This window comes from Tenacibaculum sp. IB213877, assembly GCF_034043975.1.
GTDB lineage: Bacteria > Bacteroidota > Bacteroidia > Flavobacteriales > Flavobacteriaceae > Polaribacter.
In genome coordinates this window covers 1-57,671 of record NZ_JAXCHH010000010.1, presented here as the reverse complement: position 1 = coordinate 57,671, position 57,671 = coordinate 1, and the positions used below count along the sequence as shown (strand labels likewise).

The window sequence follows — 57,671 nt, the reverse complement described above, 5'->3', positions numbered from 1 at the left end:
TTAGCAGGTTTATATTTAAATCTATTTATGAGATTGTTTCCTCTGAGTTGAAAGACATTACAAATGTAATGATTTATGGAGCAGGAGACTCTGGCCTAATAACATATGGAGCTTTAAATAGAGATACAAAAAACAATTATGAAATTGTAGGTTTTATTGATGACGATGAAAATAAAATTGGCAAAAAAATAGATCGAATTAAAATTTATGGAAGTGATGAAATCACTAAAAAATTCGTAGAGGAAAAAGAAATTAAAGAAGTAATTTTATCTATTCAAAACATCAAATCAGAAAGACTACTCTATTTGACTGATAAATTAATAGAACTTGGTGTTAACCCTAAAATTGTTCCTCCTTTTTCAAAATGGATTGGTGGAGATTTTGATGCAAACCAAATAAAACAAGTTAAAATTGAAGATTTATTAGATAGAGATCCCATAATTATAAACAACCCTATTATTAAAAGAGATGTTAATGATAAAGTAATTTTAGTTACAGGTGCAGCCGGATCTATAGGAAGTGAGATATCAAGGCAGATCAGTAATTATAAACATAAGCATTTAATTATTATTGATCAAGCTGAGTCTCCATTATATGAATTACAACAAGAATTAATAAGAAAAGGAGTTAAAAATTTCACGTCAATAGTTGCAGATTTAAGAGATAAAGCCAGAATTGAGGAAATTTTCAAAACTTTTAGCCCTAATAAAGTTTATCATGCTGCTGCCTACAAACATGTTCCTTTAATGGAAAGTAGTCCTTACGAAGCTGTAAAAATTAATATTGGAGGTACAAAAATTGTTGCTGATTTAGCAGTAAAATATGGGGTTGATCGTTTTGTTATGGTCTCTACTGATAAAGCCGTAAACCCAACAAATGTAATGGGAGCTACAAAAAGAGTAGCGGAAATGTATATCAGCTGCCTAAGTAAAGAAAATCATGTAACCAAATTTACAACTACAAGGTTTGGTAATGTTTTAGGCTCAAACGGTTCTGTTATCCCTCTTTTTAGAAAACAAATTGAAAACGGCGGTCCATTAACAGTAACTCATAAAGATATTACTAGATATTTTATGACTATACCAGAAGCTTGCCAATTAGTTCTTGAAGCTGGCACTATGGGAAATGGAGGAGAAATATATATTTTTGATATGGGAAAATCTGTAAAAATATATGATATTGCTAAAAGAATGATTCATCTTTCTGGTTTAAAATATCCTGATGATATTGATATTAAGATAACCGGATTAAGACCTGGAGAGAAGTTGTATGAAGAATTATTAGCGAATGGCGAAAACACAACTCCTACCTATCATGAAAAAATTATGATTGCAAAAACTCAAAAAATAGATTTTCAAGCAGTTAAATCAAAAATAGAAAATTTATGTTTGAGTAATAAACAAATTGACAACTTAAATACTGTCATTCTTATAAAAAATATTGTACCCGAATTCAAATCTAATAATTCTATATACGAAAAACTAGACAAAAAAATATTAAATTAAATTTAGTACTTTCGCGAAAAATTTTTTTTATGCAAAATTTTAAAAAAATTGTAATACTCTTAACACTAGTTTTTGCTTTTTCTTGTGTTTCTAAAAAAGAAATTGTGTATTTTCAAAATGATGAAATTGAACAAAATTTGGTTTCAAACTCTTATAAAACCGTTTTAAAACCTGACGATCTATTACAGATAACTATTACAGCGTTGGATTTAGAAGCCGCAAAGCCTTTTAATTTACCTGCTGTTAGTTATTTAACTACAACAGATAGAGCTACAGGAACACCTCAACAGCAGTCTTACTTGGTTGATAATAATGGAGAAATTGATTTTCCTGTTCTTGGAAAAATTAAAATAGGAGGATTAACTCGTACTGAAGCTATTGAATTCTTAAGAAAAAAATTAGATCCTGATTATATTAAAAATCCAACAATAAATATTAGAATTGCAAATTATAAAGTTACTGTTTTAGGAGATGTTAATAAACCAGGAACATACACTATACCTAACGAAAGGATAACTATACTTGAAGCTATTGGTTTAGCAGGTGATTTAAAAATTACTGGTAAAAGAAATAATGTATTTGTAATGAGAGAGGTTGAAGGAAAAAAAATCAAATATGAAATTGATTTAAGATCTAATAAAATCTTTACTTCCCCTGTCTATTATTTGCAGCAAAATGATTTTGTTTATATAGAACCGAATAAAGCCTCTTCACAGGATGCTGCTTACAACAAAAATAGAGCTTTTTATATTTCCGTTGGATCTATAATACTTTCTTTACTTACATTTTTAACACGATAATAAAGAATGGATAGTCAAAAAAATTACACTCACCAATTAGAAGTAAACGATACTATTAATATAAGAGCGGAAGTTGAAAAATATTTAATTCATTGGAAGTGGTTCTTACTAGGTATTCTTTTATCGCTGTTAGGTGCCTATTTATATTTAAGATATACTACTCCAAAATATTCAGCTTCTACTACTATTTTAATAAAAGATGATAAAAAATCGGGTATTTCAGCTGAACTTGAAGCTTTTAAAGATTTAGGTATTGTAGGCGGAACATCTAACAATATAGATAACGAAATTGAAATACTAAAGTCAAGAAAAATTATTAACGATGTTGTTCATAAACTCGATTTAAATATTGTATACATAACTGAAGGAAGAATAAAAAACTCAGAAGTGTATAACACCTCTCCTGTAAAATTTAACATCTCAGATTCTATAGCTAACAACATTCTAGAAAACACTTCTTTCTATATTGAAATTAAATCAGAAAATCAATTTGATCTATTTGATTTTGAGGATGAATTAATTGCAGAAAACAAAGGTTTTAATGATTCCTTTTTCATTGAGAATATAGGAGACGTATCAATCAACAAAACTTCATTTTTTTCACAGGAAACTATAGGTAAACATATTTTTATTGGAGTTTATACTATCAATAATACAATTGATAAATATATATCAGGAATATCAATATCTCCTATTAATAAAAACTCAAGTGTTTTAAAACTTTCCCTAACTGCTCCGGTAGTAGAAAAAGCCGAAGATATTTTAGATGAAATAGTTGAGCAATACAACCTCGACGCGATTGAAGATAAAAGTCAAGTTTCAGAAAAGACAAATGATTTTATTAAAGAGCGTTTAGAAAATGTTGGTAATGAATTAGCTTTGGTTGATGATAATGTTAAAAGTTTTAAAAAGAAAAACAACATTACCGATATTCAATCAGAAGCTCAATTATTTTTACAAACTAATGCAATCAATCGTCAAAAATTAATAGAGGCTAATACCCAATTAAGTATTGTAAAATCTCTTAATAATGAGCTTAAAAAATCAGAAGATGATTTACTTCCTGCTAATTTGGGTCTTGAAGATCCGAACATTGCTAAGGCTATTGCAGAATATAATGATTTAGTAATTAATAGAAATAGACTTTTAAATGGAAGCGCTGGTAAAAAAAATACTGTTGTAATAGAATTACAAAGTAATATAAACAATATCAAGCAATCTTTATTGTCTAGTTTAAAAAATCAACAGCAATCACTTCAATTAAACGTAAACAACTTAAAGAACGAAGCCAATAGGTTTAATTCTCAAATATCATCTATTCCTGCTAAAGAAAGAGAGTTTTTAGACATCGCACGTCAACAAGAAATTATTGCCGGATTATATTCTTATTTATTAAAGAAAAAAGAAGAAACTGCCATTTCATTAGCCGTAACTGTACCTAATGCTAAAATTATTGATAAAGCATACGGATCAAACTTACCTGTAAGTCCTAAAAAGAAAATTATACTATTAGCAGCTGTTTTGTTAGGATTGTTAATTCCATTTATATTAATTTATATCAGAGATTTACTTGATAGCAAAGTACATACTAAAAGAGATATTGAAGAAGCAACTAATATTCCTTTCTTAGGAGATGTGCCTCATTCAGAAACTAAAGAAAAAATAGTAGTTAATTCTGATGCAAGATCTAGCACAGCAGAAGCATTTAGACTAATTAGAACTAATCTAGACTTTATGCTTTCTAATGTAAATCATGAAAGAGGTAAAACTATCTTTATTACTTCAACAACAAGTGGAGAAGGAAAATCTTTTATATCTATTAATTTAGCTGCTTCTCTTGCTTTATCAGGGAAAAAAGTCATATTAATTGGTATGGACTTAAGAGCTCCTAAAGTAACTGAATATTTAGGTATTCCGGATAGAAAAGGTATAACCAACTTTATTACTAATGAAAATATTTCTTTAGACTCTTTAAAATTTAGAGTGTCTGAATTAAAAGATTTGGATATAATATCTTCTGGAGCTATCCCTCCAAATCCTGCAGAATTATTAATGACCTCACGTGTTAAGGAAATGTTTGATATTTTGCAAGACAGTTATGATTATGTGTTAGTAGATACTGCTCCTGTAAACTTGGTTACAGATACACTTTTAATATCTAAATATGCAGATGTATTTTTATATGTAACACGTGCGAATTATTTAGACAAGCGTATGTTAATTGTACCTCAAACATTATATAAAGAAAAAAAATTACCAAACATGTCTATCGTTTTAAATGATACCGATATGAATAGAGGTTATGGTTATGGATACGGATATGGTTATGGATACGGATATGGAAATGCTACGCAAGATAACTTACCTTGGTATAAAAAAATATTTAATTAGATAAATTAAAAAAAGGAAGCAGTTGCTTCCTTTTTTTTAATTATAAAATTTTTGATTATTTATTAATAAATGATGTATATTTTTTTTAATCTTTTCCGTGCCTATTCTTTTCAACAAGTGTAAATGATTTTGATGATGAGTATCTGTACCTACAAAATCATACATATTTTCTTTTAATAATTTTTCTGCTGTCTTCTGCACACTTTTTCCATACTGCTCTGTTAATGAAAGAAGGTTCAACTGAAAAACACATCCTGCTTTTTTAAGTCTATAAAAATTTTCAAAGTCGTTATGATAAAAATTGTAACGTTCTGGATGTGCTAATACTGGTTTATAACCTTTCAACTGAATTTCAAATAACACATCATACAAATTATAAGGTGCATTAAAATATGACATTTCTACCAAAATAAAATTATCTTTTAATGTTAAAATATCATTTTCTTGTAACCTTTTCATAAACTGCTCATCCATCATATACTCAGCTGCAGCATTTATGTGTATATCATTTAAACCTCTTTTTTCCAATTCATCTTTTACTAATTGTAATTTATTTTTAATAGTATCAGACGAATTAGGATAAACATCTCCTAAAACATGGGGAGTAGTAATAAAATTAGTAATACCATACGATTTCATTTTTGTAATCAATTCAATAGAATGATTTAAATCCTTTGCTCCATCATCAATACCCGGTAGCAAATGAGAATGTATATCAACAAACTTTTCAGGAAATAGTTCTTTTAAGGGGATTTCTTTTTTTTTAAAAAAAAACATGTTTAATTATTTAATTACAAATTTAGCGCTTTACTATAAAATATTTTAACAAAAAATGTACCAATTAATAAACGAAAACGATTGAGTTTTTGTATGCTATTGTGTATAAACTTTTGAACATCTATATTTGATATAACAACAAACCTTAAACTATGATTTTAATAGCAGATGGAGGCTCTACAAAAGCAGATTGGATTGCCTTAGATAATAATAGAAACGAAATTTTTAGAGTTCGAACATTAGGTCTTAATCCTGCTGTTGTCCCTCAAGACGAGCTTAAAAACCGTATTGTTAACATGTTTCAACTTATTAATATTAAAGATGAAGTAACCGAGGTGCATTTTTATGGAGCTGGTTGCGGAACTCCAAAACCCGTTGAAATCTTACATGAAGTAATGACTGAAATCTTTAGCAATGCAAAAATTTTTATAGCTGAAGACATGCTTGCTGCGGTATATGCTGCCACTGGTAAAGAACCTGCAATTGTTTGTATTTTAGGAACCGGATCTAATAGTTGTTACTTTAACGGAACTGAAATGGAAATGTTAGTTGCTTCTTTAGGTTATACAGTAATGGATGAAGCCAGCGGTAATTATTTTGGGAAACAACTATTACGAGATTATTTTTATAAAAGAATGCCTAAAAAAATAGCTAAAAGTTTTGAATTACAGTTTAATATGGATCCTGATTATATAAAATTAAATTTGTATCGTCAACCAAATCCTAATATGTATTTAGCAACTTTTGCTAAGTTTATGTTTGATTTTAAAGATGAAAAATACATTAAAAAAACAATTAAAAAAGGATTTCAAGAGTTTTTTAGCTGTAGAGTTCTACCCTATAATAAAACTGCAGAAACTCCTATTTACTTTATCGGTTCAATTGCTTTTTATTTTAGTGATATCCTTGAAAAAGTTGCCAATAAACACGGACTTACAATTACAGATGTAATTCAAAGACCTATTGATAACTTACTTGATTATCATAGAAAAAATATTAATTAATCAAATCTATACAACGCTCAAGAGCCATTCCTCTTGAGCCTTTTATTAAAATTACCTCTTCTTTAATAGGAGTATTTAATAAGTATTCTTTAAAATCATTAAACGTTTTAAATTTAAATTCACTTTGAGTTTTAAAGAAATTTTCTCCAATAAAAACTGTTTTCAACCCAAGTTTTAATGCGTAATTAACTATTTCTTGGTGCTCTTTTAAACTATCTTTTCCTAACTCAAACATATCTCCTAAAAAAGCTATTTTATTTTTATCTTTTAATAATTTAAAATTATCTAAAGCTGCTTTCATACTGGTAGGATTTGCATTATAAGCATCTAAAATAATACGATGTGTATCAGTTTGTACAATTTGAGAACGATTGTTTTGTGATATATAATTTTCTATAGCCTGTTTAATATTTTCTTCACTAATTTTAAAGTATTGACCAATTGAAATTGCTGCTGCAATGTTACTATAATTATAACTTCCTATTAAATTACTTTGAATTTCATTTGCTTTGTATTGTATTTTAACAAAAGGATTAATTTCAATAAACTTTATATTTTCATCAAAAAACACCCTGTTGGCGTTATTTGTTTTTTCTAATTGAATTGCATCTTGTTGGTTTACAAAAACTGTTTTGTTATTTTTTATTAAATAATCATATAATTCTGACTTTGCTTTGATTACACCCTCTACAGAGCCAAAGCCTTCTAAATGTGCTTTTCCAAAATTGGTAATATATCCATAATCTGGCTCTGCAATAGAAGCTAAAAAACCTATTTCATTAGCATGATTTGCTCCCATTTCTACAATACCTAATTCTGTATTTGGCTTCATAGACAATAAGGTTAAAGGAACTCCAATATGATTATTTAAATTACCCGATGTAGCCTTTGTTTTATATTTTGTTGATAAAACAATATTGATTAACTCTTTAGTAGTGGTCTTTCCATTACTACCTGTTAAAGCTATAATAGGAATACTTAATTGATTTCTATGGTAATTGGCTAAGTTTTGAAGAGTTCTTAGAACATTTTTTACTAATATAATTCTATCATTCGTTTTATATTTTAAATCATCTACTACGGAGTATTTTGCTCCTTTTTTAAGTGCTTCTTCTGCAAATTTATTTCCATTAAAATTTGCACCCTGTAAAGCAAAGAAAATAGTGTTTTCTCTAATACTACGTGTATCAGTATCCACCAAGTAATGCTGAATATATAATTGATAAATTTGTTCTATGTTCATAAAGTAAAAATAAAAAACCTCGTTGATATCAACGAGGTTTAATTTTAAATTTTATTGTATAATTATTACTTTCTTACGTATCTTGGGGTAGCTGTTTTCTTCTCATTCATCATCATTGGACCTACTTTGTCTGTAGCACATCTAAACCCAATATAATTTGTAGCAATATATTCTGGGAAATATCTTCTTTGTGCCGGATCTAGCCAGTACTCTCTATCTGCCCAAGAACCACCTTTGTATACTCTTGTTTTATTACTAATTAGAGTTGTTCTTTTCTTCTTATCGTATTCAAACTGATTAACAACATTTCCTAATGTATCCAATTCTTTCTCCGGTTTCTCAGGCGAATTATACATTCTAGGTGTTCCTTCTAACTGCTCTTTATCTAGATCAAAAAACTTAGAGGAACGTTGGTCTCCATCTCCTAAATCTGAGTTATCTGCAACTATATAATTTCTTCTCATAAATGTATCATCTCTAGTAATAGGAATATACTTTACACTACCTGGTAAGCCTTTGGTCATAATTTTACCATTTACTAAAGTGTCATATTCAATTTCTCCATCTCCAAGAATAACTACTTTACCATTTTCATCTATCTTTTTCTTTGTAAAAATATTTCCTCTAAAATAGTTAAAATCATTTGCTTCTGAATCTATAATAGGACGATACACATCAGAAACCCATTCAGAAACATTCCCTGACATATCATATAAACCAAATGCATTAGGAGGGTAACTTTTTACTTTGTTAGGTATATCTGAACCATCACTACTCCAACCTGCTATACCACTATAATTACCTTTTCCTTGTTTGAAGTTTGACATTTGATCTCCTCTTTTTGCTCTACTTCTATTTCTTGTATATTTTCCAGACCAAGCATATTTTTTTCTACCTCGAATATTGTTATATTCTCTATTTTCAAAAACTGCTTTTGCCGCATATTCCCATTCTGCTTCTGTAGGTAATCTAAATTTTTGAGATAAAATACCGTCTGAAGAAGTGATTTGTCTACCCGTAAAAGCATCTTTAGGAGGTTTTGGATCTCCTTTTTTACGAGGTACAGGCAATCCTTTTTTATAGATAGAAGTATCACCATCAAACAATGCATAAGGATCTGTTAAATAAGCATCGGTATCAAAATTATTTTTTCCTTTAAATTCAATAGAATCTTCTTTAAAAATATTTTTAATAACACCTTTATCCATTAAAATTTTCAAATTAACAGCATTGGTTCTCCATTTACAGTATTCATTAGCCTGCAACCAGCTTACTCCTACTACAGGATAATCTGCATATGCTGGATGACGTAAATAATTTTCTGATAAAAGATTGGTATTCCCTAAACCTTTTCGCCAAACCAAAGTATCTGGCAATACAGATTCGTATACATGTTTAAAGTCTGGTTCTTCCGGAGGGAAAAGATCTTTAGTATATTGTAAAAACAATCCATATTCTGCATTGGTAACCTCTGCTTCATCCATATAAAATGAACGCACATGCATTTGTTTTGGGGTTGTATTCCAATCAAACATTACATCATCTTGCACTAATCCCATAGTGTATGTACCTCCTTCAATATGAACCATTCCTGGGGGTACACTACCATCTTTAAATTTTCCTTTAATATAACTACCGTAATTAGGATCATTAAAATTCCATCCTGTTAAATTAGATTTACTAGAACTTCCACTTCTTGAACTTTGACAAGAGGTAAAAATTACGCTAGTGAGGATTAAAAAACTAAATAACTTTACCGTACTTTTCATGTATTTTTTATTGTTTAAGGGAGTGGCAATTTACAATATTTATATTTTACCACAACTTATTTATATCAAATTATTTTACAATGCTATACCTAAGCATTTATAGTAACGATCGTTTTTTTTCTTTATTATGTTACTTTATAATAACAACAAATTATATTCGTTATTTTAGCAGCGTATATGAAAAAACAACTACTTTTTGTTTTAACAATAATATCATTCAGCCTTTCAGCACAGAATACTAACTCTGTTTTAACAACAGGAAAATGGTATAAATTTGCTGTTAATACTACTGGTATTTTTAAAATTGATGTAACTTTTTTACAAAATTTAGGACTTAACACCACATCCCTAAATCCGAAAAATATTAAAATTTTTGGAAATGGAGGACATTTATTGCCAGAAAATACATCTGACTTTCGTTTTTCTGGTTTACAAGAAAATGCCATTTATGTTGAAGGTGAAGATGATAATGTGTTTAATAATGATGATTTTATCTTATTTTATGCAAGAGGACCTCATAGTTGGAATGTAAATACTGTAACTGGAAATGCCAATCATATTCAAAATATATATACAGACAAAGCTTATTACTTTTTAACTGTTGATAACACTCCTGGAAAAAGAATTACAACAGAAGTCCCTATAACAATTACTCCTTCTATAATTATAACTGAATTTGATGATTACATTTTTTATGAAAAAGAAGAAGTGAATCTCATCGCCTTGGGAAGATTATGGTTTGGTGAAAGCTTCGCTATTGAAAATAACCAAAATTTTAACATTCCATTTCATAATGCTGTACCTAACTCAAATGTTTTGGTAACTGTTTCTGCTGTTGCACAGTCCTCAACTACCTCAACAATGAGTGTAAATGCAAATTCTCAAAATATAACCCCATTAAATTTTCCACCTGTTTCATCGTCTACAACTTCAGGTTTAGCTAGGTTATCAATAGGAAGTGGATCCATCTCGGCATCAAACACAATTAGTGTAAATTTAAATTACAATAATAATGGAAATCCATCTGCTAAAGCTTTTCTAGATTATATAGAAATTGTTGGTAAAAAACAGTTAACAGCAAGCGGAAATCAATTTTCTTTTAGAAGTTTTGAAGCAGCTAATTCAATAGGAACAATTGCTTTTGAAATTCAGAACACTAATAATATTTTTCAAGTTTGGAATGTTACAGACCATATAAACCCCAAAAAACTTCAAAACCAAAGCAATACAAATTCTTTTTTGTTTAACTCTAATGGTGGTAGTTTACAAGAGTTCATAGTTTTAAATTCTAATGATTACTACACTCCAGAGCTTCTGCCAAATTCATTAGTAACAAATCAAAATTTACATGCTTTAAGAAATATTCAATATTTAGTTATTACTAATGATGAATTACTTTCAGAAGCTCAAAGATTAGCTAATTACCATCAAGCTAATTCAAATTTATCCACTAAAGCAGTTACTTTAAACTCTATTTATAACGAATTTTCTTCTGGCGCTCCAGATATTGTAGGAATTAGAGACTTTATAAAACATCTATACGATACTTCTTCTACTCAAAGAAAACCTCAATACATATGTTTTTTTGGTGATTCTTCTTATGATTACAAAGATCGAATTACAGGAAACAATAATATAGTTCCAACTTTTCATGCTGTTCAAAGTTTTGACTTAACCTCATCATATGTTACAGATGATTTTTACGTAATGATTGATGATAATGATGGAAACATGACTGGTTCAGATAGTATTGATATAACTTCTGGAAGAATTCCTGTATCCACCACTCAAGAAGCAAGAAATGTGATAAACAAAATTCTGGGTTATTACGATTCAGAATCTTTAGGTGATTGGAGAAATACTATTACGCTAGTTGCTGATGATATTGATGCTAATTCTGATATTACCCTGCAAACCGGTATGGAAAAAATTGCTGATACCATAAAAAAATACAAACCTATTTTTAATATTAATAAAATATATACCGATGCTTACCAGCAACAAACTTCATCAGGAGGTGAAAGATATCCTGATGTTAAAACAGCCATTTCAAATGCTATAGAAAAAGGAACATTGGTTTTTGATTATTTTGGTCATGGTGGTGAAGATGGTTTAGCTTCTGAAAGAATTTTAGAAATTCCACAAATTCAAGGTTTTAATAATTCAAAAAAACTTCCACTTTTTATTACAGTTACTTGTGAGCTATCCCGTTTTGATAATCCTTTAAGAAACACTGCTGGTGAGCAACTTTTTTTAAATCAAAATGGAGGTGCTGTAAGTATGATTACTACAACAAGAGATGTATTTATTACAGTAGGTGAAGAATTTAATACAAAACTGACACCTTATGTTTTTAATTTTGATGAATCAGATTCATCTATAGCACAAAACTTGGTTAAAGCTAAAAATGAAACCACTAGTAATCAACGCTTTTTTATTTTCTTTTTTGGTGATCCTGCTATGAAATTAGCTATTCCAAAACCTAATGTAAAAATAACACGAATGAATGGCGTTGATATCTCTCAATCAACTGATACTTTAAAAGCTTTATCTAGAGTTACCTTTGAAGGTATTATTACTGGCAATCAAGACAATATTATACCCAATTTTAACGGAACGGTATCAACTACTATATTTGACAAACCTATAAATAAACAGACTTTAGATAATGATAATTTTGGAATCATTAATACCTTTGACTCACAAGAAAGTAAGTTGTTTAGAGGAAAATCTTCAGTTCAAAATGGAAATTTTACTTTCGAATTTATTGTCCCTAAAGATGTAAGAATAGCTTATGGAAAAGGAAAAATAAGTATGTATGCTGAAAATCTGTTGACAGATAAATCAGGTGCAAATTTTGATATTACTGTTGGAGGCATAAATGAAAATGCCCCAGAAGATACTACTGGACCTGAGATGCAATTGTTTATGAACGATGAATCCTTTACAGATGGAGGAAATACAAACACATCACCAAACCTAATCGTAAAATTATCTGACGTTAGTGGAATTAATACTTCTATTACAGCTGTAGACCATGATATTATTGCTATTCTTGATGATAATCAGGCAGAGCCTATTATTTTAAATGATTATTATGAAACGGAGTTAGATGATTTCACAAGAGGTTCAGTAAAGTATCAACTCAGAGATTTATCTACAGGTTCACACACTTTAAAAGTAAAAGCTTGGGATACTTATAATAATTCATCAGAAGTTACGTTAAACTTTGTGGTTATTAGTGATAACGGTTTATTGTTAGAACATGTATTAAACTATCCTAATCCCTTTGTAAATTACACAGAGTTTTGGTTTAACCATAACAAACCAAATGAACCTTTAGAAGTTCAAGTTCAGATATATACTGTTTCAGGAAAACTTGTTAAAACTATAAATCAATTAGTTCAAACAGCAGGAGCATTATCACGTACAATTACTTGGGATGGATTAGATGATTTTGGAAACAAAATTGGTAAAGGTGTATATGTTTATAAATTAACCGTTAACTCAACAATTAGTAATTTATCATCAGAAAAATACGAAAAATTAGTCATACTGCAATAAAATCATATATTTGCCAAAATAATGTTAAAACTTACAATGAAAAAACTATTATTCTTTATTTCTCTATTCTCTTTAACCTTTAAAATTCAAGCGCAAGAAGAATCAAAATCTATAACAACTTCTTTACCTTTTTTATTAATTTCTTCTGACGCCAGAGCTGGAGGTATGGGAGAAGCTGGAGTTGCAACTTCCTCCGATGCATTTGCATTATTTCATAACCCCGCTAAAATTGCATTTAATAAAAATGCTCTAAGCATAGGGGCTAATTACGTTCCTTGGTTAAGAAACCTAACAGAAGATATTTTTGCAGGTAACCTTTCTGTTGTACATCGTATTAATGAAACTTCTGGTTGGGGTGCCGATCTTAAATACTTTTCTTTAGGTCAAATTGAAAGAACAAATGAAGATGGTTTACCTACTGGTTATACCAATCCAAGTGAGTTTGCACTTTCTGGTTATTACGCAATGAAATTAAGTGAAAAGTTTTCGATGTCTGTTGGTTTAAAATACATTAACTCTAATTTAGATATTGATGATTCTTTTAGCGCTATTAATAGCTTTGGAGTAGATATTTCAGGTTATTATCAATCTGATGAAGAAAATTATGGAAGTTTTAATGGTCGTTACCGTTTAGGATTTAATATAGCTAATATTGGACCAAAAGTAGAATACACCGCTGGAGAAGAAAATTTTATACCAACTATTGCAAAAATTGGTGGAGGTTTTGATTTTATTTTTGATGATTTTAATACTCTAGGTCTTAATTTAGAATTTAGAAAGCTATTAGTACCATCAAGCGGAACAGAATCATCAAGAGGATGGTTTGAAGGAATGTTCACTTCATTAGGAGATCGTAACTTTAGTGAAGAGTTACAAGAAGTAAATTGGACCTTAGGCGCAGAGTATTTATACAACGACGCTTTTGCTGTTAGAGCAGGATATTTCCATGAAAGTGAAGTAAAAGGAAATCGACAGTACTTTACTTTAGGGGCTGGTTTTAAAGCCAGAGCCTTTTCTTTAGACTTATCTTACTTAATGAATGCTTCTGATGTTAACAACCCTTTAGAAAATACTTTACGCTTTTCTTTGGCTTTTGATTTAGGAGAAATTTATGAAGATTACTAGGATATCATTTTTTTTTAGTAATTTCGAATCAAACATAACAAGCAGTCCTTTTGACTGCTTTTTTTGACGAAACACTATTCATGAAAAAAATAGAAGTAACAACTTCAGCAACTATTTTTGATGATTTTTCTCAACTTTCTTCTGAAGATCAATCATTAATGCAAAAAGCAATTGAGGCAAGAAAAAAAGCATATGCTCCTTATTCTAAATTTAAGGTTGGTGCCGCTTTATTATTAGATAACGGAATTGTTATATTAGGTAATAATCAAGAAAATGCTGCATACCCATCAGGTATGTGTGCTGAAAGAGTTGCTATTTGGAAAGCCGGTTCAGAATACCCTAACTTGAAAGTTAAAAAAATTGCTATTACAGCAGCCTCATCTCAAACCGAAGTTAACAAACCTGTTGGCCCTTGTGGAGCATGTCGCCAAACTCTTTCAGAATACGAAATCAATCAAAAAGAACCTATAGAAATTTTATTTATGGGAGAAGTGGGTCAAATAGTAAAAACAGAATCATTACTATCTCTCCTACCCTTTTCTTTTGACAGCTCATATTTATAAATGAAACCCGACATCACTTCAAGAGAAGATATTAAACTTATCATCATTAAATTTTATGATAGTTTACTTTCTCATGAAAAGATGTTTCCTTTTTTTGAAGAAATTGTTAATCAAAATGAATTGGAACATCACTTAGAGATCATCATTGATTTTTGGGAAGACCTTCTTTTTAATACATACAAATACAAAAACAATCCAATGCAAAAGCATTTGGATTTTGCTAAAAGAATTCCCTTCACAAAAGAACATTTTAATTTGTGGCTGTATCAGCTAACTCAAACCATTGATTTTTATTTTGAAGGAGAGAATTGTTCTACTATGAAAACTAGAGCAAATTCAATAGCCACTATAATGCAAATCAAAATGAAATTATTTGATACTTAAAATGTAAAAATCATTATTAAACCGCCTATTAAAGAGAAAAATTCAAAAAATAATTCTATTTTTTAGTATATTAATAAATATTTTAATTTTTATTAAAAATAATAGGTAACTCATAATAAATCTTATTTATTTGCTGTTATACTAGCTTAAATCTAACTTAATTATGAATGCAGCAATAACAGGAACAGGAAGCTATATTCCTACTATCAAAAAAGAAAATGCAAAATTTTCAGGAAATCGTTTTTTAAATGCCGATGGAAGCTCATTTCAATCAGAAAACACCGTTATTATTGAAAAATTCAAAACCATTACAGGTATTGAAGAAAGAAGATATGCCGAAAATCATTTTAATGCTTCTGATCTAGGCGCTTTTGCTGCAGAAAAAGCCATTGAAGATGCAGGCATCAATCCTGAAGAACTTGATTATATCATTTTTGCTCATAATTTTGGTGATGTTAAAAATGATGCTATCCAAAGTGATATTTTACCAAGCTTAGCTACAAGAGTTAAACACTTACTGCGAATTAACAATCCAAATTGTGTAGCATATGATATTTTATTTGGTTGCCCTGGTTGGGTAGAAGGAGTAATTCAAGCACAAGCTTTTATAAAAGCAGGTATTGCAAAAAAAGTATTGGTTATAGGTGGTGAAACATTATCTCGTGTAGTTGATAAGCACGATCGTGATTCTATGATATATAGTGATGGTGCCGGTGCATGTATTGTTGAAGCATCAGAAAGTGAAGAAAGCGGCATCATAAGTCATGCTTCACAAACCTTTGCTAAAGAAGAAGCGTATCATTTATATTTTGGAAATTCATACGATAAAAATGAAGATCCGAACGTACGTTATATAAAAATGTATGGACGAAAAATTTATGAATTTGCTCTAAACAACGTACCAAATGCTATGAAAGCAGCCTTAGACAAAGGTGGAATTTCAATAGATGAAGTAAAAAAAGTATTTATCCACCAAGCTAATGAAAAAATGGATGAAGCTATCATTAAACGTTTCTATCGTTTGTATAAAAAACCTATCCCTGAAGGAGTAATGCCAATGAGTATTCATAAGTTAGGAAACAGTTCAGTTGCTACCGTTCCTACTTTGCTAGACTTGGTTTTAAAAGGGAAAATTGACAATCAAAAAGTAGAAAAAGGCGATGTAATCATATTAGCTTCTGTTGGTGCTGGAATGAATATTAACGCTATTGTATACAGATATTAAAATCTTCTAAAAAACATCCGCAAAAATAAATTCAAACTTATTATTTTTGCGGATGCAACAACACAACGTACTTATTTTAGACTTCGGTTCGCAATACACACAGCTTATTGCTCGCCGCGTAAGAGAATTAAACATTTATTGTGAAATTCATCCTTACAACAAAATTCCTCAGAATTTAAACGATTTTAAAGCAGTAATTTTATCAGGAAGCCCTTCTTCTGTTCGCTCTGAAGAAGCACCTCATCCAGATTTATCTGAAATCAGAGGCAAAAAACCTTTATTGGCAGTTTGTTATGGTGCTCAATATTTGGCACATTTTTCTGGTGGATTGGTAGCTCCATCCAATACTCGTGAGTATGGTAGAGCCAACTTATCTTTTATCAAAAAAAATGAATCTTTCTTTAAAAATATTTCTAAAGGAAGTCAAGTATGGATGAGTCACTCAGACACCATAAAGGAATTGCCTACTAACGGAATTTTATTAGCCAGCACTCATGATGTTGAAAATGCAGCTTATAAGATTGAGGGAGAGACTACCTATGCTATTCAGTTCCACCCAGAAGTTTACCATTCAACAGACGGTAAGACTTTACTTCAAAATTTTTTAGTTGATATAGCTAACGTAGATCAAAATTGGACTCCAGATTCTTTTGTTGAAGAAACCGTTTATGACTTACAAGAAAAAATAGGAACCGATAAAGTTATCTTAGGATTATCTGGTGGAGTAGATTCTACCGTAGCAGCGGTTTTATTAAACAAAGCTATTGGTAAAAACTTGCATTGTATTTTCGTAAACAATGGTCTTTTACGAAAAAATGAATATAAAAATGTGTTAAAACAATACGAAGGCATGGGATTAAACGTTAAAGGTGTAGATGCATCGGCACGTTTTTTGAATGCTTTGGAAGGAATAAGTGATCCAGAAACTAAAAGAAAAACTATTGGTAAAGTTTTTATTGAGGTTTTTGATGATGAAGCCCATAAAATAGAAGATGCAAAATGGTTAGCACAAGGAACTATTTACCCAGATGTAATTGAGTCGGTTTCAGTAAATGGTGGTCCATCAGCAACTATTAAAAGTCATCATAATGTTGGTGGTTTACCAGATTTTATGAAATTACAAGTTGTAGAACCATTACGAATGATTTTTAAAGATGAAGTCCGTCGTGTAGGAGCTTCATTAGGAATTGATAAAGAATTATTAGGTAGGCATCCGTTCCCTGGTCCTGGTTTAGCGATTCGAATTTTGGGAGATATTACCTCAGAAAAAGTTCGTATTTTGCAAGAGGTAGACGCTATTTTTATAGACGGACTTAAAGAACATGGACTTTACGATAAGGTTTGGCAAGCAGGCGCTATTTTATTACCTGTACATTCTGTAGGCGTTATGGGTGACGAAAGAACATATGAAAAAGTAGTGGCTTTGCGTGCGGTAGAAAGTACTGATGGTATGACTGCAGATTGGGTGAATTTACCTTATGAGTTTTTACAAAAAACATCAAACAAAATAATAAATAATGTAAAAGGAGTTAACAGAGTGGTATATGACATAAGCTCTAAACCTCCTGCAACAATTGAATGGGAATAGTGAGTTTACACTTTTCTTTTTTAAATTAACAATGAACTATATGATTAAGAGTAAGATTAAATTTTTAGTATTTGCATTTGTTTTTAGCATTGCTATTTCTTGTGGTCAACAAAAACGTTACATCACCTATCAAGTAAAACAAGGTGAAAGCATGCGAGACATTGCAAACCGATTAGATGTAAGAACTAAAGATTTATTAAGACTAAACCCAGATGTGGGTAGAAGACCAGATGCCAATACAACTATTATTATTCCAAACCCTAAATTTAAAGGCGCTACCACAAGTAATAACAATGTTGAAGAATCTGTAACGGAAGAAGAAGTAACACCAGTTGAAGAAACAAATTCTACAGAAGAGGTTGTAGAAAATGAAAACACAGAACAACCTAAAGATACGATACAAGTAGTGAGAATTACTTATGAATATGTTACTCATACAGTTCAACCAAAAGAAACAGTGTACGGTATCACTAAAAAATATGAAATTTCTAAAGATGAACTTTTAAAGTTAAATCCAGAATACCCAACTTTAAAAGATAATTTATTAAGTATTGGTCAAGTTTTAAAAGTAAAAGCTACAGAAACTAAAACTTTTGTTTCTTTAGAAGAAGATTTAAAAAATCATGTTACTCATGAGGTACAACCTAAAGAAACCGTTTATAGTATTACTCGTTTTTACAATATTACTAAAGAAGATTTAATATTGTTAAATCCGGATCATCCTAATATTGCAGATGATTATATAGATGTTGGTGAAATTTTACGTATCAGAACTATAGAAAATAAACTTGAAACTGATAACAAAAAGTTTTATGAAGACATCATTGATATGGATGAAGAAGAGACTATAGATATTGCTTTTTTACTCCCTTTTAAAGCTGATGAGTATACAAATACAAATGCTAAAGATGTTTTTAAAGAGAATGTTTTAGCCAATATGGTTACCGATTTTTATATGGGTGCAGAAATTGCGTTAGACTCTATTAAAGCACAAGGAATATCCTTTAATGCAAAAATATATGATACTGGAAATAGAGATGAAAAAGTATCAGAATTATTAGATAATGATGCTTTAGAAGATGCTGATGTAATTATTGGTCCGTTTTACTCTGATAAAGTTGAAGAAGTAGCAAAAGGAGCACGAGTTCCTGTAATTTTTCCTCACTATTCTAAAAATCAGGGCAAATTTTCATCATCAAAAATTATAAAAACAGAAGCAGATACTGAAACTCATACTAATTTTTTAGTTTCTTACTTAAAGGATTCATACAATGGTGAAAATATTTTTATTGTAGGTGATGAAACAGACGATTCCAATAAACAAATAAGTACTTTGGTGAGTGGATTAAAAAGACACGATTCTATTTTAGAAATACATGTATTGAAACCAGAAAATGGGTATATTAAAAAAGAGCGTTTTACTGATAAAATGCCTGAAGGTTCTCATAACTGGATTATTATTACTTCTATTGACAATGTAGTAGTGGCAGATGCTTTGAATAGCATGGTAGTATTACCCGAAGGGGTAACAGCTCAAGTTTATGCGGTAGAAAAAGGAGCTGCTTATGATAAAATGGACAACAACAAACTTGCACGAATTAATTTTAGCTACGTTGCCAATAATTATACAGATGAAAATGCTGAAGAAACAAAAGCCTTTAACCGTAAGTTTAAAGACAGAAATAAAACCATTCCTTCAGATTATGCTGTAAAAGGTTTTGATATAACTTATGATATTTTAATGCGATTAGCTTCAGGTAAAAAACTATCAGATACTTTTGATGAAGGAGTTTCAATCCGATTAGAAAACAAATTCGATTATGATAAAAAGTTATTCGGATCAGTAAGCAACAAAGGCTTATTCATTGTTAAGTATAATAAAGACTTAAGCTTACAAAGGTTGAAATAATAAATTAAATGTTATAAAAAAAATCCGCTGAAAATATTCAGCGGATTTTTTTATGTTCTATCTTCATACATTTCTTTATAGTATTTTTGATACTCTCCACTCGTTACATGATCTACCCAGCCTTTATTTTCTAAGTACCATTTTACCGTTTTTCTAATTCCTTCTTCAAATTGTAAAGATGGTTCCCAACCTAATTCATTTTTAAGCTTAGAAGAATCGATTGCATAACGATAATCATGCCCTTTTCTATCCTCCACAAAAGTAATAAGCTTTTCTGAAGAACCTTTTTGTCTTCCTAAAAATTCATCAACAGTAGCAATTAAAACTTTAACTAAATCAATGTTTTTCCATTCATTAAATCCACCAACATTATAAGTTTCTCCTATTTTTCCTTTGTGAAAAATTACATCAATTGCTCTTGCATGATCTTCAACAAATAACCAATCCCTTACATTTTCTCCTTTTCCATAAATTGGTAGAGGTTTATTGTTGACAATATTATTGATAAACAGTGGAATTAACTTCTCAGGAAATTGATACGATCCATAATTATTAGAACAATTAGAAATAATAATTGGTAAACCATACGTATCATGAAAAGCACGGACAAAATGATCTGAAGATGCTTTTGATGCTGAATATGGTGAGTGTGGATCATACGAAGTATTTTCTGTAAAAAAACCTTCATTAGTTAATGTTCCATATACCTCATCCGTAGAAATATGATAGAAAAGTTTATTAGAAAAATCATTTTTCCAAGCTTGTTTTGCAGCTTGTAATAAAGTCAATGTTCCTAATACATTAGTCTTTGCAAAAGCTAACGGATCTTGAATAGAACGATCTACATGTGATTCAGCCGCTAAATGAATTACGCTATCAATTTTATAGTCTGAAAAAAGCTTCTCTATTAATTGAGTATCACAAATATTTCCTTTAACAAATGTATAATTTGATTTATCCTCTACATCTTTTAAATTTTCTAAATTACCTGCATACGTAAGGGCATCTAAGTTAATGATCTTATAATTAGGATATTCGTTTACAAAACGTCTTACGACATGAGACCCTATAAAACCTGCACCACCAGTAATTAAAATGTTTTCCATTTAATTGCTTTTCTCTTTAATTAATCGTAGAAGATATTGTCCGTAGTCACTTTTAAGTAACGGTTGTGCTAATTTTTTTAATTGATTCGCGTCAATATAGCCCATGTAATAAGCAATCTCCTCTATGCAAGCTACTTTTAAGCCTTGGCGTTTTTCAACTGTTTCTATAAACTGACTTGCTTCAAGTAAAGAATCATGAGTTCCAGTATCTAACCATGCAAAACCACGTCCTAACAATTCAACTTTTAAGTTATTTTGGCTCAAATATTCTTGATTTACCGAAGTAATTTCTAATTCTCCTCTTTCAGAAGGCTGTACGTTTTCTGCTATTTGAATGACATTATTCGGATAAAAATACAATCCGACTACTGCATAATTTGATTTTGGACGCTCAGGTTTTTCTTCAATAGAAATAACATTTTCTTCACCATCAAACTCCACTACTCCATAACGTTGAGGATCCTTAACATTGTATCCAAATACAGTTGCCTTTGCTTCATTTTTAAGATTATTTATAGCTTTTTGAAGCATTTCTGGAAAACCATGTCCGTAAAAAATATTATCTCCTAAAATCAAACAAACATCATCATTACCAATAAATTCTTTACCAATGATAAACGCTTGTGCTAATCCGTCAGGTGATGGTTGTTCATTATACGAAATGCTAATTCCTAATTCATTCCCTGTGCCTAATAATTTTTGAAAATTGGGTAAATCCTCTGGAGTAGAAATAATTAAAATCTCTTTGATTCCCGCAAGCATTAAAACGGATAACGGATAATAAATCATAGGTTTATCATATACAGGAAGGAGTTGTTTTGATACTCCTTTTGTTATGGGATACAATCGTGTTCCTGAGCCTCCTGCCAATATGATGCCTTTCATTAAAATAATTTAAGTGTGTAAAATAAGAATTATTCTTTATTTGTTTGCTTTTGTTGCCATTTCCATGCAGATAATAAAGCTGCTTCAAGTGTTTCCTCCGCTTTCCAATTTAATTCTATATTTGCTTTGGTTGTATCAGCATAGGCTGCTGTGATATCTCCAGGGCGTCTATCAACTATTTTATAATTTAACTTTTTACCCGTTACTTTTTCGAAAGTTTGAACAATTTCAAGAACCGAAGTCCCTTTTCCTGTTCCAATATTAAAGAATTCAAAATTATCTTTATTCTCTTTTTTCAACAAACGTTGTAAAGCAGAAACATGAGCTTTTGCTAAGTCAACTACATGAATGTAGTCACGAATTGCTGTACCATCTAGTGTTGGATAGTCATCTCCAAACACAGATAGTTCTTTTCTAATACCAGCAGCCGTTTGGGTTACAAAAGGAATCAAATTTTGGGGAACACCTAAAGGTAATTCACCTATATTGGTACTTTCATGTGCTCCTATCGGATTAAAATATCGAAGAGCAATCGCATTAAATCCGTACGCTTTACAACTATCTTGAATAATTTCTTCACCAATTTGTTTGGTATTACCATACGGAGATTCTGCAATTTTTACGGGTGCATTTTCAGTTATTGGTAATTCATCTGCTTGACCATACACCGTACAAGAAGAACTAAAAATAAAATTATCAATATTATTTTTATCCATTTCTTGTAACAAATACACTAAAGCATTGATATTATTTTCATAATAATCTAATGGTTTTTCAACACTTTCTCCAACTGCTTTAGAGGCTGCAAAATGTATAACCCCATCTAATTGATTATTTTTAAAAAAATCTTGTACTAATTCTTTCTTTCTTAAATCTATTTGAAAGAATTGAGGTTTAATATTCGTTATTTTTTCGATATTATCTAACACTTCAACATTAGTGTTAGATAAATCATCAATAATGACAACTTCAAACTCAGAATTTTGTAATTCAACTACTACGTGAGAACCTATAAAGCCTAAGCCCCCTGTTACAAGAATTTTTTTCAATTTATAAAAGTTTTAAAATTGATTCTTTAATTCTCTCTCTATTTTGATCAGACAAATTTGAACCTGATGGCAAACATAAACCATCATTAAAAAGGTTCTCAGAGACTTTACCTCCATAATAATCACAATCTTTAAAAACAGGCTGTAAATGCATAGGTTTCCATAATGGTCGAGATTCAATATTATCTTCTAACAAACTTAAACGTAAATCTTCTCGTGAAAACCCAGTTTTTACATCGTCAATAATTATAGATGACAACCAATGATTTGAAAAACAATCTGAATTCGGTTCAATTAAAACTTCAACTCCATCAACATCTTTAAACAAATCTTGATAGAATTTATTATTATCCCTTCTATAACCTATATGTTTATCTAACACCTCTATTTGGCCGCGACCTATTCCTGCTGTAATATTACTCATTCTATAATTATAACCTATATGAGAATGTTGATAATGTGGTGCTTCATCCCTTGCTTGAGTAGCTAAAAATATAGCTTTCTTTTTATCTTCTACATTTTTGCAAACTAATGCTCCCCCTCCTGAAGTTGTGATTATTTTATTTCCGTTAAAAGATAGTATTCCAAAATCCCCAAGTGTTCCACATTTTTGCCCTTTGTAAGTTGATCCAAGTGCTTCTGCAGCATCTTCAATTAAGGTGATGTCATGCTTTTTAGCAATTGTGATAATTTCATCCATTTTAGCTGGCATTCCGTATAAATGTACAACAATAATAGCTTTCGGCTTTTTTCCTTTTGCGAGCCTATCTTTAATTGCCTCTTCTAATACCTTAGGACACATATTCCATGTATCTAACTCACTATCAACAAATATTGGAGTTGCCCCTTGGTAGATAATTGGATTAGCAGATGCAGAAAATGTCATACTTTGACATATCACTTCATCATTTCTAGTAATGCCAGCTAAAATTAATGCTAAATGCAATGCTGCTGTTCCTGATGCTAAACAAGCTACCTCTGAGTTTTCTCCTATATAATTAGCTAAATCTTGCTCAAACCCATTTACATTTGGACCTAATGGTGCAACCCAGTTTGTATCAAAAGCTTCTTTAACAAATTTTTGTTCTCCTCCACCCATGTGTGGTGAAGAAAGCCATATTTTTTCTTCATTCATAATTACTCATGGAATTTAATTGGTTTTGCAGGAATTCCTACCGCGGTACAATTAGCTGGTAATGATTTTGATACAACAGCACCAGCTCCAACTATAGTATTTTTTCCAATCTCTAATAAGTTAATAATTTTTGCACCTGTACCAACATATACACCTTCTTCGATATGAACTTCACCTGAAATGTTAACAGATGGCATAAAAGCACATAAATCATCAATAACTGTATCATGACCAACTGTACATGACAAATTTAAAATAACAAAACTTCCAATTTTTATGTTACAAGTAATGATTGTATTTTCGCATATAATAGTGCCTTCTCCAAGCTCAACTTCGTCATTTGAAATAGATGCATTAGGATGAATTATTATAGGAAAATCAATTTTTTTTGAAGTTATTTTTTTTAAAATTATTAATTTTATCTTAGGATCACCTATAGAAATAACTATAGAAAGTTGTTCTTCTACTTGATTTAATTCATTTATTCCTCCTATTACAGGGAAACCATTGACTATTTTCCCTTTTTCTACTCCATCATCAAAAAAACCAATAAAATCATATGTTTTAGGTCTAACCTCATTTATCTTATCAATTATTGTTTTGACCTCTCTTCCAAAACCTCCCGCTCCAAAAATTGCTATTTTTTTCATTTTTTTTAATTGTTACCTTTAAACGCTTCCATTGTAACTTGACCTTTTTGATTTATACCCTCAGACTTAAAAACCTTTAAAAAGGTTTTTAAAAAGATTTTTACATCAAGTAGGAAGCTTAAATTATCAACATACTTAACATCATATTCAAACTTCTTTTCCCAACTAATCGCATTTCTTCCATTAACTTGAGCTAAGCCTGTAATTCCAGGTCTTACATTGTGTCTTCTTTTTTGTTCTTTATTATAGCGAGATAAATATTCTACTAAAAGTGGTCTAGGACCAATCAAACTCATATCTCCCTTCAAAACATTTAATAATTGAGGAATTTCATCTAATGATGTTTTACGAACAAAAGAACCAACAGGTGTTAAACGCGCCTCATCTGGCAATAAATTTCCCTGATTATCTTTCCTGTCGTTCATAGTTTTAAATTTTATCACCTTAAAAATTCGTTCATTTTTTCCAGGACGCTTTTGAAAGAAAAATGGTTCTCCCTGATTTGCAAAAAATAATCCAATTGTAACTATTAGAAAAACTGGCGATAAAATGATAAAACCTAAAAAAGCTATTATAAAATCTAAAAAACGTTTTATTATTTTTTTATATAGCATACCCTTTTTCTTTAAGTAATGTATTGTATTCTTCTAATAAAACATTCCACACCAACGATTGTTCATAACGTGCCATTATCATCTCTCTAGCATTGGCTTTTAGTTTCTTATAAAAATCCTCATCTTCCATCATACGCTGCATGGCGTTATATATCACAGTGCTATTTTTAACAGGAATGATTATTCCATTTATTCCTTCCTCTATTATTTCATTACACCCATTAATATTAGACACAATACTTGGTAATCCCATTGCTCCTGCTTGCATTACTACATTTGGAAACCCTTCCCTATAACTAGGGAAAGTTAATACATTTGCAATCGCAAAATAAGGGCGTACATCTTTTTGAAACCCTACGCTAATAATATTTCTATTATTATCTATTTTATTTAACGTTTCATTTTCAAGAGGATTTAAATCACTTTCAAAAGGACCTACTAATAATAGTTTTATATTTCCCTTTTCTTTAGAAAGTTTAGAAAAAGCAGTTACTAGTTCATTTATTCCTTTATCTGATACCAAACGACCTACAAAAACAAATACAAAATCATCATCTAATATTTGTAATTCCTTTTTTAATTGAATTTGTTCTTCTTTACAAACTTGTTTAGGAGAAAAAAAACTAGTGTTTATACCATTAGAAGAACCATTTCCTATAATTTTTAACTTCTTTTTATCTACAAACTTATTCTGTAAAATAAAATCGTATAAGCCTTTTGAATTTGGATATACTTTCGTTGCTGATAAATAGGTTAACTTTTCTACAAAATCTAATATTTTTCTCTTTGCTCCTTTAGCTTCCATTAATGGTAATCCTGCTACTGTATGTAATCGTATAGGTACACCTGCTAATTTAGCACCTAACATCCCTACGATTCCTGCTTTTGGTGTATGTGAGTGTACAATCACGGGGTTTTCTTTTTTACAGAGCTTATAAAAATCCCATAATGATTTTAAGTCTTTTAAAGGAGCTATTGTTCGTGTCATTTCTATACTGATTACAGGAATCCCCTCTTCTTTATTAACATCATCTAATTCTTGTCCTTGGCTAGACACACCTACAACCTCAAAGCCTTGTTTGCTCATATAACGGTGCTGCCCCTTAAGCAAGGTTTTTAGCGATATGGGTACGGTGGTAATACGTAGAAATTTTATTTTCATCTTACTAATTCTTTATTCATTCTGGCATAAAACTCTAATCTTTTTTTATCTAGATTCTCTTTTTGGTATGGCATTGCTTTTTTTAAGCTTAAAACCGCTTCCTCTCTTAGACTTTCTCTATTTAAATAAAGTGTTTTTATATGATTAGCTAATTCTTTAACATCTCCTTTTTTATGAACATATTGTTTAGAAACTATATCAGGTATACCACCTACATTACTTCCTATGACTGGACATCCCATAGCCATTGCTTCTATTGCAGCTCTTGGCATGCCTTCTGTTAGGGAGGGCTGAACATATAAAGACAATTTTTTTAAAAATGTATTGATTTGCTCGCCAGATTCTAATGGCCCCATATATTCAATATGGTCTTGTAAATTTAAGCCTTTAGCTAGTTCTAAAACCCATGTAGAATTACCTTTACCAATTAAACTTATTTGTATATGATTTTTTATATCATCCTCTAAAGAAGCTATCGCTTTTAGCAAAACATCTTGTCCTTTATACTTAGCATCAAACCCACCTATAAGACCAACTTTAAAAACACCTGCACTAAACCTTTCTCCGTTTAATACTTTTTCATCTATGACGTCATTAATTATCACATCAGATATACCAACTGTTATGGCTTTTGGGTTTGCAGGGTAATCTTTTTGTAGTTTATGTGCTGTAACATAACTTAAAAAGTTTGCTTGCTTTGTTATTTTTTTATTCTGAAACTCGAAAACTGGAGCCGCTATTTTACCCAACAAAGAACCGTGGCTTCCTAAAGCTTCTTTGGCGTTCCCTACTTGCTCAACCCACAGAGGTTTGTTGCTCTTTAAAGCCATGTTGCCTGCTATAAAACCTAAAACACTGGGCAAACGCACTAAAACAACATCTGCCTTATTAATTAAAGGTACAAGTTCTTGTTCTAATTTTTTCTTGTTTTTAAAAAGTGTTAAAACAGTACTATAGTTTTTGGTAAGATGAAATGACACTTTGTCTGTTGAAGATTTGACTTTCTTATCTTTAAAATTATGACTGTACCTTCCATAAACGACAACCTCATTAAAGTTTACCAAATAGTTACTCCATGTAAAATAAGGCAACCCTCCTCCACTGTATACTGCCTTTTCTTCCATATAAAACGGATGGTCATGAATAAACAATAACTTCATATGTCTTTTATTACTTTGGCAGGCACACCTCCTACAATTGTTCTCGACTTTACTTCTTTATTTACAACTGCTCCAGCAGCTATAATTGCTCTTTCTCTTATTCTAACTCCTGCTAAAATTCTACAACCACACCCTATCCATACATCATCAGAAATTTCAACTTTTTCAAACATCACTGGATTATATTTTATAGGGGTTGTAGAATCTGTCCAATCATGATTAGTGGATAAAATTGTAGAATTATGAGCTATTGAAACATTATCTCCTATTTCTACTTCTCCATTGGCATCAACGTAACAATTGCTATGAATGCTTATATTTTCTCCTAACGACAGATTCTCCCAACCCAAAATTTGGACATTTGTTCCAATCTTTATATTATCTCCACAAGCCTTTGTTAGTACTTTTAAAATAATATACCTTATTCCTATAAAAACTACCTGAGAATGATTAGATGTACAATTCCAAAAAAACAACAAAAATGATTTTGGAAAAACCATAAAAAACTTTACAAGAACGCTTATTAGTATCTTGTTTCTTTTAAACTTTACACGTCCTGTCTCACTCATACCAACTTATTATAAAATTCTTCAAATCGTTCTTTGTAATTAAACTGTTTCATTGTTTTCTCTCTCAACTCCATTTTCTTTGGCTCATTACTTTTATATAACTTTTCTAAAGTAGTATAAAAGTTTTCTATATCTGTTGGATTAAATAAATACTCGTAACTTCCAACAGTTTCTTTTATTGGCTCTATATCTGAAGCTACAAAAGGAAGTCCCATTACCATAGCTTCTATTAAGGCATTAGGCTGCCCCTCTGTTATAGAAGGGAAAAAATATGCATTCATTGTATTTAAAAGCACAGGGATATCGTTTCTATTATTAAACAATCTAACGTTTTTTTCTATTCCTAATATTCTAACTTGATCTTTTAAGGCATCTTTTACTTCATTACCACACAATATAAAATAGATGTTTGAATGTTTTCTTACCAGTTTTTCGGCTACTTCAACAATAACACTATGATTTTTAGCAGAATTAAATCTTCCTGTATGACCAATTACAAAAGCATCGTTAGGAATATTAAGCTCTTGCCTAAGGTCTTTATTCCCAACATTAAATTTACTTGCATTAAGCCCATTATATATTACTTGGAATCGATTATCTTGTTTGTTTTCATCATAAAAGAAATCGAATGCTGCCTGGGAGTTTGACAAAATATTAGTTGCGTATTTATAGGTCACACTTTTCACAAAACTATCATATAGCAACCTTAATTTTGATTCTTTAAAATGGTTGGTTGCCCCTCTATAAAAAACTACTCGCTTTTGAATACCAGCTTGCTTAGCACTCAATAAAATTAGCCCTGCAAAATTACCAGTAAAATCACATACAATCTCAAATTGTTCTTTTTTAAAGTATACTGTTAATTTTATATAGTGAAGTGGGTTAAAAAAACCTATTTCATTTTTAACTATCTTAACATTGGGAATTTTAAGATACTCCTTTTCCAATTGACCTCCTTTACCCCCTTTACAATACACAACAACTTCTGAAAAAGCAGTTGCCTTATACTGTAAAAAACGCAAAAGATAATTTTCTATACCTCCAGAATCTAGGCCTGTTACAAAAAAAATTATTTTCTCTGCTCCCATTTAATATTTTTTCTTACAAGTAATCTGTCTATAACCAAAGCATAAACAATTGATTTTAATGGATCTAAAAAGTGAGATCTATTAATATAAAGCGCTCCTATACAAATTATTACATATATTATAATATAGGTATGATTATAATAATTATTCTTTTCAACATTAAAAATGATATAGGATACCCAACCACCTAATAAAAACATCATTATAAACACACCAATAACACCAAAATTAATGTAAATGTCCCCCAATATTTCGGACCCTTCTCCATAACTAAAATGAACACCTTGTCCCAAAACTGTAAAAAAGTAAGATGATGATGTATACATTAAAGGTAATTCTGTTAGCTTTAAATAAGTCCCGCCTGCAAAAGGGACTACCCCTATAACCTCGTTAAAAAAAGTAGTCCCTAATAAATAGGGATGTTTATCAGGAACAACATCTATAGCTCTAAACAAAATTCTATTTGAACTAGCAAGCTCATTAGTAGGATTAATAGTATTCTCCGATTGAATTAATTTATTATACCCTTCTTCAAACAAGCTCATACTTCTTTGGGAAGTATCTCTACTTCTTCCCATACCTATGATAGTGAAAAGAACACCCCCTATTATTATTGACACAAAAAATGCTTTAAAAGAAATTTTTCTTTGAAATATAGAGTAACTTACCGCTAATAAAATTAAAATCTGCATAACTGGTCCTCTATCTCCAGCTAATAAAAAAAGTAAAACATATAGGGATAAGACAATAAACAGTCTTTTATTTCTAATCAACAAAAAGATAATATTTTTTTTTGTTATTTTAAAATTTCTAGTATTGATAAAAAAGTAAATTACTCTTAAGTAAATTAAAACTCTTAAAAGCATAAAAGCATAATTAGCCCCACTCCCCCAATTATCACCTCCATCATAACTACCTGATAAAAACTCTTTTCCTACTAATGCTATAAATAATACGAAAAAAAACTGAAGAAAAAAATCTATTTTCTTTGTATTTACATTATATGATGTGATTTTTTTTAAAATTCTTTTTTTTCTTAACTTTCTGTATAAAAAATAACCTAATTCCCAAAAAAACAATGCCATTAAACTCATCCATACAGCAAAATTAACTACATTCTTATTTATCCATATAAAACTTGATCTATTAGGCTCTACCCCCAAACTTGCTAAAAAGGGTATTTGAAAATGAACAATTAAAAAACCTAGTAAAAATAATGTATTATAATTAACCCATGATCTTGTATATCTATTAGTAGTAAGCCAAAAAAAAACAACATTAACAAATGCTAGCAAACTTAAAATAAAAACTTTACTCGAATTAAACTCCTCATTAATGTTAGGCGTTAATAAAATGGCCATTATTAAAGATATAATTACAAAAATGATATTTCCATTTTCACCTTTCATAAAACTATTTCTTTATAAAACAATCTTCTGTCAAACTCAATAAATACTTTTTCTTTTCCTCATAGTTCATACCTTTTGAACCTACATTATATTGTTTAATTTTCTCTACAAAATCCTTTGTTTCTCCAACTATGCGTGCTGGATTTCCAGCTGCAATTTTTCCATCGGGTATTGATTTTGTAACTATACTTCCCGCCCCTATAATGACATCATTACCTATGGTGACACCTGGCATTATGAACGCACCTTCGCCAACATAAGTATAATTACCTATTTTTATCTTCCCAAAATAGTCTAGCCCTTGATGTTTTTTTCTTTGAGACCATAAGCCTCCATGAGTAAAAAATGAAACATCCTTAGCTATTCTACAATAATCTCCAATTTCAATCAAGTAAGCTTCAGAAGAAAATTTTTTTGTTGAAATCAAACAATTTTCACCAATTTTAACGCCTTGAAAACGGGCATATTTTTCAGGAGACCATTTTATTCTTCTGTATGTTACTACTACTTTTTTTATAATTTTCATACTTCTTTTAATTCTTTTATATCTTTTAAACTTATTACTTTAAAAGAGAATACTGATATAACAAATAATATTAGAGATAATGGAATTAAACACAAAAAGTACATGTTATTTAATTCATAATACTCTCCTACAAAACTAACTAACAAGTAATTAAGTACAGCTAATGTTGTTACTTTAAAAATTAAAAGAACTTCATTCCAAGAAAAAGACCTGTATATTAACCTAGAATGGTAATAATTAATAAAGTAACTAATAATACTAGTTACTAAAAAACCATACATTAATATTTCTAAACTGGAGTATACTACACCAATGACTATACTTATACTTTGAATTGCCTTTTTTATTACTTCTAAATATAGAATTTTATCTGTCCTATCAAATATCTTAAATAAGATTCTATTAAACATTTCTTGCATATAAAAAAAAGCAGCTAAAGCTAATATTTGCATATAAAAAGTGGCTTTTATCCATTTATCTCCGTAAAACAATACGATAATTTGTTCTGCATAAGTAAACAATAACAAACTAATTAAACTTAACAAAACAGTAAAACCTTTAGTTAGTTTATTATAAAACAAATCAAACTTTGCGTTTTCGCCCTGCAATCTAGATAATGAAGAAAAAGCAACACCAAGAGTTGCAGATTTAACCATACCTACAGGAACCTCTTGCAGTTTTTTTGCTTGAAAATAAAACCCTGTTTGACTTAGAGAAAAGTATTTACCCAATATTAAATTATAAATATTATCAAATCCAGTATTTAAAATAGAAGCAACCGTTGTATTTATTCCAAACCTATACAATCCTTTAAAGGACTCAAAACTAAATATCAACTTTCCTATTTTCCCCTCAACCATCCAAAACAATAGGGTGGTTACAAAAGCTGTTACAATTTGCATATAAACAATAGACCATACTCCGTAGTTAAAAACAGCCAATGTGATTCCTACAGAAGCACCTGTAAAAACACCAATAAGTTCTATAACACTTTTTTTTCGATAATCTAAGCTTCTTATTAATTTAGTATATTGAACAATTCTAAAAGAATTAATAATTAACACACTTGACAGTACTATTAAAATTTCTGATATTGAATCATCTTTATAATATTCACCTATAAAATTAGAAGATAAAATTAAAATTAAAGCAAGGAATAAACTTAATACTATATTAAAAATAAAAACGGTAGTATAATCTGTATTAGTTACCTTTTTTTTTCTTATTAAAGCTCCTGACATACCTGATTCAGATACTACTTTAGAAATAGCTATGAAGAACATAACCACTCCTATTTTTCCAAAATCTTCTGGCATTAGTATTCTTGCCAAAATTAAATTAGCTACTAAAGAGATTGCCAAGTAAGATGACTGTCCTAAAAAGGACCAAATAAAACCTTTAATTACTTTTCTCTTAAAGGACATTAATTTACATTTTTAATTTTACGCTATCAGTTAATTGTCTAAAGCATTCTTCAAAAAGCTTTTTTCTGTCCTCATACAAACAAAGAAGAATGTTTTTCTCCTGTATTTATTACCTCTACATTTCGAATGTCATGCACAACCTCTATCGATTGCCTAGCTTCCTTTAAACCAAATCCATTCCCTTTTAAAATTTCTTGGTAACTTAAGGTATGTAAATCTGTAAACCCTCCACTAAATTCAATTTCTTCACCATCAATTGTAATAGATCTATATGTTCTGTCTCCTCTCTCCTGAATATTCTTAGGAAGTGTTTTTTCATCTATTGACAAAAACCAACGTACTCTTGCTTTTTCAAACTCTAAATAACCAGCTGCTTTATCTTTTTCTCTTAAGTGAACTATGTTCTCTTGAACATCTCCAAAAACCCAAGACAACATATCAAAAAAATGAACTCCAATATTGGTTGTAACTCCTCCAGACTTACTCTCATCACCTTTCCAAGAAATATTATACCAATTACCTCGAGAGGTGATATAGGTTAAATCTACTTCGTACTTTTCATTCTTTTTTTCTTTTTCAATTTTATTTTTTAAAGCAATGATACTAGGATGAAGTCTTAATTGTAGAATAGTGTTTATTTTATTACCTGATTCCTTTTCTATAGCCTCTAAAGCATCAATATTCCAAGGGTTTAAAACTAAAGGTTTTTCACAAATAGCATCAGCACCTCTTCGTAAAGCCATCCTAATATGTGAGTCATGCAAATAATTCGGAGTACAAATACTTACATAATCTAATTGAATATTTTGTTGACGTTTTAATTTCTCAATATGACGATCAAAACGCTCAAATTCTATAAAAAAATCAGAATTAGGGAAATAAGAATCTATAATTCCTACACTGTCACTCTTGTCTAAAGAAGCAATTAAATTGTTTCCAGTTTCTTTAATAGCTTTTAAGTGACGCGGAGCAATATAGCCAGCAACTCCTATTAACGCAAAATTTTTCACTATAGATTTTTATCTTTTACTGAGCTTGACAAAATATTTTTAACATCATATACAACAGATTTATCTTTTCTTAAATTAGAAAAGTTTAAATCTGAAAATTCTTTATGTGCTACAGTCAACACTATCACGTCAAATTTTTTATTAGGAAGTTCTTTAACAGACTCTAAACCATATTCATGCATTACTTCATATTCATCTGCCCATGGATCGTATATTGTAATATTAGTACCATACTCTTTTAACGAGTCAACAACATCCACCGCTTTAGTGTTTCTTACATCAGGGCAATTTTCTTTAAATGTTATTCCTAAAACAAGAATTTCAGCATCTTTAACTCTAACATCTTTTTTGATCATTAATTTAACAACCTCCGATGCTACATATTCACCCATACTATCATTTAACCTTCTTCCAGCTAAAATGATTTCAGGATGATACCCATATTCTTGGGCTTTTTGAGCTAAATAATAGGGATCAACTCCAATACAATGACCTCCAACCAAACCTGGTTTAAAAGGTAAAAAATTCCACTTTGTTCCCGCTGCTTCTAAAACATCATGAGTATTAATATCCATCAAGCTAAAAATTTTAGCCAACTCATTTACAAAAGCAATATTAATATCTCTTTGGGAATTCTCAATAACTTTTGCAGCCTCTGCAACCTTAATAGTAGGTGCTAAATGGGTACCTGCAACAATTACCGATCTATATAAATCATCTACTTTCTTTCCTATCTCAGGCGTAGAACCCGAAGTTACTTTTAATATTTTTTCAACTGTGTGCTCCTTATCTCCAGGATTTATACGTTCTGGTGAATACCCTGCATAAAAATCTTTATTAAATTTCAATCCCGAAACCCTCTCTAAAACGGGGATACATTCTTCTTCTGTAGCTCCAGGATAAACTGTTGACTCATAAACAACTATATCACCTTTCTTCAAAACCTTACCAACAGTCTCACTAGCTTTTACTAAAGGCGTTAAAACTGGACGATTATTTTTATCTACAGGAGTTGGAACTGTAACAATATAGTAATTACAATCTTTAATATCTTCAATTGATATTGAACAATACAATCCCATATTATCAGAAACTTTATCAACTAAAACTGACTGTAAAATATCATCTTCTACCTCTAAAGTAGAATCAGTTCCTGACATTAGTTCTTTTACACGATTTTGGTTTATATCAAAACCTACTACTGAGTACTTGGTAGCAAATAAACGCGCTAAGGGCAGCCCAACATACCCCAACCCTATAATTGCAATTTTTGGTTGTTTCATTTATTTTATTATAAATTTTCCCAGTACCACTTCACTGCCTCTTTTAATCCTTCTTGAAGTGAATATTCTGGATTATAGTTTAATAATTCTTTTGCTTTATCTACGCTTGCTAACGAGTGAGGGATATCCCCTTGTCTATTAGGACCATATTTTACTTCAATTTCAGCTATGGATGCATCAAATTCTGACAAGTTTTCTTTTAAATACCCTACCAAATCATTAAGAGTATTTCTATCCCCATAAGCAACATTATACACTGTATTAATAGCTTTTGGATTATCAGCTACTAAAGACAACATATTAGCTTGAATAACATTATCAATATATGTAAAATCTCTTGAGTAATTTCCGTCTCCATTTATCGTTGGTGATTCTCCCTTCATAAATTGACCAACAAATTTTGGAATTACCGCTGCATATGCCCCATTAGGGTCTTGTTTTCTCCCAAAAACATTAAAATAACGCAATCCGATTGTTTCTAATCCGTATGTTTTCGAAAACACATCTGCATATAATTCATTTACATATTTGGTAATAGCATATGGAGAAAGAGGTTTACCTATTTTATCTTCTACTTTAGGTAAAGATTCTGAGTCTCCATAAGTTGATGAGCTAGCAGCATACACAAAACGCTTAACACCTGAATCTCTTGACACTACCAACATATTTAAGAAACCTCCTACATTAACATCATTTGACGTAATTGGATCTTTAATTGACCTAGGCACTGAGCCTAAAGCAGCTTGATGTAAAACATAATCAACACCTTCTACAGCTTTCTGGCAATCTTCAATCTTACGGATATCTCCTTCTATTAAAGTAAAATTAGAATTAGATAGTAGGTGTTCAATATTTTCTTTTTTTCCGGTTGCAAAATTATCGAGACAAAAAACTTTATTATTTTTTTCCAACAAAGCTTCACATAGGTTAGAACCAATAAAACCAGCTCCTCCTGTTACTAATATTTTCTTCTCTGAAAGGTTTATATTCATCAATTAATATATGTTGAAGTTCAAAATTCTTTTTCAAGGCGGCAAGTTACAAAAAAACACCCTCTTTACAATTCAATTCAATAAAAAAACCCTCGACAATAATCGAGGGTTTTAGTTTGTGGGCGCGAAGGGATTCGAACCCCTGACCCCTTGGGTGTAAACCAAGTGCTCTGAACCAACTGAGCTACGCGCCCATTAACAAATAAGTTTTTCTTGAACTTGTGGGCGCGAAGGGATTCGAACCCCTGACCCCTTGGGTGTAAACCAAGTGCTCTGAACCAACTGAGCTACGCGCCCATTAACAAATAAGTTTTTCTTGAACTTGTGGGCGCGAAGGGATTCGAACCCCTGACCCCTTGGGTGTAAACCAAGTGCTCTGAACCAACTGAGCTACGCGCCCTTACTTGTTAATTGCGGATGCAAATATAAGACAGTTTTATATTCTGACAATGATTTTTTAAAAATATTTTTAAATTATTTCTGCAACCACAAACGTACTTCCGCCTACATAAATCAAGTCTTTGGTATTGGCTTGCCTTAACGCTTTTTTATATGCTTGATTTACAGAATTAAAAACCTCTCCTTCTAAATTATACTCCCTTGCTTTATCTTGAAGTTTTGTAGCTGATAATCCTCTTGGAATATCTGGTTTACAGAAATAATAATGTGCTTTTTTAGGAAACATTGGTAATATTTCATCTAAATTCTTATCAGAAACGACTCCTAAAACTATATGCAATCTCTCAAGTTGTTCTTTTTGTAATTGTTCAAGAACATATTGTAATCCTTCTTTGTTATGTGCAGTATCACAAATTACCTTTGGATTTTCTTGTAAAATTTGCCAACGACCTTTTAAATTTGTGTTTTCGACCACATTTAACAATCCGTTTTTAATATTTTCTTCAGAAATTTGAAATCCTTTTAACTTTTTTAAAGCCGATACAGCTGTTTTAGTATTGTTTTTTTGATAGCTTCCCAACAAATCGGTTTTATAATTCTGCTGATCATCCGAAGCAAAAGAAATATCTGCATTCATTTCAATAGCTTTCTTTTTAAAAACTTCTTCTACCTCAACTTGTCTTTCACCAATCACTACAGGAATGCCTTTCTTAATAATTCCTGCTTTTTCAAAAGCTATTTCTGGTAATGTCTCTCCTAAAAACTGCGTATGATCTAAACCTATATTAGTTATTACTGAAACTTCCGGAGTAATAATATTTGTTGAATCTAGCCTTCCTCCTAATCCGACTTCAATAACCGCAATATCCACTTTTTGTTTTGCAAACTCATGAAAAGCTATTCCGACTGTCATCTCAAAAAAAGACAATCGCTGTTTTTCTAAAAAGTCTTTATGCTTATTAATAAAAGCTGTTACCGTACGTTTATGGATTTCTTTTCCATTAATTCGAATACGTTCTGTAAAATTTTTAAGGTGAGGTGATGTATACAACCCAACTTTATATCCGGCTTCTTGTAAAACAGAGGCAATCATATGACTGGTTGAACCTTTACCATTGGTTCCGCCTACATGAATGGTTTTGAATTTCTTTTCCGGATGATTTAATTCTTCAGAAAAAGCTAAAATATTAGTTAGATCTTTTTTGAATGCTGTTTTACCTTCGCGTTGATACATAGGCAATTGTGCAAACATCCACTCTAAGGTTTGTTGATATTTCATTGATTTTATTCGTAGTTTTTAAACCAATCAATAAATTGTTTGACACCCGTTTTTATATCTACTTTCGGACTGTAATCATAATCCTTTTGAAGCTCAGAAACATCTGCCCAAGTTCTTTCAACATCCCCTTGCTGAATGGGCATCATATTTTTTTCACTCTTTTGCCCTAAATTCGATTCGATTTCTTGAATGAAATCAAGTAATTTAACAGGATTTCCGTTACCTATATTATATACTTTGTATAATTCTCTATTGCTTACAGGTCTTTCAACAACCCTTTTTACACTTTCAACGATATCGTCAATAAAGGTAAAATCACGCTCCATTTTACCATAATTGAATACATTAATAGATTTATTTTTACTGATTGCTCTGGCAAATAAAATCGGTGCCATATCTGGTCTTCCCCATGGACCATACACTGTAAAAAAACGCAAACCGGTAGTAGGAATTTTATACAAATGACTATAGGTGTGAGCCATTAATTCATTACTCTTTTTTGTTGCGGCATATAAACTGACTGGTGTATCAACTCTATCTTCAACCTCAAAAGGAATTTTGGAATTTGCTCCATACACACTGGAGCTACTAGCATACACTAAATGTTTAATCTTAAAGTTTCTAGAAGCTTCTAAAATGTTTAAAAACCCAACAATATTGCTTTGAATATATGCATCTGGATTTTCAATACTATAACGAACTCCAGCTTGAGCTGCTAAATGACAAACAACATCAAATTGTTGATTTTCAAATAATAAAAATAGCTCTTTTTTATCTTCTAAATTCATTCTGATGAACTTAAAAGAATTATTATGAATGTGGCTATTAGTTAAAGAGTAAAATTTTTCTGCATCGTTTTTATCAACTCCCAACTCCTTTAACCTATTGTACTTTAAACTGACTTCGTAATAATCATTGATATTATCTAACCCCACAACTTCATGGTTTTCTTTTAGTAATTTTTCAACTAAATGAAAACCAATAAATCCTGCAGCTCCTGTAACTAATATTTTCATTATTTACCTATTTGAAAATATTCAAACCCTTTTTCTTCTAAATTAAATGCATTGTACTGATTTCTTCCGTCAAAAATAATTGGACTTGACAATTGTTGTTTAATTTCTCCAAAATCTGGCGAACGAAACTCTTTCCACTCAGTCAATAAAATCAATGCATCTGCCTCTTGAAGAACATCATATTTTGATTTACAATACTCAATATTTGGAATATCTTTAAGGTAAAAATGTTTTGCTTCTTCAATAGCTTTAGGATCATAAGCTTTTATTTTAGCTCCTCTTTTTACTAATTCTTTGATTACATAAATTGAAGGAGCTTCACGCATATCATCTGTCCCAGGTTTAAAAGCTAATCCCCATAAACCAAAAGTCAAACCTGACAAATCGTCTCCGAATCTTCTGATTACTTTATTGGCGATGACAAACTTTTGATTATCATTTACTTTCTCAACGGAAGCAATGAGAGCAGCATTATAATTATGGTCATCTGCTATTTTTACTAACGCTTTAACATCTTTAGGAAAACAAGACCCGCCATAACCTGCTCCGGGATATATAAAGCTATACCCTATTCTTGTATCAGAACCAATCCCCACTCTTACTTGATTAACATCTGCGCCTACTCTTTCACAAATATTAGCAATTTCGTTCATAAAAGAGATTTTCGTTGCTAGCATTGCATTTGCTGCATATTTGGTCATTTCTGCTGAACGAACATCCATAACAATAAATCTTTCGTGAGACATGGTAAACGGAGAATACAATTCTTTCATCTTTTTAATTGCAAATTCTGTTTCAGCACCTACAACCACTCTATCAGGCTTCATAAAATCTTGTATAGCAGCTCCTTCTTTAAGGAATTCAGGATTAGATACCACGCAAAACTCTGTAGTTTCATTTCTTTTATCTAATTCTTTTTGAATGGTTTCTCTAACCTTATCAGCAGTACCAACAGGTACTGTAGATTTATTAACTACTACCAATTTATCATTTATAGACTTACCTAATTCGCTAGCTACGGATAAAACATATTTTAAATCTGCTGATCCATCTTCCCCCATCGGAGTTCCTACTGCTATAAATACTACTTCAGCATCTTTAATAGCTTCTTTTAAACTTGTTGTAAAAAAAAGGTTTTTACGATCAATATTTTTAACAACCATAGCTTCTAAACCTGGTTCAAAAATTGGAATCTCACCCTTGTTAAGTTTGCTAATTTTATTTTCGTCAATATCAACACATGTAACGGTATTCCCCATTTCTGCAAAACAAGTTCCAGTTACTAATCCTACATATCCTGACCCAATAACAGATATTTTCATTATTTATATTTACAATATTTTATTAATTATTTTGACAAAGAGAACTTATAAATAATCGTTCCTCTTTGTTTTGATGGTGCTTTAGCATCGGCATTCCATTTGGTCTTTAAAGCTGCTTCTTTCGCTGCTTTGAATAAACAAGGGGCTGAGTTTGTAGTTCCTTTTGCTCCTGGTTTTGCTGCAATCACCTTACCTGACTGATCTACCTCAATGCTTACCACTACAGTACCTTCCTCTTCACATCCTGGTTTTTCAATGGGTTTTGTAAGTGCTTTCCTTCCTGCTAAGTTATAATTTCCACCAGATCCACTACCAGAATTACCATAATAATTAGGTGAATCCGGATCACCATTTTCATTTCCTTTAACTCCAGACTGATTATCATTACCCTCTCCTTTGGTTGCTCCTTCGGATGAATTACCTTTTAATAAATTATTAAGTGCATCTGTTGCTTCTTTTGAAGGTTTAGGTGATTCTTCTTTTACAACTTCTGGTTCCTTAACAGGATCTTTAACGGGATCTTTTTTTACAACCTCTTCATTTTTAACCACTGGAACATCTTTTGTGGTCTCTTCTGTAACTACCTCTTCTTTTATTGTTTCAGCCGGAGTCTCTTCTTGTTTTGGAGAACTATTTTCTTCAACCGGAGTTGCTGCTTGTGTATTTTGTACAGGCTCTCCACTTCCTACCTCCGAATTACCAAAGTTGACTGCAATACCGTATTCAATAGGCGGATCTAAATATCTCATTCCGAAGTTAAAAATTCCGAAAAGCAATAACAACAGAAGAATAGCAGTTATAACTGCTGACTTACGTTTATGTTCTGTATTTAAAATCTGCATTGATTATTAGATTTTTGTGTTCTCAGGAATGGCAATTATTATTGACCTTTAACAGCCAAAATCATTTTTAATTTATTCTTATTGGCAATATCAATTACCTTCATTACATCTTTGTAAGGCACATTTTGATCACCACGGATTACTACCGTTTTTTGTTTATCAGACCCTACTTTTACCAACAATTTTTGTTCCAAGTTTTGTTCTATCACCTTGTCTTTATCTATATAAAATGAAGAATTGTCTTTTATCGTAACAGCCACAGATGTTTGGTTTTCAGTTTTTCCTCCTGCTTTTGGTAAAATGACATCAATGGCACTTACCGTAACTAAGGTAGAGGTTAACATGAAAAAAATCAGCAACAGAAATACAATATCTGTCATTGAAGACATGTTAAAATTCGGATTTACCTTATTTCTTCCTCTAAAATTCATTATACTGGCTCGTTTAATAAATCTAAAAACTCAACAGATTTAGCTTCCATTTGATACACCACTTTATCGGTACGAACCACTAAATGGTTATATGCTATATAAGCTATAATACCTACAATTAATCCCGCTACAGTAGTTGTCATTGCAGTATATAAACCGTCAGACAACATTTTAATATCAATTTGTCCACCTGAATTAGCTATTTCATGAATAGCTACAATCATACCAATTACCGTACCTAAAAAACCAATCATGGGTGCTGCTCCAGCAATGGTTGCTATCACCGATACATTTTTTTCCAACTGATATATTTCTAATTTTCCAGCATTTTCAATTGCTGTATTTATATCGTCCAAGGGTTTTCCTATTCTTGAAATCCCTTTACCTATTAATCTGGCAGTAGGTGTAGAAGTATTATCACACAATGCCTTTGCAGATTCCAATTTACCTGACAAGACATGATCTCGAATTTGATTCATGAAATTCTTATCTACTTGAGAGGCTGCTTTGATAGCAAAAAAACGTTCAAAATAAATATAAAGTGCTACCGCTAACAATACAAATAGGATTGCAATAATGATTTGCCCTCCAATACCTCCGTCCATTATCAATCTATAAATAGATAATGTTTTTTCTTGAGTTACTTCTTCTACTAGCTCTGGATTTTCTTGAAATGATAATAGCATTTAAAACGAATTAAAAGTTTTTATTTAAACGACTGATTTTATTTTAAATTGTTTCAAAAAAAATCCTGAGTATTATTCAGGATTTTTTTTGAAATATTCTTTTCTTCTTGTTATAGCATTAACTTTACCATTATGTAACCTACCCCTCCTAAAACAATAGTATATGGTAATGCCATTTTTACCATTTTACCATAAGATAAGTTTATTAATGGTGCTAATGAAGATGTTAATAAGAACAAAAATGCTGCTTGCCCATTAGGTGTTGCTACACTAGGTAAATTTGTTCCGGTATTAATTGCTGTTGCTAAATGTTCAAAATGTGTTCTATCAATAACCCCTTGTTTAAAAGCAGCTTCTACTTCACCAATATATACAGTGGCTACAAACACGTTATCGCTAATTGCTGATAATGCTCCGTTTGCTAAGTAAAACAAACCTGCTTGTGATTCTCTTGGTTGATCTAATACCCAATGAATTACTGGAGCAAATAAATGCTGATCGTGAATCATGGCTACTATTACAAAGAAAACTACTAATAACCCTGTGAACGGTAAAGCTTCTTCAAAAGCTGGTCCAATTTGATGCTCATCAGTAATTCCCATAAATGCTGTTTGTAATATAATCAAAGCCAAACCAATAAAACCAACAGGGGCAATATGTAACGCTAAACCTATTATTAACAATATTCCTGCAATAGCTTGAATAATTAGTCCCATTTTCTCCTTATGAGAACGTTTTGCATCTTCCTCTTCTGTATAATTTTTAATGATTCTAGCCGCTATATTGGGTAATTTTGCTCCAAAATCAAAGATTTTTGTAGATTCTAATACAACCGTTGTTAACAAACCTGCAAATAGTACTGGGATTGTTATTGGTGCCATTTGTTTAAAGAACTCGATGAAATCCCATCCTAAACGTTCTCCAATTAATAAATTTTGTGGCTCACCAACCAACGTACATACACCTCCTAAAGCAGTACCAACAACACCGTGCATTACTAAACTTCGTAAAAAGCTTCTAAATTGCTCTAAAGTTTCGCCACTTAATTCTTTTCTATCTAAAATTCCATCTTTATCATAATCTTCAGCACTTGAGTGAATTTTATGATACACTCCGTAAAAACCTACAGCTACACTAATTAATACTGCTGTTACAGTTAAAGCGTCTAAAAAAGCTGATAAAACTGCCGCAATAATTACAAAAAATAAAGATAAAACTGTTTTGTTTTTTACTTTAATGAATACTTTACTAAATATGTACATTAGTAATGGCTTCATAAAATAAATAGCTGCTACCATAAACATTAAAAGCAATATTACTTCTAAATTATGATCAACTTCTTCATAGGCTTTATGAGGAGATGTTAAACCAAGGGCTAATACTTCAATAGCAAGGAGTCCTCCCGATTGTAACGGATAACATTTCAATGCCATAGCCAAGGTAAAAATAAACTCTCCTATAATTAACCAAGCTGCCACTGTTGGGCTAGCATAATAAACGGGAATGTTAATAATTAAAAAGGCTATCATTGAAATTTTAAACCATTTTGGGCTATTCCCTAAAAAATATTTAAACATAATATTGTATTAATTTGTGTTGTTATATCAATTCTTTAAGCGCAATTTCAAAAGCAGTTTCACTGATTCTAGTTTTTGATGCGCTTTTTGCAAATGTTCTTTGCAATGCTTTTTTTATGGTATTAGATGTATCTTCAAAAATGGCTTCATCAGTCATCTCTACTCTTCTTTCCATAAAATAGGCAAATACACGTGCCATTCCACAGTTAGAAATAAAATCTGGAATTAAACTTACTTGTTTGTCTGTTTCTTCCATAATTGGGCCAAAGAAGATTTCTTTATCCGCAAACGGCACATTCGCACCACATGAAATTACTTCTAGTCCTGAACTAATCATTTGACTAATTTGTTCTTGCGTAATTAATCGTGAAGCTGCACATGGTGCAAAAATTTCACATGGTAAATTCCATATTTTTTCATTGATTTCTTCAAACGAAATCATGTTTTTAGCCACCAATGTATTTCCTTCTTTATTTAAAAAGAAATCTCTAATTTCTTCAAACGTAAATCCATCTTCATTAATCACACCCCCAACACGATCTATAATTCCAACTACTTTAGCTCCCATTTGTGCTAAATAGTATGCAGCTGCTGACCCTACGTTACCAAAACCTTGAACAACGGCACGTTTACCTTCAACTGTACCGCCATAAATTTCGTAGTAATGACGTACAGCTTCTGCTACACCATAACCGGTGATCATATCTGCAATCGTATATTTTCTGTTGATTGATGGCGAAAATTGTTCGCTCTCAATTACCTTAATAACTCCGTGACGTAATTGACCAATTCTATTAATTTTATCGGCTTCGGTAGGCTTAAAGTGCCCATTAAACACTCCTTCTTGCGGATGCCAAACTCCACTATCTTCCGTAATTGGAATTACCTCATGGATTTCATCCACGTTTAAATCACCTCCAGTTCCGTAGTAACTTTTTAATAACGGAGAAACCGCGTTGTACCAGCGTTCTAAAACACCTCGTTTACGTGGATCTTGCGGATCAAAATTAATTCCTGATTTTGCACCACCAATAGCAGGCCCTGATACGGTAAACTTTACTTCCATCGTTTTTGCTAGCGATAAAACTTCGTTTACATCTAAATCTTTACGCATACGGGTACCGCCTCCTGCAGCTCCACCTCGTAAAGAGTTTATAACAGTCCACCCTTCGGCTTCAGTTTCAGGATCTTTCCAATTAAAAATTATTTCTGGTTGTTTATTTTCGTACTTTTTAAGTAGTTCTTTCATGATATTTTTAAAACTATGTTAACTTTAATTCTTTCTTTTTCACACTTATTTATCTATATCATGTAAGTTAAAGTTGTGTCATTATTTGTAGTTTTAAGTAATTAAAATCTTCATTTAAGATAAGTGTTACAAACTTAAGGTAAAAAACGTTTTCTCTTGCTTAAACTGGGTTAAAAATTTTACCTGATGAGTGATTTTTTTTAGCGCCGGTAACACTTTGTAAGCAGTTTACCTTATTTTCATTTCTTAATACCCCTAAAAAAGCAAATATTAAAGCTTCTTTAAAATTGATCAATTCGTTACTTGGCAACTTTATTTTCAGATTTGATTTTTCTTCAATCTTTTGAACCAAAAAAGTATTGAAAGCACCCCCTCCTGTAATTAAAACCAATGAATTGTTCTCGATAACACTTGCTATTTGAATGGCGCAATGCTCTACAAATGTTCTTAAAATTGAAGGAACATCATTCTCTAAACTATCAATTAAAGGAAAAACTTCTTTTTGCACCCATTCTAAACCTAACGATTTTGGAGGTTCTTTTTGATAAAACTCTAGCGAATTCAACTTATCTAATAACTCCTGATTTATTTTTCCTTCGGAAGCTATTTTTCCGTCTTCATCATATTCAAAGCCTAATTGTTGGGCGTAATGATTCATGACTATATTCACCGGACAAATATCAAAAGCTATTCTTTTACTATTTTGTTTAAACGAAACGTTTGCAAATCCGCCTAAATTGATACAATAGTCATAATCAGCAAATAATAATTCATCACCAATAGGCACTAAAGGCGCTCCTTGTCCACCCAACTTAACATCTTGAGTTCTGAAATCACAAATTACTTTATGATTAGTGATATTTGCTATTTCTTGTCCGCTACCGATTTGTAAGGTAATTCCGTTTTCTGGTTGATGAAAAACTGTATGACCATGAGAAGCTATAAAATCAATCGTATAAATATCATTTTCTTCAATAAAACTATTAATAGTTTCTCCTAAAAAAATTCCATATTGAATATCTAATTGAGTTAGTTTTTCATCAGAAAAAGTAATGGCTTGTTTGAGTAGATTTTTCCATTCGGAAGAATACGGATAAGTTGTTGAGTATAAGATTTCAAAATCCTTATAATTCTTTTTATTAAACGTAACATAAACTAAATCAATACCATCTAAAGAAGTTCCTGACATTAATCCGATTACGTAAACATATTCATTTTGCATTTAGTAAAATTAGTAAAACTCTATTGAAAATATGCTATTAAAGAAGTATCTTTGAGCGCATTTTTTAAGAATTTAACAACTTTATATAATGGATTTTAATCTTACAGAAGAACATTTAATGATTCGTGATGCTGCACGTGATTTTGCGCAAACTGAATTATTACCAGGAGTAATTGAAAGAGATGAGAAGCAACAATTCCCACAAGAATTAGTACGTAAAATGGGAGAATTAGGATTTATGGGTGTGATGGTAGATCCTAAATACGGTGGAAGTGGTATGGATGCTGTTTCTTACGTATTAATTATGGAAGAATTATCTAAAATAGATGCTTCTGCTTCTGTTATGGTTTCTGTAAATAACTCATTAGTTTGTTACGGTTTAGAGGCTTATGGTACTGAAGAGCAAAAACAAAAATACTTAACAAAATTAGCTACTGGTGAACAAATCGGTGCATTTTGTTTAAGTGAACCTGAAGCGGGTTCTGATGCTACTTCACAAGCTACCACTGCTGAAGATAAAGGAGATTACTATTTATTAAACGGTACTAAAAACTGGATTACCAATGGTGGACGTGCTGATACGTATTTAGTAATTGCACAAACCGATAGAGCTAAAGGACACAGAGGAATCAACGCATTTATTGTTGAAAAAGGAATGGAAGGTTTTCACGTAGGTCCTAAAGAAGATAAATTAGGTATTCGTGGTTCTGATACACATACTTTGCAATTTAATGATGTAAAAGTTCCTAAAGAAAACCGTATTGGTGAAGACGGATTCGGATTCAAATTTGCAATGAAAACCTTATCTGGTGGTCGTATTGGTATTGCTGCACAAGCTTTAGGTATTGCTTCTGGAGCTTACGAATTAGCGTTAAAATATTCAAAAGAGCGTAAGGCTTTTGGAACTGAAATTTGTAATCACCAAGCTATCGCATTTAAGTTAGCTGATATGTATACAGAAATTACCGCGGCTCGTCACTTAGTTATGCAAGCTGCTTGTGATAAAGATGCTGGTAAAAACTACGATCGTTCAGGAGCTATGGCTAAATTATATGCTAGTAAAGTTGCCATGGAGCAAACGGTTGAGGCTGTTCAAATTCACGGTGGAAATGGATTTGTAAAAGAATACCATGTTGAGCGTTTAATGCGTGATGCAAAAATTACTCAGATTTATGAAGGAACTTCTGAAATTCAGAAAATTGTAATTTCTAGAAGTTTGATTAGAGATTAAAAATAATTTCAAGCAGAAAAAAAATCCAGAGTTATCCTCTGGATTTTTCTTTTTAAACCTCATACCATAACAATAATTAGTATTTTTGCTGCAATATTTATTTTCTTATGCAATTTGATAAAAGCTCGTACGGATTAATTTCAATTGTAATTCCTGTATACAACGAAGAAGACAATGTAATTCCTTTAACTCAAAAAATTGATGAGAGTTTAAAAGGTTTCAATTATGAAATAATTTATATTGATGACTTCTCTACCGATAAAACCATTCTTAATGTTAAAAAAATGAACAACCCTAGAGTTGTTCTGATTGAATTACGTAAAAATTACGGACAAAGTTTAGCTCTTGCTGCTGGTTTTGATTATGCCAAAGGTGATTATATTGTTACGCTGGATGGTGACATGCAAAATGATCCTTCAGATATTGAACACATGCTAGAAAAAGCTAAAAGTGAAGAATGGGATGTGGTTACAGGAATTAGAGCTAAAAGAAAAGATTCTTTTATAAGAACTTTCCCTTCTAAAATTGCCAATTTTTTAATTAGAAAAGCTACACGACTTGACTTAAAAGATCAGGGTTGTGCATTAAAGGTATTTACAAAAGATATTGCCAAAGACCTAAATTTATATGGTGAAATGCACCGTTTTATAAATTTATTAGCTCATTTAAACGGAGCAAGAATAGCGCAAGTGCCTGTTAAACATCATCCTCGTCAGTTCGGACAATCAAAATACGGCTTAGGAAGAACAGTTAAAGTTATTAATGATATTGTTTTAATAATTTTTCAACGTAAATATTTACAAAGACCTATACACCTATTTGGTAATTTTGGGTTGTTCTTTCTTGTATTAGGCTTTTTAATAAATTTATACTTATTGGTTCTTAAACTTTTAGGTCAAGATATTTGGGGAAGACCTTTACTAATTTTTGGAGTAATGTCAATTGTCATTAGTTTACAGTTTTTTACTGTGGGGATAATTGCTGATTTATTAATGAGAACCTATTACGAATCTCAGAAAAAACGTCCTTATACAATTAGAAAAATTCATGTAAGTGAATAAAAAACAACTTAAAACTTTTGCTAAAATTGGTATAAGTGTTTTACTCTTATACTTGGTTTATACTAAAATTGATGTACATCAGATTGTAGATTTATTTAAAAAATCAAATCCGTTTATTATTGCATTGGCAATTGTGTTTTTTGTTTTTTCTCAATTAATTTCTTCAGTAAGATTAAATTATATTTTTCATCAAAATCACTTTTACTTAGATCATTTAAGTAATCTCAAATTGTATTTTGTAGGTATGTTTTATAATTTTTTTATTCCTGGAGGAATTGGCGGAGATGCATACAAAGTTTTTATTCTTAACAAACAATTTAATTGGAAAGTTAAAGATTTAACGAAATCTGTTTTTTATGATAGACTCTCAGGTTTACTTGCTATATTTTGCTTGTTACTTTTTATTGGAGCTTATATAATATCACCTGGTATTAATATGTTTTTAATTGGGTTAGTAGTATCTGTTATATTCTTTTTTGTAACAAAGCTGTTATTAAAGCGTTTTTTTAAAAGTATCGAGGCAATTTATACTAAAAGCTTCATCTATTCCTTAATAATTCAACTTTTGCAAATAGCTACTATAATTTGCATTATTATAGCTTTTAAACTTGATGTAGTTAGTTTTTTAAATTATTGTTTTACCTTTTTAGTCTCATCTGTTTCATCTGTAGTATCGTTTGCAGGATTTGGAGCCAGAGAATATGTTTTTTTAAAAGCTTCTACTTTTTTATCAATCAAACAGACTATTTCAGCAAGTATTGGACTTTCATTTAACATCATTACTGCTATAATTTCATTAATTGGCCTGCTATTTTTAAATACTAAATTGAACTTAGCACAAAACCAAACATAAAAATTAGCTTATGGACTTTTTCTATCAAAATAAAAACATCAAATATTTATACGTTCTTATTGCAATTGTTTATGCTATCGGACTCTTTATTCCTTTAATGGCTAACGATTCTGCACAACATGCAACTATTGCTATGCGTATGTTTTTAAATGATAATTTTTTCGAATTATTTAAAGGTCCAAATCCTTATTTAGATAAACCTCATATGCATTTTTGGTTAGCAGCTTTATCTTACAAAATATTTGGTTTACATGAATGGGTATACAGGTTACCTGCAATACTATTTACAATAGTAGGAGCTTATTCTGTATACCAATTAACAAAAAAATTATACGATGTTAGTGTTGCTCATTATGGTTCGTTAATTTTTTTAACCAGTCAATCTATCATTTTAGCAAACCATGATGTTCGTACCGATGCTGTGCTAACGGGCGCTGTCATTTTCTCTATTTGGCAGTTGTTTGAATACGTTGAAACTAAAAAATTAAAAGCTGTTGTTTTAGGTGCCATTGCAATGGGAATAGCATTCTCTACCAAAGGTTTTTACGGAGTTGGTATAATTTGTTTTTCAATTCTTTCCCATATAATTTATACAAAGAAGTATAACACTATATTATCATACAAGGTACTAATAGGTATTGTTACATTTTTCATAACCATCCTACCTGTTGTATATGCTTATTATGTTCAGTTTGGAGTTGAAGGTGTTAATTTTATTCTTTGGAATCAAAATGTAGAGAGAATCACAGCTACAGGATTTAAACAAAACAGTCCTGATTATTTTTTCTTTTTTCATTCACTTTTGTGGGTGTTTTTACCTTGGGTATTTTTAATGTATTTCGGTTGGTTCTATCAAACGAAAAAATTTATCAAAAACAAATTCAAACAAGCTAATGGCATTGAAGTTTTAACACTTGGCGGTGTTTTTATTACCTTATTTATTATTAGTTTTTCTAAGTTTAAGTTACCACATTACTTAAATCCTTTAATTGCTCTATTATCGGTTTTTACAGCTGGCGTTTTATACAATTTACATAAAGAAAACAAACAAAAAACATTAAAGGTTTTCATGGGTATTGTTTATTTTATTGTAATTATTCTAACCTTACTAGCTTTTTCAATTTTATTTTTAACCTTCAGTAATCCATCAATCTTAATTGTAATTGTTAGTGTTATTTTATTGGTGATTACTCTTTTAACTCTATTTTCTAAAAATCAATCCAATAAAAAGAAAATCATTATTAGTTCTGTATTGGTAATGGTTCTAGTTAACTTTATACTTAACTCTTATTTTTACCCAGAATTATTACAATACCAAGGAGGAATAAAGCTTGCAAAAATTATTAAAGTAGATCACAGCATCAATGTAAATGATGTTTACATGTATGAAGATGATTATTCGTGGACATTAGATTTTTACACGCAAAGAAACACGCCTCACATTTCCAAAGAACAACTTAAGAATATTGATAAAGATACTTGGGTAGCAATTAGAATTATTGATTTAGATGATTTTAAAAAAGAAGGATTCAATATCAAAAAAATTCACAAAGTAGATCATTTCAGAGTAACTAGACTTAGTTTAAAATTCCTGAATCCTAAAACAAGATCAAAAGTAATGGGAGATGCTTACTTAATTAAAGTCGCACCTCAAGACAATTAATTTTTATAAAACTCTATTTTATGTAAGTGCAATCCTGAAGCTGGTGCTATGGTTTATATAAATCTCGATGGACTTTTCTTTTGGACGTGACCACTTCGTGGTCGGGCTATTCGCGTTACACGGTAACTTGCTGCTATCCCTCACGCAAATAACTTTAAGTTAAAATTACAACGTTAGTAAATATTTATTATACAAGAATTCGTAAAGGATTAGAAGGTACTTATAATATAGTTTGTTGATTTTTTAATTGCTTTAATTGTTTTAATTGTTTTTTATTCTTTTATATAAGAAAAACCTCGCTAGCGCAAGCGTCACGCTTGTGTCAATTAATAGACTTATTATTCGCTATTTTTTAGTGAAAATTTTAAAAAAATTCTTTATTCCTTCTAGCCTATTGGGTACATAAATGGTAGTACCATGCTCTTTATTATCTTTGATTTGATAGTATGCACTAATGGGTAATAACAATAATCCTATACCACTTACAATTGTTAAGAAATATCCCAGAAAAACAGTAAATGCTTTTCTAATAATTGGTTTACTTCTTTTAACAACATTATCATTTATTGATAAAAATTGAATTTTGCCTTTTTTATCATAAAGTACTTCTAACTTTTTAATAGATGTTAGTTGATTACTCTCAAAACTTATAGGTATTGTTTGTAAAAAAGAATCGGTATCACTTACTAGATTGTTCGATTTTAACACACTAAAAATGTTTTGTATTTACCTTCAGGGAGGTAAATTTGAAACTCTATTGGTGTTGAATTGGCTATTATTTTTACATTTAAATATTGTTTACCTACTTTATGATACCAAAAATCTATTCTCTCTACATTGGTAAACTCTGTTGGGGTAGTATTTATACTTTTTCCATCTTTAAAAATATTTGGCCCCGCTTTAAACGTTAAAAACGTAGCAATTGCGATGTATATTAATGTATATATGATAAAATTACCTCTAGACATTTACTAAATCTTTATTTTCTTTTTTAAAAATATGTAAGGTTTCTTTACTATCCATTACAAATAAATACGGTTCAAAATATTTTATTGGATAAGCTCCTGAAAATGAAACGCCTTTTTCTTCATGAAACCAATCATATTGTAATGTTTCAATATTAAAAGCACCAATGATACCTCTACGCTAATCGGTAGTTATGATATGATTGTTCACCTGTACAAAATTATCTCGTTGCGAATCAAAAATTGTAGGATCATTTAATAGCTTTTCCATAGGCTCAAAAAGAGTGCGCTTATATTTACCAGTAGCGATATTTACCTCAAAATAACCAATACTTGTAACTCCTTTTAATTTACCATCTCTTTCATCTAATACATAATTTGTATTGTTACATTCATTTATTTCCATTCTAGCTTACCTGTACTTGTGTTTATACCTATTAGTTTGTCATATCCTAAACTTAATACCAATGTGTCCTGATAAACTATTGAAAACAAGTTAAGTTGTAATTCTTTATACTTTTCAGGTAGTGTAGTTTGCCATAGTATTTCTCCATTATCTATATTAAATGATATAACTTTTTTGTTTTCAATCCGAAATAACGAGTTACTAAACAATTGTATTTTTCCTAGTTGATTAGCCCACCATAATATTTTATTGTCTTCTAAAGAATAAATACCTCTTTCTCTATTTCCAAATTCTCCTTTATAAACATTTATTTTATTCTTAATATCTTTATTTTCACTAAACTCAAACTTATTAGTATAGGGTTTAATTTCATTGTTTTCTAAAATGTATATCTGATTAGAAAAACCTATTAAATAAATTTTATCTTAAAATAAAAAACCGTCTACAATTTTAACTTCAAATGCTATTTCACCAATAAAGTTCAAAGAAGTGTCATAAATTTCTGTTACTTTATTTTCTTTAGTAATAAACAGTTTATCAGCTATTTTAAAATACTTACGACAATTCTTTTTTTCTTCTAATTCCTTAAAAATCATTATTCAATCCAGTTTATATAATCTACTAATTCATTATTTTTTGCCAAATCTATTAAATCATCTAATTCTTTTATTCTTTGATTATTCAAGCTTTTGAAAAACTCTTTATTCAATTCCCATAACTCTTCTGCTTTATCAGCATCTTTAAATACGTCTTGAAATTTTAGCTTCATTTGGCTTGCATTATCATTAAAATAATATTTAAACTCTCGTTTACTTTTTACATAGGCTTTAAATTGCTCATAAGTACCACTCGCTAACGCAAGCGTCACTCTAACTTTCTTTTTAATCAAAAAGCTATAATAATATAAAGATTTATTTAAAACTTACTTTATGCAAATGTAATCCTGAAGCTGGTGCAATTGTTTTTAAAAAATCCATATCTGTATTTGGATTTAAACTGTCTTTTATAAATTGTAAATCGTAGTTTCCCTTTCCTAATTCTGCAAGAGCTCCCATTATTAACCGGATTTGATTTCGTAAAAAACCTTCCCCTCTTATAATTAACACATAACTCTTTTCAGGAAAAAAAGAAGCAGTTAATTCAGTATTCTCTTCAATTCTGCACTCATCAATAGATCTTACAACTTTGGTTTCTTCCGTAGGTTTAGTACAATAACGTTTAAAATTATGCTGTCCTTTAAACAATAAAGCAGCTTCTTGCATTACTTCAATATTTAATTCGTCTAAATAACCTGTTAATAAAGATGCACAATATGGATGATTCTTTTCTCCGTGCGAAAAATAATATCGGTATTCTTTTGTTTTTGGATGCTGAATGATATTAAACGTTTCATCTAAAATCCTTTCAGCAGAAAGCACTCTAATATCAGAAGGAGAGTTAATATTGAATTCTTTTACAAAGAAACCTTCATCGAGCTGTTCATCAATAAATAACTGAAAATAATAATCGGTTGAAGAAACTTTAGCGTCGGTTCTCCCTACTCCTACTGTTTTAAAACGAATGCCTTTGCAAACAAACTTCATGGTTTTATCTACAAAAAAATGTACTGTTTTTAAATTAGGTTGTTTTTGCCAACCGTGTAAACGAAAACCTAAATATTGAAAGTTTACTAAATACGAAAAGTTATAATTCATGCAGCAAAAGTAGTTTTTATAACGGATTTAAAACTTTATAATTTTCTGTTTTCGGTAAATGATTTGTTACAGAAGTTTGAATAACTCTTACCAATTCATTTAATAATTTCTTTTTTACAAAAAATTTATGAGTAATTAATCCAACCTGTCTTACTGGTACTGGATTTTGAAATTCTATAATTCGTTGCTTTTCTTTTTCTGATAAGTTGATTGATGCTAAAAAAGGTAAAATGGTTATTCCTTTTCTTACCTCAGTAACTCTTAATAAACTATCCATTGAGCCAGACTCGAATTCAAAATTCACATCTTTTTTTGAATGTTTGTTAGACAAATCACATATTCTTTGCACCTGAGTTCGTAAACAGTGTCCCTTTTGTAACAAACACAACTTAGAATAATCTAACTTATTTACTTCAACTTTTTCTAAAGCTTTTTCTTCTGAACAATCATACAATAAAAATGGCTCAGGATATAAATCAAATTCAATTAATTCTTTATCATTTATTGGTAAGGCTAAAATTCCAATATCAATACTTCTACTTTTTAGTGATTTTTGAATTTCAGCAGTTGTCATTTCTCTAATTATAATCTTTACCTTTGGAAAGGTACTAGAAAAGCTAGTTAAAAATAGCGGTAAAAGATAAGGTGCTATAGTGGGTATAATTCCTATTTTAAACTCTCCTACCATTTCTCCTTTTAATTCTTGTACTAAATTATTAAATGAGTCTATTTCGTTTAAAATAATTCTCAACCTATTAATTAATTCTTCACCTTCCGGAGTTATAGACACAGGTTTTGTTTTTCTATTAAATATTTTAATGCCAATTTCATCCTCAAATTTTCCTATCATAGTACTTAATGTAGATTGTGTCACAAAACATTTTTCTGCAGCAGCTTCAAAATTTTTCAAATCTACAACTGCTATAACATATTGGAATTGTTGAATATTCATTTCAAAATTTTACTATTATCTATTTTGTCAATATTAACATCAAATATATCGTTTTTATGAATGATATTGATAGCATTTCTTTGCAATAATTAACAAATTAATATACAATATGAAATTGCAACTATTAAGTGGATTATTGCTTCTTACATTAGTTTCTTGCAACAACTCAGGTAGCGGAGAAAAAATGGATAAAGAAGGAGGATGTCCTTTTGGTTTTGATAAAAAACCATCAACTGGTCAAGTACTAAAAAATGAAGGTAATACCAACAAACAATGGTGGCCTAATCAACTAAACTTAGATGTTTTAAGACAACACTCATCACTTTCAAATCCTTTAAATACAGATTTTAGTTATGAAAAAGAGTTTGAAAGCTTAGATTATTTTACATTAAAAAAAGACATTGCCAAAACTTTAACAGATTCTAAAGATTGGTGGCCTGCAGATTATGGCACCTACGGTGGTTTGTTTATTCGTATGGCATGGCACAGTGCAGGAACCTACAGAACTGGTGATGGTAGAGGAGGAACTAGAGAAGGTCAACAAAGATTTGCTCCTCAAAATAGTTGGCCAGATAATGCTAACTTAGATAAAGCAAGAAGATTATTGTGGCCTGTAAAACAAAAATATGGTCAAAAAATATCTTGGGCAGATTTAATGATCTTAGCAGGAAATGTAGCCTTAGAAGAAGCAGGTTTTGAAACAATTGGATTTGCTGGTGGTAGAGAAGATGTATGGGAGCCTGCAACTAATGTTTATTGGGGTGCAGAACAAGAATGGTTAGGAAACAAAGAGCGTTATAATGAAGAAGGCGAATTAGAAAAGCCTTTGGCTGCTGTACAAATGGGGTTAATTTATGTAAACCCTGAAGGTCCTAACGGAAATCCAGATCCTATTGCATCTGCAAAAGACATTAGAATAAGTTTTGGGAGAATGGGTATGAATGATGAGGAAACAGTTGCTTTAATTGCTGGTGGACATACTTTAGGTAAAACACATGGTAAAGCTAGTGGAGAAGAGCATTTAGGTGCATCTCCTGAAGGTGCAAGTATTGAAGAACAAGGTTTAGGTTGGAAAAGCAACTATAAAAGTGGTAAAGGTGAAGACGCTATTACTTCTGGCTTAGAAGTAATCTGGACAGTTACTCCTGAAAAATGGAGTCAAGGTTTCTTTAAAAATTTATTTGAAAATGAATGGGAATTAACCAAAAGCCCAGGTGGTGCACATCAATGGAAAGCTAAAAACTCAATTGTAAAGTTTCCAGATTCTTTTGATAAAACCAAGTTTCATACTCCAACAATGTTAACTACAGATTTAGCATTAATTAAAGATCCTGCTTATGAAAAAATATCAAGAAGATTTTATGAAAATCCAGAAGAATTTAACAAAGCTTTTGCTAAAGCATGGTTTAAGTTAACTCACCGTGATATGGGACCAAAATCTACTTATTTAGGTCCTGAAATTCCAAAAGAAGAATTTATTTGGCAAGATCCTATTCCAAAAAATCAAGGTACAGTAATTAGTAAAGCTGATATTCAAAAGTTAAAAAAACAAATCTTAGCTTCTAATTTATCAACTGGTAGCTTAGTTTCTACTGCTTGGGCTTCAGCATCTACTTATAGAAACTCTGACAGAAGAGGTGGTGCAAACGGAGCAAGAATTAGATTAGAACCACAAGTTAATTGGGAATCTAATAACCCAGCACAATTAAAAAAGGTTTTATCTGTTTATGAAGAAATTCAAAAAGAATTCAATACTAGTTCATCAAGAAAAGTATCTATTGCAGACTTAATTGTTCTAGGTGGTAATACAGCAGTAGAAGAAGCCGCTTCAAAAGCTGGTTTCACAGTAACAATTCCTTTTACTCCAGGTAGAACAGATGCCACTCAAGAACAAACAGATACCAACGGAATGAATTATTTAGAACCAATGGCAGATGGTTTTAGAAATTATCAAAAAACAGATTATACTTTAACTGCTGAACAATTATTGGTAGATAAAGCACAATTATTAACGCTTTCAGCTCCTGAAATGACAGTTTTAGTTGGGGGAATGAGAGCTTTAAATGCTAATTTTGATGGTTCTAACACTGGTGTATTAACATCTAACCCAGGCGTTTTAACTAATGACTTCTTTGTAAACTTATTAGATATGAAATATAAGTGGGAATCTATTGATGATAAAAAATCTCAATTCAAAATTAAAGACAGAACATCTAATAAAGTTGTTTGGACTGCAACTAGAGCTGATCTAATATTTGGTTCAAACTCTGAATTAAGAGCTTTAGCTGAAGTTTATGCAAGTGATGATGCTAAAGAAAAATTTGTTTTAGATTTTATTGCCACATGGAATAAGGTAATGAACCTTGACAGATTTGACATAAACTAATTAGATTAATCAAAAAATATAAATGGTCTAGTAATTTCTAGACCATTTCTTTTATAATAATTATTGATTAATTCTCCTTAGATTAAAAAATATAATAACAATGTTATTGAATTGAACTAATACTTAATCAAAGTAATAATAAAATATTATTACCGTTCATTACCCAATTCGAGGTTCGGTAAGAAGTCTAAGATTATAAAGCGCTAAACGCCATTAAAAAGAAAAGTAGAACAATACAAACATTATAAATAAGATCATTCTATTACCCCAGAACAAACTGGTAAATCTAAAAGAAATAGGTAAAGTATGTAAATCCAGAGTTAACCGCTTCGTTTTTTTTATTTAAGCATGTCAGCATTTAAATGCTGTGGGCTATCCATTGCTATCCCTCATGCGTAATACTCCTGATAATATATAAAATTATACAAAAACAAAAAACCTCATACATAATGTATGAGGTTTTCGTTATAAAGAAAGGCGACGACCTACTCTCCCACCAGTGGCAGTACCATCGGCGCTATTGGGCTT

The 57,671-nt window shown here is 30.6% G+C and carries 52 protein-coding genes and 3 tRNA genes (1 of these 55 running past the window's edge); 16 read left to right on the top strand and 39 right to left on the bottom strand.

Annotation, left to right across the window (positions count from 1 at the left end):
• The 3 genes in view from SLH33_RS11330 to SLH33_RS11320 are tightly spaced (at most 29 nt apart) and all read left to right on the top strand, a layout consistent with a single transcriptional unit that may run on beyond the window.
• Positions 1 to 1,505: the 3' portion of a nucleoside-diphosphate sugar epimerase/dehydratase gene (locus tag SLH33_RS11330; RefSeq protein WP_320419221.1), read on the top strand. Its footprint begins 397 nt before the window's first position; 1,505 of the gene's 1,902 nt are visible here — the last part of the coding sequence; its start codon lies off the left edge, out of view; its stop codon occupies positions 1,503 to 1,505.
• A gap of 29 nt (positions 1,506 to 1,534) precedes the next feature.
• On the top strand, positions 1,535 to 2,305 hold the full coding sequence (locus SLH33_RS11325; RefSeq protein ID WP_320419220.1) for a polysaccharide biosynthesis/export family protein: 771 nt from the start codon (positions 1,535 to 1,537) through the stop codon (positions 2,303 to 2,305).
• A gap of 6 nt (positions 2,306 to 2,311) precedes the next feature.
• Positions 2,312 to 4,696, top strand: coding sequence for a polysaccharide biosynthesis tyrosine autokinase (locus SLH33_RS11320; RefSeq protein ID WP_320419219.1), 2,385 nt, complete (start codon positions 2,312 to 2,314; stop codon positions 4,694 to 4,696).
• Between the two features lie 36 nt (positions 4,697 to 4,732).
• Here the strand turns inward: SLH33_RS11320 and SLH33_RS11315 are convergent, their stop codons facing one another.
• Entirely contained in the window at positions 4,733 to 5,473 is a 741-nt protein-coding gene (locus SLH33_RS11315) for a tyrosine-protein phosphatase (RefSeq protein WP_320419218.1), read from the bottom strand.
• Between the two features lie 152 nt (positions 5,474 to 5,625).
• On the opposite strand from SLH33_RS11315, the gene SLH33_RS11310 reads away from it, so the two are divergent.
• Positions 5,626 to 6,477 carry an N-acetylglucosamine kinase gene (locus SLH33_RS11310; protein WP_320419217.1) on the top strand — a complete coding sequence of 284 codons (852 nt, stop codon included), beginning with the start codon at positions 5,626 to 5,628 and terminating at the stop codon, positions 6,475 to 6,477.
• Here the strand turns inward: SLH33_RS11310 and SLH33_RS11305 are convergent.
• Together SLH33_RS11305 and gldJ are read right to left on the bottom strand one after the other, a co-directional pair.
• Entirely contained in the window at positions 6,470 to 7,720 is a 1,251-nt protein-coding gene (locus SLH33_RS11305; RefSeq protein WP_320419216.1) for a UDP-N-acetylmuramoyl-tripeptide--D-alanyl-D-alanine ligase, read from the bottom strand. The genes SLH33_RS11310 and SLH33_RS11305 overlap by 8 nt on opposite strands.
• A gap of 65 nt (positions 7,721 to 7,785) precedes the next feature.
• The gene (gene gldJ / locus SLH33_RS11300) at positions 7,786 to 9,489 is read right to left on the bottom strand and encodes a gliding motility lipoprotein GldJ (protein ID WP_320419215.1); all 1,704 of its coding nucleotides are present in this window, start codon (positions 9,487 to 9,489) and stop codon (positions 7,786 to 7,788) included.
• Between the two features lie 177 nt (positions 9,490 to 9,666).
• On the opposite strand from gldJ, the gene porU reads away from it, so the two are divergent.
• From porU to SLH33_RS11265, 7 genes are all read left to right on the top strand, one after another.
• Positions 9,667 to 13,053, top strand: a complete 3,387-nt coding sequence (gene porU, locus SLH33_RS11295; protein ID WP_320419214.1) for a type IX secretion system sortase PorU — start codon at positions 9,667 to 9,669, stop codon at positions 13,051 to 13,053.
• A 36-nt stretch (positions 13,054 to 13,089) separates the two neighbouring features.
• Positions 13,090 to 14,178 carry a type IX secretion system outer membrane channel protein PorV gene (gene porV / locus SLH33_RS11290; RefSeq protein WP_320419213.1) on the top strand — a complete coding sequence of 363 codons (1,089 nt, stop codon included), beginning with the start codon at positions 13,090 to 13,092 and terminating at the stop codon, positions 14,176 to 14,178.
• An 80-nt stretch (positions 14,179 to 14,258) separates the two neighbouring features.
• Positions 14,259 to 14,741 carry a cytidine deaminase gene (cdd, locus tag SLH33_RS11285; RefSeq protein WP_320419212.1) on the top strand — a complete coding sequence of 161 codons (483 nt, stop codon included), beginning with the start codon at positions 14,259 to 14,261 and terminating at the stop codon, positions 14,739 to 14,741.
• Positions 14,742 to 15,125 (top strand): group III truncated hemoglobin, encoded by a 384-nt coding sequence (locus SLH33_RS11280; RefSeq protein ID WP_320419211.1) that lies wholly within the window; start codon positions 14,742 to 14,744, stop codon positions 15,123 to 15,125.
• A 163-nt stretch (positions 15,126 to 15,288) separates the two neighbouring features.
• Positions 15,289 to 16,350 carry a 3-oxoacyl-ACP synthase III family protein gene (locus SLH33_RS11275; RefSeq protein ID WP_320419210.1) on the top strand — a complete coding sequence of 354 codons (1,062 nt, stop codon included), beginning with the start codon at positions 15,289 to 15,291 and terminating at the stop codon, positions 16,348 to 16,350.
• Between the two features lie 52 nt (positions 16,351 to 16,402).
• Positions 16,403 to 17,938: a glutamine-hydrolyzing GMP synthase gene (guaA, locus tag SLH33_RS11270; protein ID WP_320419209.1), complete on the top strand. Its 1,536-nt coding sequence runs from the start codon at positions 16,403 to 16,405 to the stop codon at positions 17,936 to 17,938.
• Positions 17,939 to 17,978: 40 nt separating this feature from the next.
• Positions 17,979 to 19,847 (top strand): LysM peptidoglycan-binding domain-containing protein, encoded by a 1,869-nt coding sequence (locus SLH33_RS11265; protein ID WP_320419208.1) that lies wholly within the window; start codon positions 17,979 to 17,981, stop codon positions 19,845 to 19,847.
• 50 nt (positions 19,848 to 19,897) lie between these two features.
• Here SLH33_RS11265 and rfbB read toward each other — a convergent pair whose 3' ends face one another.
• From rfbB to SLH33_RS11125, 28 genes are all read right to left on the bottom strand, one after another.
• On the bottom strand, positions 19,898 to 20,953 hold the full coding sequence (rfbB, locus tag SLH33_RS11260; RefSeq protein ID WP_320419207.1) for a dTDP-glucose 4,6-dehydratase: 1,056 nt from the start codon (positions 20,951 to 20,953) through the stop codon (positions 19,898 to 19,900).
• The gene (gene rfbA / locus SLH33_RS11255; protein WP_320419206.1) at positions 20,954 to 21,838 is read right to left on the bottom strand and encodes a glucose-1-phosphate thymidylyltransferase RfbA; all 885 of its coding nucleotides are present in this window, start codon (positions 21,836 to 21,838) and stop codon (positions 20,954 to 20,956) included.
• Between the two features lie 29 nt (positions 21,839 to 21,867).
• A complete protein-coding gene (gene galE / locus SLH33_RS11250; protein WP_320419205.1) occupies positions 21,868 to 22,887 on the bottom strand; it encodes a UDP-glucose 4-epimerase GalE in 1,020 nt (339 codons plus the stop codon).
• Position 22,888: 1 nt separating this feature from the next.
• Complete coding sequence (locus tag SLH33_RS11245; RefSeq protein ID WP_320419204.1) at positions 22,889 to 24,022, bottom strand: aminotransferase class I/II-fold pyridoxal phosphate-dependent enzyme; 1,134 nt, start codon at positions 24,020 to 24,022, stop codon at positions 22,889 to 22,891.
• 2 nt (positions 24,023 to 24,024) lie between these two features.
• Positions 24,025 to 24,672: an acetyltransferase gene (locus tag SLH33_RS11240; protein WP_320419203.1), complete on the bottom strand. Its 648-nt coding sequence runs from the start codon at positions 24,670 to 24,672 to the stop codon at positions 24,025 to 24,027.
• 5 nt (positions 24,673 to 24,677) lie between these two features.
• Complete coding sequence (locus SLH33_RS11235; protein WP_320419202.1) at positions 24,678 to 25,286, bottom strand: sugar transferase; 609 nt, start codon at positions 25,284 to 25,286, stop codon at positions 24,678 to 24,680.
• A complete protein-coding gene (locus SLH33_RS11230; protein ID WP_320419201.1) occupies positions 25,276 to 26,373 on the bottom strand; it encodes a glycosyltransferase family 4 protein in 1,098 nt (365 codons plus the stop codon). Before SLH33_RS11230 ends, SLH33_RS11235 begins: the two co-directional genes overlap by 11 nt.
• Before the next feature lie 71 nt (positions 26,374 to 26,444).
• A complete protein-coding gene (locus SLH33_RS11225) occupies positions 26,445 to 27,608 on the bottom strand; it encodes a glycosyltransferase (RefSeq protein WP_320419199.1) in 1,164 nt (387 codons plus the stop codon).
• Complete coding sequence (locus tag SLH33_RS11220) at positions 27,605 to 28,177, bottom strand: acyltransferase (protein WP_320419198.1); 573 nt, start codon at positions 28,175 to 28,177, stop codon at positions 27,605 to 27,607. The genes SLH33_RS11225 and SLH33_RS11220 overlap by 4 nt, the downstream gene beginning before the upstream one ends.
• Positions 28,174 to 29,265, bottom strand: coding sequence for a glycosyltransferase (locus SLH33_RS11215; protein ID WP_320419197.1), 1,092 nt, complete (start codon positions 29,263 to 29,265; stop codon positions 28,174 to 28,176). The genes SLH33_RS11220 and SLH33_RS11215 overlap by 4 nt, the downstream gene beginning before the upstream one ends.
• Positions 29,247 to 30,674 (bottom strand): O-antigen polymerase, encoded by a 1,428-nt coding sequence (locus SLH33_RS11210; RefSeq protein ID WP_320419196.1) that lies wholly within the window; start codon positions 30,672 to 30,674, stop codon positions 29,247 to 29,249. Before SLH33_RS11210 ends, SLH33_RS11215 begins: the two co-directional genes overlap by 19 nt.
• A gap of 4 nt (positions 30,675 to 30,678) precedes the next feature.
• Positions 30,679 to 31,200, bottom strand: a complete 522-nt coding sequence (locus SLH33_RS11205; RefSeq protein ID WP_320419195.1) for an acyltransferase — start codon at positions 31,198 to 31,200, stop codon at positions 30,679 to 30,681.
• Complete coding sequence (locus SLH33_RS11200; RefSeq protein ID WP_320419194.1) at positions 31,197 to 32,624, bottom strand: lipopolysaccharide biosynthesis protein; 1,428 nt, start codon at positions 32,622 to 32,624, stop codon at positions 31,197 to 31,199. The genes SLH33_RS11205 and SLH33_RS11200 overlap by 4 nt, the downstream gene beginning before the upstream one ends.
• Positions 32,625 to 32,695: 71 nt before the next feature.
• Positions 32,696 to 33,634: a Gfo/Idh/MocA family oxidoreductase gene (locus SLH33_RS11195; RefSeq protein ID WP_320419193.1), complete on the bottom strand. Its 939-nt coding sequence runs from the start codon at positions 33,632 to 33,634 to the stop codon at positions 32,696 to 32,698.
• On the bottom strand, positions 33,634 to 34,917 hold the full coding sequence (locus SLH33_RS11190; RefSeq protein WP_320419192.1) for a nucleotide sugar dehydrogenase: 1,284 nt from the start codon (positions 34,915 to 34,917) through the stop codon (positions 33,634 to 33,636). Before SLH33_RS11190 ends, SLH33_RS11195 begins: the two co-directional genes overlap by 1 nt.
• A gap of 8 nt (positions 34,918 to 34,925) precedes the next feature.
• Positions 34,926 to 35,909 carry an SDR family oxidoreductase gene (locus SLH33_RS11185; RefSeq protein WP_320419267.1) on the bottom strand — a complete coding sequence of 328 codons (984 nt, stop codon included), beginning with the start codon at positions 35,907 to 35,909 and terminating at the stop codon, positions 34,926 to 34,928.
• Positions 35,910 to 36,028: 119 nt separating this feature from the next.
• Positions 36,029 to 36,103: transfer RNA gene (locus SLH33_RS11180), tRNA-Val, on the bottom strand.
• Positions 36,104 to 36,131: 28 nt separating this feature from the next.
• A tRNA-Val gene (locus SLH33_RS11175) sits at positions 36,132 to 36,206 on the bottom strand.
• A gap of 28 nt (positions 36,207 to 36,234) precedes the next feature.
• Positions 36,235 to 36,309: transfer RNA gene (locus SLH33_RS11170), tRNA-Val, on the bottom strand.
• Between the two features lie 69 nt (positions 36,310 to 36,378).
• On the bottom strand, positions 36,379 to 37,587 hold the full coding sequence (locus tag SLH33_RS11165; RefSeq protein WP_320419191.1) for a folylpolyglutamate synthase/dihydrofolate synthase family protein: 1,209 nt from the start codon (positions 37,585 to 37,587) through the stop codon (positions 36,379 to 36,381).
• 5 nt (positions 37,588 to 37,592) lie between these two features.
• The gene (locus SLH33_RS11160) at positions 37,593 to 38,603 is read right to left on the bottom strand and encodes an NAD-dependent epimerase (RefSeq protein WP_320419190.1); all 1,011 of its coding nucleotides are present in this window, start codon (positions 38,601 to 38,603) and stop codon (positions 37,593 to 37,595) included.
• Positions 38,603 to 39,925, bottom strand: a complete 1,323-nt coding sequence (locus tag SLH33_RS11155; RefSeq protein WP_320419189.1) for a UDP-glucose/GDP-mannose dehydrogenase family protein — start codon at positions 39,923 to 39,925, stop codon at positions 38,603 to 38,605. The genes SLH33_RS11160 and SLH33_RS11155 overlap by 1 nt, the downstream gene beginning before the upstream one ends.
• 26 nt (positions 39,926 to 39,951) lie before the next feature.
• Positions 39,952 to 40,767, bottom strand: coding sequence for an energy transducer TonB (locus SLH33_RS11150; protein WP_320419188.1), 816 nt, complete (start codon positions 40,765 to 40,767; stop codon positions 39,952 to 39,954).
• A gap of 38 nt (positions 40,768 to 40,805) precedes the next feature.
• Complete coding sequence (locus SLH33_RS11145; protein ID WP_320419187.1) at positions 40,806 to 41,198, bottom strand: biopolymer transporter ExbD; 393 nt, start codon at positions 41,196 to 41,198, stop codon at positions 40,806 to 40,808.
• The gene (locus SLH33_RS11140; protein ID WP_320419186.1) at positions 41,198 to 41,884 is read right to left on the bottom strand and encodes a MotA/TolQ/ExbB proton channel family protein; all 687 of its coding nucleotides are present in this window, start codon (positions 41,882 to 41,884) and stop codon (positions 41,198 to 41,200) included. Before SLH33_RS11140 ends, SLH33_RS11145 begins: the two co-directional genes overlap by 1 nt.
• A gap of 110 nt (positions 41,885 to 41,994) precedes the next feature.
• Entirely contained in the window at positions 41,995 to 43,461 is a 1,467-nt protein-coding gene (nhaB, locus tag SLH33_RS11135; RefSeq protein ID WP_320419185.1) for a sodium/proton antiporter NhaB, read from the bottom strand.
• A gap of 22 nt (positions 43,462 to 43,483) precedes the next feature.
• Positions 43,484 to 44,710 (bottom strand): Glu/Leu/Phe/Val dehydrogenase dimerization domain-containing protein, encoded by a 1,227-nt coding sequence (locus tag SLH33_RS11130; protein WP_320419184.1) that lies wholly within the window; start codon positions 44,708 to 44,710, stop codon positions 43,484 to 43,486.
• A 160-nt stretch (positions 44,711 to 44,870) separates the two neighbouring features.
• The gene (locus tag SLH33_RS11125) at positions 44,871 to 45,932 is read right to left on the bottom strand and encodes an anhydro-N-acetylmuramic acid kinase (RefSeq protein ID WP_320419183.1); all 1,062 of its coding nucleotides are present in this window, start codon (positions 45,930 to 45,932) and stop codon (positions 44,871 to 44,873) included.
• An 88-nt stretch (positions 45,933 to 46,020) separates the two neighbouring features.
• On the opposite strand from SLH33_RS11125, the gene SLH33_RS11120 reads away from it, so the two are divergent.
• From SLH33_RS11120 to SLH33_RS11105, 4 genes are all read left to right on the top strand, one after another.
• Positions 46,021 to 47,163 carry an acyl-CoA dehydrogenase gene (locus tag SLH33_RS11120; protein ID WP_320419182.1) on the top strand — a complete coding sequence of 381 codons (1,143 nt, stop codon included), beginning with the start codon at positions 46,021 to 46,023 and terminating at the stop codon, positions 47,161 to 47,163.
• Positions 47,164 to 47,270: 107 nt separating this feature from the next.
• Positions 47,271 to 48,224, top strand: coding sequence for a glycosyltransferase family 2 protein (locus SLH33_RS11115; protein WP_320419181.1), 954 nt, complete (start codon positions 47,271 to 47,273; stop codon positions 48,222 to 48,224).
• Positions 48,217 to 49,077, top strand: a complete 861-nt coding sequence (locus SLH33_RS11110) for a lysylphosphatidylglycerol synthase transmembrane domain-containing protein (protein ID WP_320419180.1) — start codon at positions 48,217 to 48,219, stop codon at positions 49,075 to 49,077. The genes SLH33_RS11115 and SLH33_RS11110 overlap by 8 nt, the downstream gene beginning before the upstream one ends.
• Before the next feature lie 10 nt (positions 49,078 to 49,087).
• Positions 49,088 to 50,740 (top strand): ArnT family glycosyltransferase, encoded by a 1,653-nt coding sequence (locus tag SLH33_RS11105; RefSeq protein WP_320419179.1) that lies wholly within the window; start codon positions 49,088 to 49,090, stop codon positions 50,738 to 50,740.
• Between the two features lie 345 nt (positions 50,741 to 51,085).
• Here the strand turns inward: SLH33_RS11105 and SLH33_RS11100 are convergent, their stop codons facing one another.
• The 8 genes from SLH33_RS11100 to SLH33_RS11065 form a co-directional block, all read right to left on the bottom strand.
• On the bottom strand, positions 51,086 to 51,448 hold the full coding sequence (locus SLH33_RS11100; protein ID WP_320419177.1) for a hypothetical protein: 363 nt from the start codon (positions 51,446 to 51,448) through the stop codon (positions 51,086 to 51,088).
• Entirely contained in the window at positions 51,442 to 51,708 is a 267-nt protein-coding gene (locus SLH33_RS11095; RefSeq protein WP_320419176.1) for a hypothetical protein, read from the bottom strand. The genes SLH33_RS11100 and SLH33_RS11095 overlap by 7 nt, the downstream gene beginning before the upstream one ends.
• Positions 51,709 to 51,886: 178 nt before the next feature.
• Complete coding sequence (locus SLH33_RS11090) at positions 51,887 to 52,111, bottom strand: hypothetical protein (RefSeq protein ID WP_320419175.1); 225 nt, start codon at positions 52,109 to 52,111, stop codon at positions 51,887 to 51,889.
• Complete coding sequence (locus SLH33_RS11085) at positions 52,102 to 52,356, bottom strand: hypothetical protein (RefSeq protein ID WP_413818267.1); 255 nt, start codon at positions 52,354 to 52,356, stop codon at positions 52,102 to 52,104. The genes SLH33_RS11090 and SLH33_RS11085 overlap by 10 nt, the downstream gene beginning before the upstream one ends.
• Positions 52,357 to 52,536: 180 nt before the next feature.
• Positions 52,537 to 52,707, bottom strand: coding sequence for a hypothetical protein (locus tag SLH33_RS11080; RefSeq protein ID WP_320419173.1), 171 nt, complete (start codon positions 52,705 to 52,707; stop codon positions 52,537 to 52,539).
• Positions 52,707 to 53,000: a hypothetical protein gene (locus tag SLH33_RS11075; RefSeq protein ID WP_320419172.1), complete on the bottom strand. Its 294-nt coding sequence runs from the start codon at positions 52,998 to 53,000 to the stop codon at positions 52,707 to 52,709. The genes SLH33_RS11080 and SLH33_RS11075 overlap by 1 nt, the downstream gene beginning before the upstream one ends.
• Positions 53,001 to 53,022: 22 nt before the next feature.
• The gene (locus SLH33_RS11070) at positions 53,023 to 53,805 is read right to left on the bottom strand and encodes a tRNA pseudouridine(38-40) synthase TruA (protein ID WP_320419171.1); all 783 of its coding nucleotides are present in this window, start codon (positions 53,803 to 53,805) and stop codon (positions 53,023 to 53,025) included.
• Positions 53,806 to 53,821: 16 nt separating this feature from the next.
• Positions 53,822 to 54,757, bottom strand: coding sequence for a LysR substrate-binding domain-containing protein (locus SLH33_RS11065; RefSeq protein WP_320419170.1), 936 nt, complete (start codon positions 54,755 to 54,757; stop codon positions 53,822 to 53,824).
• A gap of 109 nt (positions 54,758 to 54,866) precedes the next feature.
• Between SLH33_RS11065 and katG the strand changes: the two genes are divergently transcribed.
• Positions 54,867 to 57,143, top strand: a complete 2,277-nt coding sequence (gene katG, locus SLH33_RS11060; protein ID WP_320419169.1) for a catalase/peroxidase HPI — start codon at positions 54,867 to 54,869, stop codon at positions 57,141 to 57,143.
• Positions 57,144 to 57,671: the final 528 nt, after the last annotated feature.

Excerpts from the sequence above, each read along its gene's own strand:
- SLH33_RS11325 (WP_320419220.1), top strand. The coding sequence starts at position 1,535 with ATGCAAAATTTTAAAAAAATTGTAATACTCTTAACACTAGTTTTTGCT.
- SLH33_RS11320 (WP_320419219.1), top strand. The coding sequence starts at position 2,312 with ATGGATAGTCAAAAAAATTACACTCACCAATTAGAAGTAAACGATACT.
- SLH33_RS11315 (WP_320419218.1), bottom strand. The coding sequence starts at position 5,473 with ATGTTTTTTTTTAAAAAAAAAGAAATCCCCTTAAAAGAACTATTTCCT.
- SLH33_RS11310 (WP_320419217.1), top strand. The coding sequence starts at position 5,626 with ATGATTTTAATAGCAGATGGAGGCTCTACAAAAGCAGATTGGATTGCC.
- SLH33_RS11305 (WP_320419216.1), bottom strand. The coding sequence starts at position 7,720 with ATGAACATAGAACAAATTTATCAATTATATATTCAGCATTACTTGGTG.
- gldJ (WP_320419215.1), bottom strand. The coding sequence starts at position 9,489 with ATGAAAAGTACGGTAAAGTTATTTAGTTTTTTAATCCTCACTAGCGTA.
- porU (WP_320419214.1), top strand. The coding sequence starts at position 9,667 with ATGAAAAAACAACTACTTTTTGTTTTAACAATAATATCATTCAGCCTT.
- porV (WP_320419213.1), top strand. The coding sequence starts at position 13,090 with ATGAAAAAACTATTATTCTTTATTTCTCTATTCTCTTTAACCTTTAAA.
- cdd (WP_320419212.1), top strand. The coding sequence starts at position 14,259 with ATGAAAAAAATAGAAGTAACAACTTCAGCAACTATTTTTGATGATTTT.
- SLH33_RS11280 (WP_320419211.1), top strand. The coding sequence starts at position 14,742 with ATGAAACCCGACATCACTTCAAGAGAAGATATTAAACTTATCATCATT.
- SLH33_RS11275 (WP_320419210.1), top strand. The coding sequence starts at position 15,289 with ATGAATGCAGCAATAACAGGAACAGGAAGCTATATTCCTACTATCAAA.
- guaA (WP_320419209.1), top strand. The coding sequence starts at position 16,403 with ATGCAACAACACAACGTACTTATTTTAGACTTCGGTTCGCAATACACA.
- SLH33_RS11265 (WP_320419208.1), top strand. The coding sequence starts at position 17,979 with ATGATTAAGAGTAAGATTAAATTTTTAGTATTTGCATTTGTTTTTAGC.
- rfbB (WP_320419207.1), bottom strand. The coding sequence starts at position 20,953 with ATGGAAAACATTTTAATTACTGGTGGTGCAGGTTTTATAGGGTCTCAT.
- rfbA (WP_320419206.1), bottom strand. The coding sequence starts at position 21,838 with ATGAAAGGCATCATATTGGCAGGAGGCTCAGGAACACGATTGTATCCC.
- SLH33_RS11245 (WP_320419204.1), bottom strand. The coding sequence starts at position 24,022 with ATGAATGAAGAAAAAATATGGCTTTCTTCACCACACATGGGTGGAGGA.
- SLH33_RS11240 (WP_320419203.1), bottom strand. The coding sequence starts at position 24,672 with ATGAAAAAAATAGCAATTTTTGGAGCGGGAGGTTTTGGAAGAGAGGTC.
- SLH33_RS11235 (WP_320419202.1), bottom strand. The coding sequence starts at position 25,286 with ATGCTATATAAAAAAATAATAAAACGTTTTTTAGATTTTATAATAGCT.
- SLH33_RS11230 (WP_320419201.1), bottom strand. The coding sequence starts at position 26,373 with ATGAGCAAACAAGGCTTTGAGGTTGTAGGTGTGTCTAGCCAAGGACAA.
- SLH33_RS11225 (WP_320419199.1), bottom strand. The coding sequence starts at position 27,608 with ATGAAGTTATTGTTTATTCATGACCATCCGTTTTATATGGAAGAAAAG.
- SLH33_RS11220 (WP_320419198.1), bottom strand. The coding sequence starts at position 28,177 with ATGAGTGAGACAGGACGTGTAAAGTTTAAAAGAAACAAGATACTAATA.
- SLH33_RS11215 (WP_320419197.1), bottom strand. The coding sequence starts at position 29,265 with ATGGGAGCAGAGAAAATAATTTTTTTTGTAACAGGCCTAGATTCTGGA.
- SLH33_RS11210 (WP_320419196.1), bottom strand. The coding sequence starts at position 30,674 with ATGAAAGGTGAAAATGGAAATATCATTTTTGTAATTATATCTTTAATA.
- SLH33_RS11205 (WP_320419195.1), bottom strand. The coding sequence starts at position 31,200 with ATGAAAATTATAAAAAAAGTAGTAGTAACATACAGAAGAATAAAATGG.
- SLH33_RS11200 (WP_320419194.1), bottom strand. The coding sequence starts at position 32,624 with ATGTCCTTTAAGAGAAAAGTAATTAAAGGTTTTATTTGGTCCTTTTTA.
- SLH33_RS11190 (WP_320419192.1), bottom strand. The coding sequence starts at position 34,917 with ATGAAACAACCAAAAATTGCAATTATAGGGTTGGGGTATGTTGGGCTG.
- SLH33_RS11185 (WP_320419267.1), bottom strand. The coding sequence starts at position 35,909 with ATGAATATAAACCTTTCAGAGAAGAAAATATTAGTAACAGGAGGAGCT.
- SLH33_RS11165 (WP_320419191.1), bottom strand. The coding sequence starts at position 37,587 with ATGAAATATCAACAAACCTTAGAGTGGATGTTTGCACAATTGCCTATG.
- SLH33_RS11160 (WP_320419190.1), bottom strand. The coding sequence starts at position 38,603 with ATGAAAATATTAGTTACAGGAGCTGCAGGATTTATTGGTTTTCATTTA.
- SLH33_RS11155 (WP_320419189.1), bottom strand. The coding sequence starts at position 39,925 with ATGAAAATATCTGTTATTGGGTCAGGATATGTAGGATTAGTAACTGGA.
- SLH33_RS11150 (WP_320419188.1), bottom strand. The coding sequence starts at position 40,767 with ATGCAGATTTTAAATACAGAACATAAACGTAAGTCAGCAGTTATAACT.
- SLH33_RS11145 (WP_320419187.1), bottom strand. The coding sequence starts at position 41,198 with ATGAATTTTAGAGGAAGAAATAAGGTAAATCCGAATTTTAACATGTCT.
- SLH33_RS11140 (WP_320419186.1), bottom strand. The coding sequence starts at position 41,884 with ATGCTATTATCATTTCAAGAAAATCCAGAGCTAGTAGAAGAAGTAACT.
- nhaB (WP_320419185.1), bottom strand. The coding sequence starts at position 43,461 with ATGTTTAAATATTTTTTAGGGAATAGCCCAAAATGGTTTAAAATTTCA.
- SLH33_RS11130 (WP_320419184.1), bottom strand. The coding sequence starts at position 44,710 with ATGAAAGAACTACTTAAAAAGTACGAAAATAAACAACCAGAAATAATT.
- SLH33_RS11125 (WP_320419183.1), bottom strand. The coding sequence starts at position 45,932 with ATGCAAAATGAATATGTTTACGTAATCGGATTAATGTCAGGAACTTCT.
- SLH33_RS11120 (WP_320419182.1), top strand. The coding sequence starts at position 46,021 with ATGGATTTTAATCTTACAGAAGAACATTTAATGATTCGTGATGCTGCA.
- SLH33_RS11115 (WP_320419181.1), top strand. The coding sequence starts at position 47,271 with ATGCAATTTGATAAAAGCTCGTACGGATTAATTTCAATTGTAATTCCT.
- SLH33_RS11105 (WP_320419179.1), top strand. The coding sequence starts at position 49,088 with ATGGACTTTTTCTATCAAAATAAAAACATCAAATATTTATACGTTCTT.
- SLH33_RS11095 (WP_320419176.1), bottom strand. The coding sequence starts at position 51,708 with ATGTCTAGAGGTAATTTTATCATATATACATTAATATACATCGCAATT.
- SLH33_RS11090 (WP_320419175.1), bottom strand. The coding sequence starts at position 52,111 with ATGGAAATAAATGAATGTAACAATACAAATTATGTATTAGATGAAAGA.
- SLH33_RS11080 (WP_320419173.1), bottom strand. The coding sequence starts at position 52,707 with ATGATTTTTAAGGAATTAGAAGAAAAAAAGAATTGTCGTAAGTATTTT.
- SLH33_RS11070 (WP_320419171.1), bottom strand. The coding sequence starts at position 53,805 with ATGAATTATAACTTTTCGTATTTAGTAAACTTTCAATATTTAGGTTTT.
- SLH33_RS11065 (WP_320419170.1), bottom strand. The coding sequence starts at position 54,757 with ATGAATATTCAACAATTCCAATATGTTATAGCAGTTGTAGATTTGAAA.
- katG (WP_320419169.1), top strand. The coding sequence starts at position 54,867 with ATGAAATTGCAACTATTAAGTGGATTATTGCTTCTTACATTAGTTTCT.